The sequence below is a fragment of the Pseudomonas sp. FSL R10-0399 genome (assembly GCF_009600165.1).
Classification (GTDB): Bacteria; Pseudomonadota; Gammaproteobacteria; order Pseudomonadales; family Pseudomonadaceae; genus Aquipseudomonas; species Aquipseudomonas helleri.
This window is the reverse complement of sequence record NZ_WIWK01000021.1, coordinates 1-57,671: the sequence shown is the minus strand read 5'-3', so window position 1 is coordinate 57,671 and position 57,671 is coordinate 1. Positions and strand designations below refer to the sequence as shown.

At 58.7% G+C, this 57,671-nt stretch carries 45 protein-coding genes (1 of these 45 running past the window's edge); 19 read left to right on the top strand and 26 right to left on the bottom strand.

The window, feature by feature from the left end:
* Positions 1-1,356 carry the 5' portion of a 3-isopropylmalate dehydratase large subunit gene (leuC, locus tag GHO41_RS08875; RefSeq protein ID WP_123748704.1) on the bottom strand. The gene continues 63 nt to the left of window position 1, outside the view, so the window shows 1,356 of its 1,419 coding nt (coding positions 1-1,356); the start codon lies at positions 1,354-1,356; its stop codon lies beyond the left edge, outside the window.
* Positions 1,357-1,488: 132 nt separating this feature from the next.
* Between leuC and GHO41_RS08870 the strand changes: the two genes are divergently transcribed.
* Both GHO41_RS08870 and GHO41_RS08865 read left to right on the top strand, forming a co-directional pair.
* Positions 1,489-2,382 carry a LysR family transcriptional regulator gene (locus GHO41_RS08870; protein ID WP_048388443.1) on the top strand — a complete coding sequence of 298 codons (894 nt, stop codon included), beginning with the start codon at positions 1,489-1,491 and terminating at the stop codon, positions 2,380-2,382.
* Positions 2,383-2,439: 57 nt separating this feature from the next.
* The gene (locus GHO41_RS08865) at positions 2,440-5,727 is read left to right on the top strand and encodes an EAL domain-containing protein (protein ID WP_153433388.1); all 3,288 of its coding nucleotides are present in this window, start codon (positions 2,440-2,442) and stop codon (positions 5,725-5,727) included.
* A 109-nt stretch (positions 5,728-5,836) separates the two neighbouring features.
* Here GHO41_RS08865 and GHO41_RS08860 read toward each other — a convergent pair whose 3' ends face one another.
* Complete coding sequence (locus GHO41_RS08860) at positions 5,837-6,697, bottom strand: pirin family protein (protein ID WP_153433387.1); 861 nt, start codon at positions 6,695-6,697, stop codon at positions 5,837-5,839.
* A gap of 256 nt (positions 6,698-6,953) precedes the next feature.
* Between GHO41_RS08860 and pvdM the strand changes: the two genes are divergently transcribed.
* From pvdM to GHO41_RS08830, 6 genes are all read left to right on the top strand, one after another.
* On the top strand, positions 6,954-8,300 hold the full coding sequence (gene pvdM, locus GHO41_RS08855) for a pyoverdine-tailoring dipeptidase-like protein PvdM (protein WP_153433386.1): 1,347 nt from the start codon (positions 6,954-6,956) through the stop codon (positions 8,298-8,300).
* 11 nt (positions 8,301-8,311) lie between these two features.
* The gene (locus tag GHO41_RS08850; protein WP_153433385.1) at positions 8,312-9,172 is read left to right on the top strand and encodes a formylglycine-generating enzyme family protein; all 861 of its coding nucleotides are present in this window, start codon (positions 8,312-8,314) and stop codon (positions 9,170-9,172) included.
* 195 nt (positions 9,173-9,367) lie between these two features.
* Positions 9,368-11,032: a cyclic peptide export ABC transporter gene (locus GHO41_RS08845; protein WP_153334793.1), complete on the top strand. Its 1,665-nt coding sequence runs from the start codon at positions 9,368-9,370 to the stop codon at positions 11,030-11,032.
* Positions 11,033-11,165: 133 nt separating this feature from the next.
* Positions 11,166-13,640, top strand: coding sequence for a TonB-dependent siderophore receptor (locus GHO41_RS08840; RefSeq protein WP_153433384.1), 2,475 nt, complete (start codon positions 11,166-11,168; stop codon positions 13,638-13,640).
* A 143-nt stretch (positions 13,641-13,783) separates the two neighbouring features.
* Complete coding sequence (locus tag GHO41_RS08835) at positions 13,784-14,647, top strand: LysR family transcriptional regulator (protein ID WP_048388430.1); 864 nt, start codon at positions 13,784-13,786, stop codon at positions 14,645-14,647.
* A 108-nt stretch (positions 14,648-14,755) separates the two neighbouring features.
* A complete protein-coding gene (locus tag GHO41_RS08830) occupies positions 14,756-16,000 on the top strand; it encodes an AGE family epimerase/isomerase (protein WP_153433383.1) in 1,245 nt (414 codons plus the stop codon).
* A 190-nt stretch (positions 16,001-16,190) separates the two neighbouring features.
* Here the strand turns inward: GHO41_RS08830 and GHO41_RS08825 are convergent, their stop codons facing one another.
* From GHO41_RS08825 to GHO41_RS08810, 4 genes are all read right to left on the bottom strand, one after another.
* Positions 16,191-16,799 (bottom strand): DUF4880 domain-containing protein, encoded by a 609-nt coding sequence (locus tag GHO41_RS08825; protein ID WP_048368998.1) that lies wholly within the window; start codon positions 16,797-16,799, stop codon positions 16,191-16,193.
* 207 nt (positions 16,800-17,006) lie between these two features.
* Positions 17,007-17,753 carry an SDR family oxidoreductase gene (locus GHO41_RS08820; protein ID WP_048368997.1) on the bottom strand — a complete coding sequence of 249 codons (747 nt, stop codon included), beginning with the start codon at positions 17,751-17,753 and terminating at the stop codon, positions 17,007-17,009.
* 65 nt (positions 17,754-17,818) lie between these two features.
* Positions 17,819-19,915 carry a bifunctional diguanylate cyclase/phosphodiesterase gene (locus GHO41_RS08815; protein WP_153433382.1) on the bottom strand — a complete coding sequence of 699 codons (2,097 nt, stop codon included), beginning with the start codon at positions 19,913-19,915 and terminating at the stop codon, positions 17,819-17,821.
* Positions 19,916-20,004: 89 nt separating this feature from the next.
* Positions 20,005-20,877, bottom strand: a complete 873-nt coding sequence (locus GHO41_RS08810; RefSeq protein WP_048368995.1) for a LysR family transcriptional regulator — start codon at positions 20,875-20,877, stop codon at positions 20,005-20,007.
* 162 nt (positions 20,878-21,039) lie between these two features.
* On the opposite strand from GHO41_RS08810, the gene GHO41_RS08805 reads away from it, so the two are divergent.
* Positions 21,040-22,566 (top strand): MFS transporter, encoded by a 1,527-nt coding sequence (locus GHO41_RS08805; protein WP_153433381.1) that lies wholly within the window; start codon positions 21,040-21,042, stop codon positions 22,564-22,566.
* A gap of 16 nt (positions 22,567-22,582) precedes the next feature.
* Here GHO41_RS08805 and GHO41_RS08800 read toward each other — a convergent pair whose 3' ends face one another.
* On the bottom strand, positions 22,583-22,792 hold the full coding sequence (locus tag GHO41_RS08800) for a hypothetical protein (protein WP_323368808.1): 210 nt from the start codon (positions 22,790-22,792) through the stop codon (positions 22,583-22,585).
* Positions 22,789-23,259, bottom strand: coding sequence for a hypothetical protein (locus GHO41_RS08795; RefSeq protein ID WP_048368992.1), 471 nt, complete (start codon positions 23,257-23,259; stop codon positions 22,789-22,791). The genes GHO41_RS08800 and GHO41_RS08795 overlap by 4 nt, the downstream gene beginning before the upstream one ends.
* 466 nt (positions 23,260-23,725) lie before the next feature.
* Between GHO41_RS08795 and GHO41_RS08790 the strand changes: the two genes are divergently transcribed.
* Entirely contained in the window at positions 23,726-23,956 is a 231-nt protein-coding gene (locus tag GHO41_RS08790; RefSeq protein WP_123748688.1) for a hypothetical protein, read from the top strand.
* Positions 23,957-24,058: 102 nt separating this feature from the next.
* Complete coding sequence (locus tag GHO41_RS08785; RefSeq protein ID WP_048368990.1) at positions 24,059-24,298, top strand: DUF2789 family protein; 240 nt, start codon at positions 24,059-24,061, stop codon at positions 24,296-24,298.
* Here the strand turns inward: GHO41_RS08785 and GHO41_RS08780 are convergent.
* From GHO41_RS08780 to GHO41_RS08770, 3 genes are all read right to left on the bottom strand, one after another.
* Positions 24,286-24,504: a hypothetical protein gene (locus GHO41_RS08780; protein WP_153327403.1), complete on the bottom strand. Its 219-nt coding sequence runs from the start codon at positions 24,502-24,504 to the stop codon at positions 24,286-24,288. The genes GHO41_RS08785 and GHO41_RS08780 overlap by 13 nt on opposite strands.
* Before the next feature lie 125 nt (positions 24,505-24,629).
* Positions 24,630-25,973 carry a phospholipase effector Tle1 domain-containing protein gene (locus GHO41_RS08775; protein ID WP_153433380.1) on the bottom strand — a complete coding sequence of 448 codons (1,344 nt, stop codon included), beginning with the start codon at positions 25,971-25,973 and terminating at the stop codon, positions 24,630-24,632.
* Between the two features lie 189 nt (positions 25,974-26,162).
* Positions 26,163-26,567 carry a TraR/DksA family transcriptional regulator gene (locus GHO41_RS08770; protein ID WP_048368987.1) on the bottom strand — a complete coding sequence of 135 codons (405 nt, stop codon included), beginning with the start codon at positions 26,565-26,567 and terminating at the stop codon, positions 26,163-26,165.
* 659 nt (positions 26,568-27,226) lie between these two features.
* Here GHO41_RS08770 and GHO41_RS08765 point away from each other — a divergent pair.
* The 3 genes from GHO41_RS08765 to GHO41_RS08755 all read left to right on the top strand — a co-directional run bounded on the left by GHO41_RS08765 (position 27,227) and on the right by GHO41_RS08755 (position 29,627).
* Positions 27,227-27,496: a hypothetical protein gene (locus GHO41_RS08765; RefSeq protein WP_153327407.1), complete on the top strand. Its 270-nt coding sequence runs from the start codon at positions 27,227-27,229 to the stop codon at positions 27,494-27,496.
* Between the two features lie 190 nt (positions 27,497-27,686).
* Positions 27,687-28,403 carry an HPP family protein gene (locus GHO41_RS08760; RefSeq protein ID WP_153433379.1) on the top strand — a complete coding sequence of 239 codons (717 nt, stop codon included), beginning with the start codon at positions 27,687-27,689 and terminating at the stop codon, positions 28,401-28,403.
* A 144-nt stretch (positions 28,404-28,547) separates the two neighbouring features.
* Complete coding sequence (locus GHO41_RS08755) at positions 28,548-29,627, top strand: GGDEF domain-containing protein (protein ID WP_153433378.1); 1,080 nt, start codon at positions 28,548-28,550, stop codon at positions 29,625-29,627.
* Between the two features lie 441 nt (positions 29,628-30,068).
* Here GHO41_RS08755 and GHO41_RS08750 read toward each other — a convergent pair whose 3' ends face one another.
* The 6 genes from GHO41_RS08750 to GHO41_RS08725 all read right to left on the bottom strand — a co-directional run bounded on the left by GHO41_RS08750 (position 30,069) and on the right by GHO41_RS08725 (position 40,731).
* Positions 30,069-31,559 (bottom strand): efflux transporter outer membrane subunit, encoded by a 1,491-nt coding sequence (locus GHO41_RS08750; protein ID WP_153433377.1) that lies wholly within the window; start codon positions 31,557-31,559, stop codon positions 30,069-30,071.
* Positions 31,556-34,663: an efflux RND transporter permease subunit gene (locus GHO41_RS08745; protein ID WP_153433376.1), complete on the bottom strand. Its 3,108-nt coding sequence runs from the start codon at positions 34,661-34,663 to the stop codon at positions 31,556-31,558. The genes GHO41_RS08750 and GHO41_RS08745 overlap by 4 nt, the downstream gene beginning before the upstream one ends.
* Positions 34,660-37,761: an MdtB/MuxB family multidrug efflux RND transporter permease subunit gene (locus GHO41_RS08740; RefSeq protein ID WP_153433375.1), complete on the bottom strand. Its 3,102-nt coding sequence runs from the start codon at positions 37,759-37,761 to the stop codon at positions 34,660-34,662. Before GHO41_RS08740 ends, GHO41_RS08745 begins: the two co-directional genes overlap by 4 nt.
* The gene (locus GHO41_RS08735) at positions 37,758-39,059 is read right to left on the bottom strand and encodes an MdtA/MuxA family multidrug efflux RND transporter periplasmic adaptor subunit (protein WP_048368981.1); all 1,302 of its coding nucleotides are present in this window, start codon (positions 39,057-39,059) and stop codon (positions 37,758-37,760) included. The genes GHO41_RS08740 and GHO41_RS08735 overlap by 4 nt, the downstream gene beginning before the upstream one ends.
* A 349-nt stretch (positions 39,060-39,408) precedes the next feature.
* Entirely contained in the window at positions 39,409-39,909 is a 501-nt protein-coding gene (gene tpx, locus GHO41_RS08730; protein ID WP_153433374.1) for a thiol peroxidase, read from the bottom strand.
* 153 nt (positions 39,910-40,062) lie between these two features.
* Positions 40,063-40,731, bottom strand: a complete 669-nt coding sequence (locus GHO41_RS08725) for a DUF3313 domain-containing protein (protein ID WP_153433373.1) — start codon at positions 40,729-40,731, stop codon at positions 40,063-40,065.
* A 211-nt stretch (positions 40,732-40,942) separates the two neighbouring features.
* Here GHO41_RS08725 and tal point away from each other — a divergent pair, with 211 nt between their 5' ends.
* A complete protein-coding gene (gene tal, locus GHO41_RS08720; protein WP_153433372.1) occupies positions 40,943-41,866 on the top strand; it encodes a transaldolase in 924 nt (307 codons plus the stop codon).
* Between the two features lie 77 nt (positions 41,867-41,943).
* Here tal and GHO41_RS08715 read toward each other — a convergent pair whose 3' ends face one another.
* From GHO41_RS08715 to GHO41_RS08685, 7 genes are all read right to left on the bottom strand, one after another.
* Positions 41,944-42,597: a DUF2931 family protein gene (locus tag GHO41_RS08715; protein WP_048368976.1), complete on the bottom strand. Its 654-nt coding sequence runs from the start codon at positions 42,595-42,597 to the stop codon at positions 41,944-41,946.
* Entirely contained in the window at positions 42,590-44,434 is a 1,845-nt protein-coding gene (locus GHO41_RS08710) for a phospholipase effector Tle1 domain-containing protein (protein ID WP_048368975.1), read from the bottom strand. Before GHO41_RS08710 ends, GHO41_RS08715 begins: the two co-directional genes overlap by 8 nt.
* Positions 44,435-44,636: 202 nt before the next feature.
* Positions 44,637-45,413 carry a class I SAM-dependent methyltransferase gene (locus GHO41_RS08705; RefSeq protein ID WP_153433371.1) on the bottom strand — a complete coding sequence of 259 codons (777 nt, stop codon included), beginning with the start codon at positions 45,411-45,413 and terminating at the stop codon, positions 44,637-44,639.
* 69 nt (positions 45,414-45,482) lie between these two features.
* Positions 45,483-47,945 carry a TonB-dependent receptor gene (locus tag GHO41_RS08700; protein WP_048368973.1) on the bottom strand — a complete coding sequence of 821 codons (2,463 nt, stop codon included), beginning with the start codon at positions 47,943-47,945 and terminating at the stop codon, positions 45,483-45,485.
* A 129-nt stretch (positions 47,946-48,074) separates the two neighbouring features.
* Complete coding sequence (locus GHO41_RS08695; protein ID WP_153433370.1) at positions 48,075-49,049, bottom strand: FecR domain-containing protein; 975 nt, start codon at positions 49,047-49,049, stop codon at positions 48,075-48,077.
* Between the two features lie 17 nt (positions 49,050-49,066).
* Entirely contained in the window at positions 49,067-49,591 is a 525-nt protein-coding gene (locus tag GHO41_RS08690) for a sigma-70 family RNA polymerase sigma factor (RefSeq protein WP_278938429.1), read from the bottom strand.
* Between the two features lie 149 nt (positions 49,592-49,740).
* Entirely contained in the window at positions 49,741-51,021 is a 1,281-nt protein-coding gene (locus tag GHO41_RS08685; protein WP_153433369.1) for a serine/threonine transporter, read from the bottom strand.
* A gap of 227 nt (positions 51,022-51,248) precedes the next feature.
* Here GHO41_RS08685 and GHO41_RS08680 point away from each other — a divergent pair, with 227 nt between their 5' ends.
* On the top strand, positions 51,249-51,788 hold the full coding sequence (locus tag GHO41_RS08680) for a DUF4946 domain-containing protein (RefSeq protein WP_153433368.1): 540 nt from the start codon (positions 51,249-51,251) through the stop codon (positions 51,786-51,788).
* A gap of 468 nt (positions 51,789-52,256) precedes the next feature.
* Here GHO41_RS08680 and GHO41_RS08675 read toward each other — a convergent pair whose 3' ends face one another.
* Positions 52,257-53,216, bottom strand: coding sequence for a zinc-binding alcohol dehydrogenase family protein (locus GHO41_RS08675; protein WP_153327430.1), 960 nt, complete (start codon positions 53,214-53,216; stop codon positions 52,257-52,259).
* Positions 53,217-53,305: 89 nt separating this feature from the next.
* Positions 53,306-54,085, bottom strand: coding sequence for a helix-turn-helix transcriptional regulator (locus tag GHO41_RS08670; RefSeq protein WP_153331542.1), 780 nt, complete (start codon positions 54,083-54,085; stop codon positions 53,306-53,308).
* A gap of 148 nt (positions 54,086-54,233) precedes the next feature.
* Between GHO41_RS08670 and GHO41_RS08665 the strand changes: the two genes are divergently transcribed.
* The 3 genes from GHO41_RS08665 to GHO41_RS08655 all read left to right on the top strand — a co-directional run.
* Complete coding sequence (locus GHO41_RS08665; RefSeq protein WP_048368967.1) at positions 54,234-54,674, top strand: DUF411 domain-containing protein; 441 nt, start codon at positions 54,234-54,236, stop codon at positions 54,672-54,674.
* 357 nt (positions 54,675-55,031) lie between these two features.
* Positions 55,032-56,600 (top strand): glycogen synthase GlgA, encoded by a 1,569-nt coding sequence (glgA, locus tag GHO41_RS08660; RefSeq protein WP_153433367.1) that lies wholly within the window; start codon positions 55,032-55,034, stop codon positions 56,598-56,600.
* A gap of 65 nt (positions 56,601-56,665) precedes the next feature.
* Positions 56,666-57,671: 4-alpha-glucanotransferase (locus tag GHO41_RS08655; protein WP_178126487.1), on the top strand; the 1,006-nt coding region annotated here is incomplete at its 3' end.

The window sequence follows — 57,671 nt, the reverse complement described above, 5'->3', positions numbered from 1 at the left end:
GCTCACCAGGTGAGTACGACCACCGGCACCCTGACGGCCTTCGAAGTTACGGTTGGAGGTCGAAGCGCAGTGCTCGCCTGACTCCAGGCGGTCCGGGTTCATCGCCAGACACATCGAGCAGCCTGGCTCACGCCATTCAAAACCGGCTTCGAGGAAGATTTTGTCCAGGCCTTCAGCCTCGGCCTGCTCTTTAACCAGGCCCGAACCCGGCACCACAATCGCTTGCTTGATGGTCGAAGCCACTTTGCGACCTTTGGCAATCACTGCCGCAGCGCGCAAGTCTTCGATCCGCGAGTTAGTGCACGAACCAATGAACACGCGGTCCAGCTGGATATCGGTAATTGCCTGATTGGCGTTCAAGCCCATGTACTTCAAGGCACGCTCAATCGAGCCACGCTTGACCAAGTCAGCTTCCTGCGCCGGATCCGGCACGTTCTGATCCACGGCCAAGACCATTTCTGGCGAAGTACCCCAGCTCACCTGCGGCTTGATCTGGGCAGCATCGAGTTCAACCACGGTGTCGAACGTGGCGTCGGCATCCGACACCAGGTCTTTCCAGGCTTCTACGGCCAAGTCCCACTCAGCGCCTTTGGGTGCGAACGGACGACCCTTGACGTACGCCACGGTTTTTTCGTCGGCAGCCACCAGGCCCACACGGGCACCGGCTTCAATCGACATGTTGCAGATGGTCATGCGGCCTTCTACCGACAGGTCGCGAATCGCACTACCGGCAAATTCAATGGCGTGGCCATTACCGCCAGCGGTGCCGATTTTGCCAATCACGGCCAGCACGATGTCTTTGGCGGTCACGCCGAACGGCAATTGCCCTTCGACCAAGACCAGCATGTTCTTCATTTTTTTCGCGACCAGGCACTGCGTGGCGAGCACATGCTCAACCTCGGAGGTGCCGATACCGTGAGCCAATGCGCCAAACGCGCCGTGGGTCGAGGTGTGCGAGTCGCCGCAAACGACGGTCATGCCCGGCAAGGTGGCGCCCTGCTCCGGGCCAATCACGTGCACGATGCCCTGGCGGACGTCGTTCATTTTGAATTCGGTGATGCCGTACTCGTCGCAGTTGTCGTCGAGGGTTTGCACCTGCAAACGGGAAACCTGGTCAGCGATCGCTTCGATCCCGCCCTTGCGCTCAGGCGTGGTCGGTACGTTGTGGTCCGGGGTAGCGATGTTGGCATCGATGCGCCAAGGCTTGCGCCCGGCCAGACGCAGGCCTTCAAAGGCTTGCGGCGACGTCACTTCGTGAATGATATGACGGTCGATGTAGATCAGCGCCGAACCATCGTCGCGCTGTTTGACCAAATGCGAATCCCAGAGCTTGTCGTAGAGCGTTTTGCCGGCCATCAGACGGTTTCCTCATCAGCTACTTTCTATGCCAATAACCACTTGGCTTGTGAGGTCGATGCTATGGGGTTACAGTGAATAACTCAAATTCATATTTTTTATGCTTTGGATAACCAACAGGAATTCACCTAGATGGATCTCGCGAATCTCAACGCTTTCATCGCCATTGCAGAAACCGGAAGCTTCTCTGGCGCCGCCGAACGGTTGTTTTTAACCCAGCCTGCGATCAGCAAACGCATCGCCAGCATTGAGCAGCAACTCAAGCTGCGGCTGTTTGACAGGCTGGGTCGCGAGGTCAGTTTGACCGAGGCGGGCCGGGCCTTACTGCCACGCGCCTACCAGATTCTCAACGTACTGGATGACACCCGGCGAGCGCTAAATAACCTTAATGGTGAGGTCAGCGGCCGCCTGACCCTGGCCACCAGTCACCATATCGGCCTGCACCGTTTGCCGCCGTTGCTGCGTGAGTTCACCCGCACTTATCCCAAGGTTGCGCTGGATATTCAGTTCCTGGATTCAGAAGTTGCATACGAAGAAATTCTCCATGGCCGCGCCGAATTGGCCGTTATCACCCTGGCGCCAGAACCTCATTCGCTGATTCGCGCGGTGCCGGTGTGGGACGACCCGCTGGATTTCGTGGTGGCGCCCGAGCACAGCCTCACTCAGCAAACCAGCGTGAGCATGTCGGACATTGCCCACCACCCGGCGGTGTTCCCGGGCGGCAACACCTTTACTCACCATATCGTGCAGCGCCTGTTTGAAGGCCAGGGCCTCACGCCCAATATCGCCATGAGCACCAACTATCTGGAAACCATCAAGATGATGGTGTCCATCGGTCTGGCATGGAGCGTGTTGCCGCGCACCATGCTCGATGAACAAGTGGCCTCAATCGCCTTGCCGGGCATACAACTGACACGTCAACTAGGCTATATCGTGCACACCGAAAGAACTTTGTCGAACGCCGCACACGCTTTCATGACACTGCTGGATGCCCAAGTCGACACGCTGCACACTGAGCAACCCTGAAAACACCGGTTCAGGCATGGATCGTTTTCAAGATTTTCAGCCCAAGGACTGCAGTCAATGTCAAACCCCACGGATGCGCTGCACCCTGCCCCTGATGCGTCTGATATCGACCTGTCAGCCCTGGACAATCACGCGCTGAGTGCCACGCAACTGCTCACCGCCATGAACGCAGCCCAACTGGGCGCCTGGTGCTGGGAACTCAATAGTGGCGACTTGCATTGGTCGAATGGAGCCCACGTTTTTTTTGGCTTTGATTCAGCCCTTGCGCTGCCCGGTAACCTTCAGCAATTGGCCTCCCTGCCCTTTGACGACTGGCCCAAGGCCCAACAGGCCTTCGACGCGATTATCAACGGCAAGCAATTACTAAAACCCATTCATTACCGGGTGCGCTGGCCTGATGGCAGCCTGCACTGGCTGGAGATTCACGGCAGCCAGGTCCCCGGCGATGACCCGAACCCACGGATCATGGGGGTGATTCGCGACGTCACCCTGCAACGTCAGCGCCAGCAAGCGCTGAACAGTTCAGAGCAACGCTTTTCGACGCTGTTTCAGTTGTCACCGCACATGGTCTTGCTGGTGCGCATCGAGGACGGGCTGATCAGCGAGGCCAACCATAGCTTTGAAAGCCAACTGGGCTGGACCGCCGCCGAAGCCATTGGCCGTACCACGGTTGAGCTGGGCATCTGGCCCGACCCGGCGCAGCGCCTGCAATTCACCAAAGCCATCAGCCAACAGAACGCCCCGATCACCCTCGAAGTGCAATTGGCCGACCGTCATGGCCACTACCATGAAGGCATGCTGAGCGCGCAAAAAGTCGAACTGGAGGGCGAGGCGTACCTGATCAGCACCTTCGTCGACAACCGTCTACGCAAAGAAGCCGAGCAAGCGCTGATTGAAAGCCAGGAACGCCTGGACCTTGCACTCGACTCGGCGCAACTGGGCACTTGGGACTGGCACATCCCCACCGGCCGCCTGTATGGCTCGGCCCGCGCCGCTCAACTGCATGGCCTGCCCGCAGAGCCGTTCAACGAATCATTTGACGCGTTTTTTGAAGGCGTGCCCGAAGAAGAACGCTTCAACATGCGCAATGCCTACCGCTCGCTGCGCGAAGGCCCGGCCGGCAATTACCAACTGACCTACCGGGTGCCGCTGGCTCACGGCGCCTCGCGCTACCTGGAAAGCCGTGCCCGGCTGTACCGCGATGCAGCGGACAAACCGCTGCGCATGGCCGGCACTTTGCTCGACATCACCGACCAGGTAGAGCGCGAACAGCGCTTGAGCGCCTCAGAAGAAAAGTTTGCCAGTGTCTTCCAGACCAGCCCCGACCCCATTTGCGTGATGCTCGCAGACAGCGCGCACTTTATCGAAATCAACACCAGCTTCACCCAGACCTTTGGCTGGACCGTGGCCGACCTGCAAGAAGGTGCAGACACCAGCAGCGCCCTGACCGACGCCAGCGCCCAGCACCTGCGCCAGTTACAGCGCATTATCCGCGCCCCGGCACAGACCAACCCGGCGTTAACCTTGCACCACAAAAATGGCGAACCGCTGACCTGCGTATTGTCCAGCCGCCACATCGAGGTCAATGGCCAGCCGTGCATCGTCACCACCCTGCGCGACATTACCCAGCAACAGCGGGCCGAAGCCGCGCTCAAGGCCAGCGAGGAAAAATTCGCCAAGGCTTTTCACTCAAGCCCTGACGCCATCACCATCAGCGAACTGGTGAGCGGCCGATACCTTGAAGTCAATGACGGCTTCACCCGGCTGACCGGCTACAGCAGCGACGAAGTGATTGGCCGCAGCCCGTATGAGCTGGGGATTTGGGGCGACAGCTCGAAGCGTCAGGCGCTGCTTGATGAACTGCGTGAAAAGGGCCGCATCAGCAACCGCGAGGTGCTTGGCCGGGCCAAAAACGGCAGCCCGCTCACGGTCGAAATTTCAATAGAGCTGATTACCCTGAAAGAGGCGCCCTGCTTGCTGCTGACCGCCCGCGACATCAGCCAATTGAAAAGCGCCCAGGCGCAAGTCCGGCATCTTGCCTACCACGACCCTTTGACCAACCTGCCGAACCGCGCCCTGCTGATGGACCGCCTGAGCCAGCAGACCTCACTGCTCAAGCGCCATGATTTGCGCGGTGCGCTGTTGTTTCTGGACCTTGATCACTTCAAGCACATCAACGACTCATTGGGGCACCCGGTGGGCGATTCGGTGTTGCGCATCATCACCGCGCGCCTGGAAGCCAGCGTGCGCAGCGAAGACACCGTGGCCCGTTTGGGTGGTGATGAATTCGTGGTGCTGCTGACCGGGCTTAAAGGCTCGCAGCAAGAGGTCACTGACGCGGTGTGCCATATCGCCGACACCATTCGACAATTGCTCGCTGAACCGATGTTCCTCGACGGCCAGCGCCTGCAAGTGACCCCCAGCATTGGTATCGCACTGATTCCCGACCACGGCGCCAACCCGGCTGACCTGCTCAAGCGCGCCGATATTGCGCTGTACCGGGCAAAGGATGCCGGGCGCAACACCACGCAACTGTTTCACTTTGAGATGCAGACCGCCGCCAGCCAGCGCATGCGCATGGAAAGCGATTTGCGCCAAGCGCTGGCCCGCAGCGAATTCAGCCTGCACTTTCAACCGCAAGTCGACGCCCGCAGCAACCGCATCGTCGGCGCTGAAGCCTTGCTGCGCTGGACTCACCCTGAGTTGGGGCCGCAGTCACCCAGCGAGTTCATTAAAATCCTCGAAGACAGCGGTCTGATTCTGGAAGCGGGCACCTGGGTGCTCGATGAGGCGTGCCGTGCTTTCAGCGAACTGCTTAAAGAAGGCCTGCTCGACCCGGAGGGTTTCAGCCTGTGCGTCAACATCAGCCCACGGCAATTTTTGCAGAGCGACTTTGTTGAGCGGGTCCAACGCAGCCTGTTGAACCACCACCTGCCCTACTCGATGCTCAAACTGGAAGTCACCGAAGGCATCGTGATTCAAAACCTGGAAGACACCATCGAAAAAATGCACCAACTGATCGCCCTGGGCGCCAGCTTTGCCATGGACGACTTCGGCACCGGTTATTCCTCCCTGACCCATCTCAAGCGCTTGCCGGTCGACACCCTGAAAATTGACCAGTCGTTTGTGCGTGACGCGATCCAGGACCCCAACGATGCCGAGATCATCCGCGCCATCGCTGCCATGGCTCACAGCCTGGGCCTGACCGTGGTGGCAGAAGGTGTTGAGCAACTGGCGCAGTTGACGTATCTGCAAACACTGGACTGCCATTTATACCAGGGCTATCTGCACAGCAGGCCGGTGCCCTTGGCGCAATTTCGCGAGCTGTTACAAAAAACCCCGTAGTCGCTGACGAGGCACGAAGGCTGCGATGCGGGCCGCAGGACCGCCGATTGGGGTCGCTGCGCAACCCATCGCAGCCTTCGTACCTCGTCAGCGGCTACAAGATCCTGAGTTACATCCGGCCGAACTTGCCCGACTGGAAGTCCCTGAACGCTTGGTGAATCTCAGCCTCGCTGTTCATCACAAACGGCCCGTGACCAACGATGGGCTCGTCGATCGGCTCACCGCTGAGAATCAACAACACGGCATCGTGGCTGGCGTGCAGTTTTATCTGCGTGCCTTCACGTTCGAACAGCGCCAATTGGCCTTCGCCCACTGCTTGCGCGCCATTGACCTCGACCGTGCCGTGCAGCACAACCAGCGCCGAGTTGCGGCCCGCAGGCAGGTCAAAGGTTGCCGACTTGCCCGCGTTCAGGCGTATGTCCCACACATCGATGTCAGTGAACGTACGCGCGGGGCCACGTGTGCCGTCGAACTCACCGGCAATCAAACGCAAGGTACCGGCATTGTCCTTGAGCGCCAACTGCGGAATCTCGCGGTCCAGAATCCCTTGGTAACCCGGCTCGGCCATTTTGTCCTTGGCGGGCAGATTCACCCACAGCTGGACCATTTCCAGAGCGCCGCCACTGCGGGCAAACGCCTCGGAGTGGAACTCTTCGTGAAGGATGCCGGACGCTGCCGTCATCCACTGCACATCGCCAGGCCCGATGATCCCGCCGTTGCCGGTGGAGTCACGGTGTTCAACTTCGCCTTTATAGACGATGGTCACTGTCTCGAAGCCGCGATGCGGGTGTTGCCCGACGCCACGACGCTCAGTGGTCGGCGTGAACTCGGCTGGGCCCGCGTAATCCAGCAAAAGGAACGGGCTGATGTGCTTGCCCATCGTGTCGTAGGAAAACAACGTGCGCACCGGGAAGCCATCGCCGACCCAATGACCTCGCGGAGCGGTGTAGAGACCCATAATGTTTTTCATGTTGCACCTCCTGTCATGCATGGCAACACTATAGATTCGCATCACCCATATCACTAGATGGCAATTTTGAATTAGATCGTTCTATCTATGGAACGATAAATATCCTGTAGGAGCGAGCTTGCTCGCGATCTTTTGATCGTTTAAAGATCGCGAGCAAGCTCGCTCCTACACAAAGCACTCTTAAATTATCAAGCTCACCCCTCGTCCCCTCCAGATAGCAAAGGCCGTATAGCGGCGGATTTCTACTGAGATGGCGATGACTAAATCACGCAGCAAAAAAGCCCTGTTTATTGGTATTCCTCTGGCGCTGGCCGTGGCCATCGGCGGCGGTTTTTTGGTCTGGGACACGTTTTACAAAGGCAATGCCGGCTACTCGCTGAGCATCGTCAAACAGGCCGATGAACTGCAAAACCGCCTGCTGTCATTCGACAGCCATATCACCGTGCCGCTGGAGTTCGGCAGCGCAGGCAATGAAGCCGACAAAGACGGCCCCGGCCAGTTCGACCTGGTCAAGGCAGCCAAAGGCCGGTTGTCGGGCGCCGCGCTGACGATCTTCGGCTGGCCAGAAATCTGGAACGGCCCGAACGCACCGCACCGTCCAACCGCTGGCTTTGTCGATGCCGCGCGTAATGATCAAGAGGTGCGCTACACCATCATCAGCGCCATGGTGCGCGACTTTCCCGAGCAAGTGGCGATTGCCTACACCCCGGATGATTTCCGGCGCCTGCACAGCGAAGGCAAGTTTGCGATTTTTATCAGCATGCTCAACGCCTACCCATTGGGAAATGACCTGAACCAGTTGGACAAATGGGCTGCGCGCGGCATGCGCATGTTCGGCTTCAGCTATGTCGGCAACAACGACTGGGCCGACTCTTCACGCCCGCTGCCCTTTTTCAATGACACCCCCGACGCCCTCAACGGCCTGTCAGACACCGGCAAGCAGGCCGTCAAGCGCTTGAACGATCTGGGCGTGATCATCGACGTTTCGCAAATGTCGAGCAAAGCGCTGGAGCAAGTCAGCCAGCTCAGCCGTACCCCCCTGGTGGCGTCACACTCTGCCCCACGGGCGCTGGTCGACATCCCGCGCAACCTCAGCGACAAGGACATGCAACGGATCAAAGACACCGGCGGCGTGGTGCAAATTGTCGGTTTCGGCACTTACTTGCGCCCGCTGAGCCAGGCCAGCCAAGACAAGCTCAATACCCTGCGCAGCCAGTTTGATTTGCCGCCCTTGCACAACCTCGAAATGGCCCTGATGCCCGGTGACGCGATCATTACCGTGTGGCCAGAGCAACGCTTCGGCCAATACGCCAGCGGGCTCTACGACATCGTCGAGCATGAGCCCAAAGCCACCTTGAAAGACTACGGCGATGCCATTGACTACGCGGTGAAAAAAATCGGCATCGACCATGTCGGTATCAGCTCTGACTTCAACGATGGTGGCGGCCTGGAGGGCTGGAAAGACGTAAGCGAGACCCGCAACGTCACCGCCGAGTTGCTCCAGCGCGGCTATTCAGAAGCCGACATCGCCAAGCTTTGGGGCGGTAATTTCCTGCGGGTCTGGGACACCGTGCAAAAAGCCGCCAACCCTATCTCCCAGTGAAGTGTTTAACCATGCCCACGCTAAAACCGCTGTATTGCCTGTTGTTCGCCAGTGCCCTGCCCGCCCTGGCCCACGCCGCCCCGGCTGCCGAACCGGGCACGGTCTTTCAAGACTGCAAAAACTGCCCGCAAATGGTGGTGCTGCCGGCAGGCAGTTTCGTCATGGGCACCCCCGACGATGAAGTCGGCCGCGAGCCCGATGAAGGCCCGATGCACACCGTGACCTTCAGCAAGCCGGTGGCGATCAGTCGCTTTCAGGTCACGGCAGGCGAATTTGACGCCTATATCAAGGAAACCGGGGTCAAGATTGCCGACGGCGACGACCGCCCCGGGCGCAAATGCACGGCGAGCAAACCCAGCTATCCGCAGGGGCCGCGTCAGCCCGCGGTGTGCATGGACTTTGAAGACGTTAAGCATTACGTCAGCTGGTTGTCGAAAAAGACCGGCAAGCCGTACCGCATGGTCAGCGAGGCCACCCGCGAATACGCCGCCAGGGCCGGATCGACCGGGCCTTTCCCGTTCCCGATGGATGAAGGCAAGCCCTACAGCATCGCCAAGCACGCCAATACCTATGGCCCGGCGGATGGCTACAGCTACAGCTCGCCGGTCGGCAGCTACCCGGCCAACGCCTTTGGCGTGTATGACATGCACGGCAACGTGTACGAATGGCTCGCAGACTGCAAACACAACGACTACGTGGGCGCGCCCACCGATGGCAGCGCCTGGGTGACTGAGTGCGCAGGCGAACTGATGCAGATCCGCGGCAATGACTGGGGCGAAGCCCCAGTGTTCTCACGCTCGGGCAATCGTAACGACATCTACCCGCAAACCCGTGGTGACTGGATCGGCTTCAGGGTTGAGCGCGATCTTTAAGGCCCATAACCTTATTGTAGGAGCGGGCTTGCTCGCGATACGGGCGGCTCAGTTTGTCTGTCGTCCCCGGTGATGCTATCGCGAGCAAGCCCGCTCCCACAGGTTCATTCTCAACCTGTTACAGCGGCTAAATCCTCACCCCAATCACTCGTTCACAAGAGACTGCCCTTCCCTTGAGCCAAGGAACTCTTGTTTATGAGCCAGCCTGCCACGCCCCGGACATCACCCGGGGTTCTTCGAGAACTGTTTATTCTGCTCAAGCCTTTTCGTTTGATCGTCAGCCTGTCGATCGTGCTGGGCATGATCGGCGGGTTAAGCGTGACGGTGCTGCTGGCGACCATCAACAGTGCCCTGCACGCCGACAGCGGGCTTACCCAGCAGGTGGTCGCGCTGTTTGCCGGGCTCTGCGTGCTGGCGCTGATCAGCAGTATTTGTTCCGACATCGGCAGCAATTATGTCGGCCAGCACATCATCGCCACCCTGCGCCGAGAACTCGGCGAAAAGGTGCTTTCGGCGCCCATCTCGCACATTGAACGTTACCGCAGCCACCGGCTTATTCCGGTACTGACCCATGACGTCGACACCATCAGCGACTTCGCCTTCGCTTTTGCCCCTCTGGCGATTTCGCTGACCGTAACCTTGGGCTGCATGGGTTATCTGGCCATGCTGTCGTGGCCGATGTTTGTGATGATGCTGGTGGCCATCGCCATCGGCACGGTGATCCAGTACATCGCCCGCGGCTACGGCCTCAACGGGTTTGCCGAAGCCCGTGAAGCCGAAGACGAACTGCAAAAGCATTACAACGCGATTGCCGAAGGCGCCAAGGAACTGCGTATCCACCGCCCCCGTCGGCAACGGATGTTTGTCTCCGGCATTCAGCGCACGGCGCAAAAAATCTGCGACATTCAGGTGCGCTCGATCAACACCTTCGTCATCGCCAAAAGCCTCGGTTCGATGCTGTTTTTCGTAGTTATCGGCCTGGCCCTGGCCATGCAGTCGTTTTGGCCCAGCGGTAACCCCGAGGTCATCAGCGGTTTTGTCCTGGTGTTGCTGTACATGAAAGGCCCGCTGGAACACTTGATCAGCACCCTGCCGATCATCAGTCGTGCGCAAATCGCCTTCCGGCGCATTGCCGACTTGTCCGAACAATTCAACTCCCCCGAGCCGCACCTGCTGCTCAACGCGCAGGACGCCCCCGACAAGACCCTCAACAGCCTGCAGCTGGTGGACGTGAGCTACAGCTTCCCGCCCGTGGACGGCAGCGCCCCGTTCCGCCTTGGCCCGGTGAACCTGACGATCAAGCAAGGCGACATTGTGTTTATCGTCGGCGAAAACGGCTGCGGCAAAACCACCCTGATCAAGTTGCTGCTGGGCCTGTATGCACCGCAACAGGGTGAGATCCGCCTTAATGGCCAGCCCGTGTCAGCCGAAACCCGCGATGACTATCGGCAGTTGTTCACCACCATTTTTGCCGACTACTACCTGTTCGATGACGTGGTGCAAGGTGACATGCACATCCCCCAGGACGCCGAGCAGTACCTCAAACGCCTGGAAATTGCGCACAAGGTCAGCATCACCGACGGCCGGTTCAGCACCACCGACCTCTCGACCGGGCAACGCAAGCGCCTGGCCCTGGTCAACGCCTGGCTGGAAGAGCGCCCGGTGCTGGTGTTTGACGAATGGGCGGCCGACCAGGACCCGACCTTCAGGCGGATTTTCTACACCGAACTGCTGCCGGACCTTAAGCGCCTGGGCAAAACCATCATCGTGATCTCCCACGACGACCGTTATTTCGACGTTGCCGATCAATTGGTGCGCATGGACAGCGGCAAGGTCAGCACGGCGCTGGACGTGGCGTAATTCGCCGTTCCAATAGTTTTGGGGAGTCGACTTATTTTTTTTCAGGAACTTTTATCCGGTTTTTCAATCGTGCTGCGTCTAATAATTATTCCCATTAACAAGAAAGAATTTTTCTACGGAGCCTAGGCACGACATGCAACGACCAACCTTGAGCCGGACACCTCTCTCGATCGCTACCCAGCGTCAGACTGTGCGCCGCACCCTGTTGTCCAGCGCCTTTGTGGCATCAGTTTTACTGGGTTCTTCACTGGTTCAGGCCGCTCCGGTCGCAGTGAACATTCCGGCACAATCGCTGGCCAGCGCACTGAACGAGTTTGGCAAGCAGGCCAATCTGCAAGTGCTGTACAGCCCGGATCAGGTGCAAGGGATCAAATCGCATTCGGTGTCGGGTTCGCTTGAGCCCATCCAGGCACTGGAAACCCTGCTGCAAGGCAGCGGGATTTCCTATCAGCTCAATGGCAATACAGTGATTATCAATTCCCATCAGGGCAAAGGCCTGGAGTTGGGCGCCACGACCATTACCGGCAAGGGCCTGGGCAACACGCTGATCACTGAAGACTCCGGTTCTTACACCACGGGCGCCACGGCCAGTTCGACCAAGTTGCCGTTGTCGATCCGCGAAACCCCGCAGACCGTGACCGTAATCACTCGCCAGTTGATGAACGACCAGGCCGCACAAAGCATCGGTGATGTGCTGCGCAATGCGCCGGGGATCTCGACCCAGGCCTACGACAGTGACCGCATGGAGTACTCGGCGCGTGGCTACGCCATCACCAACTTCCAGTACGACGGCGTCAACAGCCAGTACGACGGCGTGTTCGATGAAGGCGCGACCAAGGTCGACATGGCCCTGTACGACCGCGTCGATATCATCAAGGGGGCAACGGGCCTGCTGTCCGGCTCGGGCGAGCCTTCGGCCACGGTCAACCTGATCCGCAAGAAACCGACCCGCGAATTCAAGGCATCGGTCAGCGGCAGCGTCGGCTCATGGGATGACTACCGCACCGAAGGCGATATTTCCGGGCCTTTGAATGAAGACGGTAGCGTGCGCGGCCGCGTGGTAGCGGTGTATCAGGACGCAGACTCGTATCGCGACCATTACTCCAAAAAGAATGACGTGTTCTACGGCATCATCGAAGCCGATCTAACCCCCGACACGCTGTTCACCTTCGGCATGGACTATCAAAAAATCAAGCCGCGCGGCTCGTCCTGGACCGGTAACCCTTACTACTTCTCGGACTACAGCAAGACCGACTTCAGTCGCTCGTTCAACCCGGCCACGGACTGGAGCCGTCGTGATGTCGTCGCGCAAACTACCTTCGCCTCCCTTGAGCACACCTTTGCCAACGACTGGAAGGTCAAAGGCACGCTGAACCAGCAAACCAACGACCACGACACCCAACTGGGCTCGGCCAGTGGCGGCAATCCGGACCCGGTGACTGGCGAGGGCATGTTCTTTTACTGGGGCAAGTGGGAAGGCCATCGCGTACAAACCACCGCCGACATCAATGCGACTGGCCCTTTCACCCTGTTCGGCCGCGAACATGAACTGGTTGTCGGCGCCACATCACAATCGTCACGCCAAACCGGCGCGACCTTCGATGGCAGCGCGTTCGGTGAGGTTCCGGGCAGTATCTTTGACTGGAAGGGCCATTACCCGAAACCGGACTTCCCGAAAAACGGCAAGTACGAGAAAAACATCAACCAGAACAGCGCCTATATCGCTGCCCGCTTCAAGCCTGCAGACGACTTGTCGGTCATTTTGGGTAGCCGCCTGAGCGACTTCCAATACAACGACACCTACAAGTATTACGTGCAGTCGTCTGCCTTCAGCGACAACAAAACCACCTCCAAGCAGCACGGCAAAGTCACGCCTTACGCGGGCGTGGTGTATGACCTGAACGACACCTACTCAACCTATGCCAGCTACACCTCGATCTACAAACCGGTGACCGAGCGCAGCCAGTCCAACACCAACCTGCCGCCTACCGAAGGCAACAGCTACGAAATCGGCTTGAAGGGTGAATACTTTGGCGGCCGCCTGAACGCGACCGTGGCGGTGTTCCGCACCGAGCAGAAAAAACTGCCGATCTACGCCGGCACAGACGCGGATACCGGTCGCGACTTCTACGAGTCGGTTGATGGAGCAAAAACCAAAGGCATCGAGTTTGAACTGGCCGGTGAGTTGATGCCGGACTGGAACATCATGGCGGGCTACACCTACGCCCAGACCAAAACCGATGACGGCAAGCGCCTGTATGGCTTCCCGCTGGAAACCACCAAGCCTGAAAACGTGGCACGGGTGTTCACCACCTATCGCCTGCCAGGCGCGTTGAACAAAGTCACCGTGGGCGGTGGCGTGAACTGGCAGAGCCCGTTCTACGGGCGGATCTGGAACGACCCGAAAGGCGACTACGACATCATCGAGCAGAACAGCTACGCGCTGGTTAACCTGATGACCCGCTACGATTACAACGAGCACCTGTCGTTCAACCTCAACGCCAACAACGTGTTCGACAAAAAGTACCTGTCGGGCCTGGGTAACTTCAGCACCGTTTACTACGGCGAGCCACGCAGCCTGTCGCTGACGACTAAATACACCTTCTAACCCCGCAAAAATCTGTAGGAGCGAGCTGGCTCGCGATCTTTTGATCTTTATAAAAGATCGCGAGGCAAGCTCACTCCTACAGTGTCCATGTGTTTTTCGTACATTGCCCTTACACTGAGCACCCCTTGCTCACAGGCACGATCATGGACCTCGACCTGGCCCGTACCTTCCTCGAAATCGTCCGCTGCGGCAGCCTCGCGGCAGCAGCCGAAAAACTTCACATCACCCAGACCGCTGTGACCGCCCGCGTGCAAAAGCTTGAAAGCCTGCTCGGCACCGGGTTATTTGTGCGTAACCGCGCCGGAGCCAAGCTGACCCCGGACGGCGAAGCCTTTGTGGTCTATGCCAATCAACTGATGCAAACCTGGGAGGCCGCCCGCCGTGATGTGCCGCGCCCCGAAGGCTTGCACAAAATGCTGCACATCGGCGGTGAAGTCAGCCTGTGCAACCCGCTGATTCTGAGCTGGGCGAAAACCTTGCGAGAACACCTCACCCAGCACGCCTTGCGGATTCAGATTCGCGACGGTGAGTTTCTGTTGCGCCAGATCGAAATGGGCCTGCTGGATGCCGCGCTGGTGTATCAGCCTGAGTATTGGCCGGGGATGCAAGTTGAGCAGTTGCTTGAAGAGAAACTGATTCAGATTCGCCGCCCTGCCCTGCCCGAGCCTTATGTATACGTGGACTGGGGTGAAGACTTCCGCCGTCAGCATGACGCCGCCCTGCCTGACAAAGCCCGGGCGCCGATCAGTTTTAATCTGGGCCCGGTGGCCTTGCATTTCATTCTGGAAAACGGCGGCAGCGGCTACTTTCGCACCCGGGTGGTCAAAAGTTACCTGGACAGCGGCGCTCTGGAGCGCGTGCCCAAAGCCCCTGAGTTCAGCTACCCGACCTATTTGGTGTACTCACGCGAACGCGACAGCCCGGCGTTGCAACACGCCATCGAACTGCTGCGCGAGCTGGTCAAGGAGGACGGCGACTGGTCGCAGCGCTGGGGCCCGGAGATTTAACCAACAGCTGTGCGACAACCGGGCGTCTTGTGAAGATGAAAGCTTTCAGCTTTTTAGCCAATCTCTTAATCTGCGAGCGCTGAATAACAAGAACCCCACAGGTGGCACATGACCAATCTCACGCGTACCAACGAAAGCTGGCTGACTTCTGCCTCCCATCAACAGTGGCTGCACAACCAGGGGCAAGCGCTGGTGGATTTCGCCAAGGCTGCGCGCGTGCCGCTGGGGTTTGCCAGCCTCGACCGCTTCGGCCAGCGCCCGAACGATGCCCAGGTGGATACCGTAACCACCGCGCGGATGGTCCACAGCTTTTCCCTGGCGCATATTCAGGGCCTGCCGGGCTGCGGGCCGTTGATTGATCATGGCCTTTCGGCCCTGGCCGGCGCGCTGCAAGACGCCAATCACGGCGGCTGGTTTGCGACCCCCAATGGCGAGGATGGCAACCGCCGCAAGTACGCCTACCTGCATGCATTTGTCGCCCTGGCCGCCAGCTCTGCGGTGGTGGCCGGACGCCTGGGCGCTGCTGAATTGCTCGCAGAAGCCGTGGGTGTTCTTGAGCGTCATTTCTGGTGTGAAAAGCAAGGCGCCTTGCAGGAAAGCTTTGCCGAAGACTGGAGTGACTGCGAGCTGTACCGTGGGGCCAACAGCAACATGCATGGCACCGAAACCTTTCTGGCACTGGCCGATGTCCTCGACGAAGACCTCTGGCTCGACCGCGCCTTGAGCATCGCCGATCGGGTGATTCATCAACACGCCGCGCAGTCCGGCTACTTGCCCATTGAGCATTTCGATGCGCAGTGGCAAGCGCTGCCCGACTACAACATCGATAACCCGGCCGACCCTTTCCGCCCTTTTGGCAAGACACCGGGCCATGCGTTTGAATGGGCGCGCCTGTTGCTGCACCTTGAAGCCGCACGCAAGCAGCGTGGCCTGGAAAACCCTGAATGGTTGCTGGACGATGCCCGCCATTTGTTCGCCAGCGCTTGCCGCTATGGCTGGCAGGTGGACGGTGGACCGGGGATTGTTTACACGCTGGACTGGAACCATCAACCGCAGGTGCGTGAGCGCCTGCACTGGACCCTCGCCGAAGCCGCAGCGGCGGCCACGGCCCTGATCCAACGCACCGGCGAGCCTGAGTATGACGTGTGGTATCAGCGTTTCTGGGACTACATCGACCTGCACCTGATCGACCGTGAGAACGGCAGTTGGCACCACGAACTGGGCCCGGACAACCTGCCATCGGCCACCATCTGGCCCGGCAAGGGCGATTTGTACCACGCTTACCAGGCCACGTTGTTGCCACGCTTGCCACTGGCGATCAGCCTGGCCAGCGCCCTCAAGCTACGCCGATAAAAAAACCCGTCCGTAGCAGTTGTCGAGCCTGCGAGGCTACGTCCGATTGCGCAGCGATCGTAAACGCTAAGTGCAAGGTCGAACTGGCAGACTGGGGCGCTTGCTGTGACGACTGCTTCGCAGCCGGACGTAGCCTCGCAAGGCTCGGCAACTGCTACGAGCAGGACGTTCTCCTAAAGCCATTTAAAAATTAACGAACCACGTCAATCACCGTCAACCACGGCCCATAGCGCGTGACTTTGAGCGGCAGGGTTTGCGCCAGTGCACTCAAGGTATGCGCGGTGTTGTCCAGCGCGAATACCCCAAAGACCCGCAACCGCGCGGCTTCTGGGCTGATGCGCAACACGCCGGCCTGGTAGGGACGCAAGGCATCGATCAAGTCCGACAGCGGCTCATCGTACAGCTCGATGGTTTTGCGTTCACCAGTGCCGGTGTATTGATCGGCCGTCAAGCCTGCCAACGGCACTACGCGGTCTACCAACACGGCGGCGCCCAGACCGAGCAATAACAGCAGCACAGCGCCTTGCAGGGCTTTTTTACGCACTGGCGAAGGCTTATCCAGCAAGGCCTTGAGTGCCGCCTGCATTTGACCCGGGCTACGCCGATCAACTGATTGCAAGTCAGCCATGGAATTTTTCACCAGCCCGGCGACCCGTTGCCAGGCGGCCTTGTGCTCGGGGTTTTCAGCCAGCCAGGCTTTGAACACTTGGCGCTCGGAAGAACAGGCGCGGCCAGACTCAAGGTGCAGAACCCAGTCAATGGCATCACGGGTAATGGGGTCGAGCTTGTTTTTGCTCATGGGCATTGCGCCGTATGTGACAAGCAATGAACAAAGGCACGGCCTGGAAGAGGTGCAGACACGACAGATCACCAGACTCAAATAGCAATAAGTCGCATTATCAGCAGATTGAGCGTAATTGCAATGCGCTTGTTCAGAACATGCCGTGCGCCCCGCGGTCTTTTTATCGTTTAAAAGATCGCGGGGCAGGCTCGCTGCTACAGTCGTTTAACGCCCGCCGCCCAGGTCCAGGAAGGTGCCGGTGGTGTAGGAGGCTTTGTCCGAGAGCAGCCAGATGATGGCTTCGGCGACTTCTTCCGGGCGCCCGCCTCGGCCCATGGGGATGAGGGGTTCGAGTTTGCTCACCCGCCCCGGGTCGCCACTGAGCGCGTGGAAGTCGGTGAAGATGTAACCCGGCCGCACGGCGTTGACCCGGATCCCCTCGCCGGCCAGTTCTTTGGACAAGCCCAAGGTGAAGGTATCGAGGGCGCCCTTGGAGGCGGCGTAGTCGACGTATTCGCTGGGCGAGCCCAGTCGCGCGGCCACCGATGACACGTTGACGATATTGCCGCCCTGGCCGCCGTAACGCGGTGACATGCGCAGCACCGCGTGTTTGGCGCACAAAATCGGGCCCAGCACGTTGGTTTTAAGGGTATGCATGATGCGCACTTGCGACATTTCGTCGACCCGGGACTTTTGCCCCACGGTCCCGGCATTGTTGACCAGCGCCGTGACCGGGCCCAACTCCAGGTCAACCCGCGAGAACAGGCTGATAACTTCGTCTTCGTCGCTGACGTCAGCCCGAACCGCAATGGCTTGTGCCCCCAGCGCACGCACCTCGTCCAGCACTTGATGCGCCGCCGTGTCGTCAGACTGGTAGTTGATGCAAATCCGGTAACCCTGTTTCGCCGCCAGCACAGCAGTGGCTGCGCCAATGCCGCGACTACCACCGGTGATCACGATGACTCTATCCATAAATACGCGCTCCCCATTCAACCAGTGGACATGAGCACAAGAGTAACCGCGATGCACCGGTTTTGTCAGGCCGAAGCCGGGTTGCCAGCGACGGGCTGTTCAGCGCGGTGAATATCCACCATAAATTGCTCGGCTGGCAGGGGCTGACCCAGCAAAAAACCTTGCAGGGAATCACAGCCCAAGGTGGTCAGGAAGCTTTGCTGGGTGTCGGTCTCAACACCTTCAGCAACGATCCGCAAGCCCAGCGCCTGACCCAACGCCACAATGGCCGAGACAATCGCCGCATCATCGCTGTCATGTTCCAGGTCGCGCACGAAACCACGGTCGATTTTCAGCTCGTTGGCAGGCAAGCGCTTGAGATACATCAAGCTGGAATAGCCCGTACCAAAATCATCAATGGACAGGTCGACGCCCATGTGCGAGAGCTTTTGCAGCACCGTCATGCTCGCATCAGCGTCACTCATGGCGGTGGTTTCGGTGATTTCCAAAGTCAGGCTGTTGGCTGGCAATTGGTTGCGATCCAGCGCCGAGACCACGCTGTCGACCAGCCCGGAGTAGCAAAACTGCAAGGCCGACAAATTGACCGCGATGCGCCAGTGGCTGTAGCCCTGGTCAAACCAGATGCGCATTTGCCGGCATGCCTCGTTGAGCACCCACTCGCCAATCGGGATGATCAAGCCGGTTTTTTCGGCCAGCTCGATAAAGTCGTCCGGTTGCAGCAAACCCTGTTGCGGATGCTCCCAGCGCAGCAAAGCTTCAGCCCCGACCGGCTTGCCGTTGCTGGCATCAAACTTGGGCTGGTAGTGCAGACGGAACTGGTTATGTTCCAGCGCCTGGCGCAGGTCCTGCAACAGTTGCAGTTGTTTGCGCGCGTTGGTGTTCATCGACACGTCAAAGAAGCTGTAGCCGTTTTTACCGCCACCTTTGGCGTGGTACATCGCGGCGTCAGCGTTCATCAGCAGTTCTTCGGCGCTCTGGCCATTGCCGGGGTACAGCGCAATACCGATGCTCGCTGAGATCTGCAAGTCATGCTCATCCACCCGAAAGCTCTTGGCCAACAGGCTGACTTGGCGAGTGGCCACTTGCGGTGCGTCGTCGGGCCCGGTCAAACGCACCAGCAACACAAATTCATCGCCGCCAATGCGCGCCAGGGTGTCCTGGCTGCGCAACTGCTCGCGCAAGCGCAAGGCCACTTCACGTAGCAAGCGGTCGCCCACGTGATGGCCAAAAGCATCGTTGACCGGCTTGAAGCCGTCCAGGTCGATAAACATCAGTGAGAAGCAGCCGCCCTGCTCCGCGACCTTGGCCATGGCCTGGCTGATCCGGTCAGCCAGCAGGATGCGGTTCGGCAGCCCGGTCAGGGTGTCATGCAGGGCCAGTTGGGTGAGTTCTTCGTTGGCCAGGGTCAGTGAGTCCGCCAGCGCCGCCGTGCGCGCGTCCAGGCGGGCATCGAAGATCGAGGTCAGCAGCGCTATCACCAGCACCGCGAGGCTGGACACCAGCACCAGGTTGTCCAGACCTTTGCCGCTCAGCCCATCCACCAGCGCGCCGCAAAAACTGCCCACCGGGAAATTCGCCGCGGCCATGCCGGTGTAGTGCATGCCGACAATCGCCAGGCCCATGATCACCGACGCACCGCCGCGAATCAGGCGCACATAAGGGGTTTGCTTGCGCAAGCGAAACGCGATGGACAGCGCAGCCGCCGAGGCGCCGACCGCAATCACCAGCGACAGGCCAAACAGCGTCGGGTCGTAGTCAATGCCCGGCTGCATCTTCAAAGCCGCCATGCCGCTGTAGTGCATGGCGCTGATCCCGGCGCCCATGATCAAGGCACCCATCAGTAATTGCAGTGCTGGCAGGCTGGGCTGGCTGACCAGCCACAAGGCAAACCCGCAAGACAAAATCGCCACCAACAATGACCACAGGGTGAGGCCAAGGTCGTAGCCCAGCTCCAGCGGCAACTCCAGGGCGAGCATGCCAATAAAGTGCATCGACCAGACCCCGAAACCCATGGCCAGCGCCCCGCCCCCCATCCACAAATAGGCCGTTCGCCCACGCGCGGTAGCGATTCGCCCTGTCAGGTCAAGTGCGGTATACGAGGCCAGAATGGCCACGCATAGGGAAATAAACACCAGGGCGGGAGAGTACGTTGCAGCAACCATGAGCTTTCTCTTGAACGATCCGGACCAGCATCCATGTCCAGTGAAAAATGCGCGATTGTACTGTTTCCTGAAACGAACGCACGCAAATGCTAACCCGCTTCATGCTTGACCTTGTCTATATAACGCACGACTGCCGCGGACTTTTCAAATCGGCGATAGATCAACGACAACCAGGAGGTTGCGTCACACCCTTCGATAGTCCGGTACAGCACATTCGGCAGGCTGATATGCCCCACCACCGAGGCCGGCACCACCGCCACGCCCCGGTTCAAAGACACCAAAGCGATGACAGCCACCAGCCCGCCGGGCTGCGCACCCAGTTTAGGGGCATAGCCTCCTTGGGCCGCCACGTGCAATGTGCCGCTGATCTGCTCGGGCAAGATGAAGGTCTCGTGCTGCAAATGCTCGGCGCTGATGTGCTTGAGGCGAGTGAGCCACGCGTCGGCGGCTATCGCCAAGACAAACCCTTCGCTGTTCAGACGAATGGCTTCCAGTTCCGGGGGCAGCGCCATCGGTGAGCGCACATAGCCCAGGTCAAAACGCCCTTCGGCCACCATCGTCGGCAAACTGGCCATCGGCGCTTCGCGCACGCTCAAGCTGACTTCTGAGGACTCATCGGCGTAAGCCTTGACCTGGCGCTGCAAGATGCCTGAATACACCGCCGAGGCCACATAGCCCAGTTCGATATGCCCGGTCTCGCCGCGTCCGGCCCGTTGCGCATGCCGCTGTGCAAGCTCGAACTGGCGCACAGTGGCATCGGCTTCAGGCAACAGCGCCTGCCCCGCCTCGGTCAGGCTGACCTGACGCTGCTCGCGCACAAACAAGCGCACCCCCAGGGCGTTTTCAAGGTCCTGGATTTGTCGGCTCAGGGTCGGCGGTGCAATGCCCAGCACTTCAGCGGCGCGGGTGAAATTGCAGTGCTGTGCAACGGCCAGAAAGTAGCGAAAGTGGCGTATTTCCATAGCAGCATTAGCTCAAAGGTAATGAAGTTCGAGCAGCCAGCTAACGCAACTCAGCCAGCGCAGCGATACCCTGTTGACACCGCCATACGAGAGAGACTCGCATATGTCCGTCAACTTGATTACTCACAAAGTAACGCCCTTGGTTGGCACAGGGCAACGTCCATGAAAACAGTGAGCCCACGCCTGACCCTGCTGACTGCCAGCGGGGTATGTTCATTGATCGTGCTCGACACCAATATCGTCGCGGTCACCCTGCCCACCATCGCCCGTGATCTGGGCGCCAACTTTGTCGACATCGAATGGGTGGTCAGCGCGTATATGCTGGCGTTTGCCGCCTTGCTGCTGCCGGCCGGGAGCATTGCCGACCGCATTGGCCGCAAAACCACCCTGATCTGGGGCCTGTGTATTTTCATCCTCGCGTCACTGGCTTGCGGGGCAGCACCCAATAGCCTGCTGCTGGAAATCGCCCGCGCGGTCAAAGGCGTTGGCGCGGCGTTGCTGCTGACCTCGGCGCTGGCCTCCATCGGGCATGCCTTCCATGATGAAGTTGAACGGGCCAAGGCCTGGGCGTTTTGGGGCGCGTGCATGGGGGTGGCCATGACCGCAGCGCCAACCTTGGGCGGGCTGATCACCGAGTACCTGGGCTGGCGCTGGATTTTCTACCTCAACTTGCCGGTCGGCCTGGTGCTGATGGCGCTGGTGCGCCACGCTATCAGTGAATCACGTGACCCGCAGTCCGCACGCCTCGACCCTTGGGGCAGCCTGGCCTTCAGCGCCAGCTTGCTGTGCCTGATCTGGGGCCTGATCGAAGCCAACCGGATTGGCTGGGATAACCCGCTGACCTATGCCCGCCTGTGCGGCGGCGCCTTGCTGCTGGCGCTGTTTGTGTGGATCGAGTCGGTGCAGCAACGGCCGATGATCGACCTGCAACTGTTCCGTCACCCGCGGTTTATCGGCGCATTGCTGGGCATGTTTGCCTATGCCGGGTGTGCTCAGGTGATGATGACCTTGCTGCCGTTCTACCTGCAAAACGGTCTGGGCCTCACGGCCATTCTCTCGGGGTTGGGCATGCTGCCGTTTGCCCTGACCATGTTGATCTGCCCACGAATTGGCGCGCGCATGGCGTCACGCTACACCCCGGCGAGCATGATGGCCCTGGGGCTGACCTTGGTGGGCTGTGGCAACTTGCTCAGCGCCTGGGCCGTGGGTTATGGCGGCTACCTGAGTTTCGCCCTGGCCACCGCCGTGACTGGCGCGGGTGCCGGGCTGCTGAACGGCGACACGCAAAAAAATATCATGGCTTGCGTCCCGCGAGACCGGGTGGGCATGGCGTCCGGCATGAGCACCACCATGCGCTTTAGCGCCATCGTCTTGGCGATCGGCGTGTACGGCGCCTTGCTGGGCGGGCACACCGAGCAAAACTTGCAAGCCAGCCTCGCACAGGTGGCCAGCCCCTGGCTGGAGCAAAGCCACTTTATTGCTTCACGGGTGGTCGCGGGCGACATGTCAGGGGCGCTCAGCCAGTTGCCGCTGGCGGCACAAGCGCAGATTCAACCACTGGCGACCCAGGCGTTTGTAGCGGGCTTCAGTACCCTGCTGTGGGTGGCCGGGTTGCTCGCGCTGTTAGGCGCACTGCTGGTGGGCACGCTGATGCGTAAACCGATACCACGGTTTGTCGTTGCCACCTGAAAAGGCTTCGCCCCGCTCACGGTGATGCTGGCGTACCTTCCTGCAAGCGCTGCAGTTCGCGGCGAACCATGCTGGCGTATTCGGCGGGGCTCAAACTGTACAGTTGCCCCGCCACCCAGCCAAGCCAGGCGCCTTTGAGGTCCGTGCGCCGGGCAAATAACTCGGCAGCCTTGGCTTGGGCCTGCTCAAGGTGCTGCTGATGAAACTGGCTGCGCGTCAGCGTCACTCTTTGCTGGCCTTGAAGGTCAGCTCACCCTTACGCCATTTGGCCGCCTTGGTGGTAACCGCCTTCAAGGTTTTGCTCAGGCCAGCTTCGAGTTGCTCGGTGGCCGCAAACACCAGCATTACGGTTTGGCCCTCCTTGAAAACAATACCTTCACCTAAGGGCGACTTGACGTAGGCATAGTCACCAATGCCATACACCGTCATTTTGATTTCACGAAACTTGATGTCCAGCTTGCCGCCTTCACGGCTCGGCATGACGGCGGCACTGAAATGATCGCCAACCTTGAGTTTCAGGCCGGGTTTGTCGTCTACCACCAACGCTGTTTCGGTATCGATTTCAGCGATGTAAATACCTTCTGCCGTTTGTTCGGTGACGTATACAAAGCGCGACTGGAACAATTTGACCAACCGGGCCCGCAAGTCACCCAACACAAATAAAGCGTGCATCTCCAAATTGCTGACTGCCAACGAAAAGCCCTCAATAACAAAAAATGAATCTGCCTGCTAAAAGGCAGGCAGCAAAAAGGCCTCACCCGCCCACTTAAAAACCGAGTACGGGAAATTCAACTGACGGCTGGGGTCAGGGATGGCCTGTGACGTAAAAGTAATGGATTCCCGCCTGGGTTGCCCTGACAAAAAGGCGCCAGAACTTGAAGGAAATTAACCAGGGCATGTGCTCGCGCACAGCGGTTTGTACTCAGTTGGGCGGCTATTCTACCGACTCAGGTACAGGAATGGGTATACACATCCTGTTCCCAATTTTTCCAACGGCTTATTTTCTGCCTGATTGGCCCCATATTCAACAGGGCTTTCGTCGCACCGATGCGTTAACTGCGCCACAACCCGCCAACTGCTGCCATACTGGCGCGAAAAATTGGCCTGGCCCATGCCGCCAGGTTGTCTGTACTCCATTACTTGCAAGGAATCATGACACGTGACGGAATTTGATATTGGCGAGTATTTCATCCGTGGTGACGTCAAAGATGTCGACGGAGAGTTTCAGGCAGTGATCGTGATGCGCCCAAAACCACCTTTGACCAAAGTCAGTTACTACCAGGTTGAAAAGGACCGTTGGTTCAAGACCGCCGAGCTGGCAAAAATAGCCGGCATGGAATCTGCCCGGCAACTGAAAGAAGCCGTCGACGCGGGCGCTCTCAACGTTTAAACGCACTTTAAACAACACGTTTCATGTTTCTATTCTAGGCTTGGCCTCGAACTCTTTGCTCTCGCAGGCCTCAAAGCTGAGCACCCACTCAAGGAAATGAACATGGACGATACCCCTGTCACCCTGCAAGCGTTGTTTGAACAACTGGGTCTGGATGCTGATCAAGCGTCGATCGACGCGTTTTTTCTCAAGACCCCGACACTGGCTGAAGACGTCAAACTGGCCGATGCGCCTTTCTGGACCGCGGCTCAATCGCAGTTTCTAAAAGAAAAAATCGCCGCTGACGATCACTGGGCCATTGTTATCGACGAACTCAACGAACGCCTGCATCAAGCACGCTGAGCGTGCTCTAGCCGTGTGCCAAGGTTGGCGCCCAGTTGCGCCAACCACGCCGTGCGACATTCTTCTGCTTCGACCCGGCTTGAGAACGCCGTCCCCCGCTGCTCACCATTCACCAGTACTACCCAGCAAGCCTTCTGGCCCAAAGCGCGCAAGCTTTTGGGAACACCGCTACCAATCATCACGGCTACATCGACCTGGTTGGTCATGAGGGTCACTCCGCTAATTAGTTAGTCTCCTAACGATGCCGGCTATGTTAGTGCTTCCGTGACAGCGGAAAAAGCTATGTACCGAATAGATGCATTGCATGACCTGTAACAATCCCGCTGTAGGCTTACCCGAATACAGGGGCCTTTTGCTCATAGATCAAGCGCCCGCCTTCCTGCGGTCGATTGAAAAAAGCCTGATCGATAATCCCTTCACCCGAACCCACCGAGGCATTCCAATTAGCCGATTGGTGGACGTAGCGCTGACGTAAAACCCGCTCCTGCTCATCGCTCAAATCAACAGCCCCAAGACGCACTTGCGCCTGAAGACTTGCTTCAATGGGCAGCAGCTCATCAGGCAGTGCGCAAGCAGCCTGCGTCAGTACCCTGAACGGCACGCCTTGCTCGCACGCCAGGCTGTGCATGATGCGCAGGTACACCCGCGCTAAATCACCGAATACCCGGCGTTGCATAAACACCGCAGCCAGTACTTGTTGCATAGGGTCTTCGCGGCTGCCCTGGCGGCGTGAATCACTGCGCACTTGCAGCAGGCGTTGCGGGTCAGTGGGGTCCAACAAGTCACGGGCCTGCCACTGTGTCAGCTCTGCACTCGCGCGCTGCCAAGCGTGGGTCAGGTTGATCGGTGTGGACGGGCTAACCAGATTGGTTTGCCAGCGCGTCAGGAATACCTGCTCGGACATCAACGCCGGATACCCGCCCCCCACATCGGCATGCGCGCCGGGGACGGCGATTTCCATGGGCCACTGCCCAGCGATGCTGTTCAGCGCAAAATTGCGCCGCTGCTCATCACGCGCAGCCAATTGCACAACATACTTCGCGCAGCCAGGGCTCAGGTACAGGTTAAGACCGGGGTTGATGTCGTCACTGATATCGCCGCCGTCTGCCAGCCCACCCATGGCGGCGACAGTATCGAACAAGCCGATAAAGGCAATCTCGCACTCAAAATCTGCGGCCAGGCTGAACTGCGACTTAAAGGATCCGCTGATGACGAGGTTGGCAAAGTGCCGGGCGGCGGCCGCGCCACGACTGAATCCAAAAATATCCAGCTGTAACCGGCTCAAAGAAGCCGCTGGCGCGGTCTGGATAAAATGCGTCATGCACTCGAGCAGTTGCGCGTAAGCCAGCTCTGCCTTGCCCACTACGCCGCTGCTGCCACGGCCATAGGTCTGGGCCGGAAAACGCGTATCCGCCGAGCCTGTGGTAGTCCCTATACCGCCAATATAGAGAGACGTCACGGCGTTGCCGTCGGTATCGAAAGTCTGTTGCGCCGGGTAATGCTGGTACAGCGCGGCAATATTGGTCGTTGCGTTGGCGTAGCTGCTGTCGCTCTCGACCCTCAGCCCTTGCGCCATTCGGGCCTGACCCGATGCACTGTTGAATTGGTTATTGGCGGTGCCATCAAAAAACACACCCACCCGCAACACGCGTTTTGTGTTGCTTGAATCACCCATGAATTTCACCCTCGCTCAAATCGGCCACGCGTAAAAATGCCGCGCAACTATAAGGTGCTTCACCGGAGGGACCCACTCAACGCGCGGAGATTGTTGTACAAGGTTTTACAAGGCGGGACGGGCAGCAAAGCGAATGCTCGCAGAACCCAAAAGCTACCGGGGCCGTGCGGCCCCGGCAAGGTCAGGCACTCAGGCTTGACGCTGGTGCTTGTCGATTTGCTCGTGACGCTCTTGAGCTTCGATGCAGTACTTGGTGGTCGGGCTGATCAGCAGGCGCTTCAGGCCAATGGCCTCGCCGCTGTCGTCGCACCAGCCGAAGCTGTCTTCTTTGATGCGCTCCAGCGCTTGTTCCAGCTGAGGCAGCATGCGCTGGTCACGATCGATTGCGTTCACCAGCCACGTACGTTCTTCTTCAACCGAGGCGGCATCCGCAGGATCGGCCGGGGTGTCCAGGCTCTCGATCGCAATGCGGTTTTGCTCGATGCGCTCGTGGGTTTCAACCTTCATGCCTTGCAACAACTCAGTGAAAAAAGAGTGCTGCTCGGCATTCATGTAGTCATCCGCCGGCATGGCCAGCAACTGTTCCTTTGTCATTGATTTCTCTATAAAAAATACGTGCATTAAGGCGAAATGGGGAGCGATCGGATCGTTCTTTATCCAAACCCGTTAGGTGCCATCTATCTCAAGCGCCACCCGGCACTCAATTTACGAGGGGCGGCAGTCTAAGGCCGACTTATCGAGTCAGCAACTGAAATGACAGCTATTTGTCCAGCTAAACGTGGAAAGAGACGAAAAAACCGTTCAGAGGGGCTAATGGAGTGCGTTTATAGCAAGAAATTCAATCGTGCTGCTGAAAATCATCACCCTTTGAAAAAAGGCCTCGCTCAAGCAGCCAAGCCCTGACCTTTTACCCTCAGCCGAAAATACTTCGGATTATTACATCAGAGTAAAAATCAGTAAGACCCAGGCTCAACACGCGAACGTTTGCAGTCACCTCTACGTGCGACTTTAACGCGCTAGGTCTCCCGCTTCATGGGTTGAAAAATCCCACAAACTTCTCCGTAAATCTTATTGGTAGTTACGCACTGCCTGACAATACTGCGCGGGAATCGCGCTTTACAATCACTCGACCAAATCCCATATCCCACGCCAAGTAAATGATCGATATGTCACTGCTTGTATCGCCAGCGCATAACGCTTTAACCGAACCGACTGCCAGATAATAAATAGCCTTTGTTCAGGGGTACGACGTGATGAGTTATTCCTTGTTTGCCGACGATCAACCCGCACGGGCGCCAAGTGTGCCAATTATCCCTCTGCCAGAGCACGCGGTGAGCCTGCCCGAACTGGAGCGATTGAGCACACTGCGCGATGCCCTGCTATTGCTAAAAGTACCGCTGGCCAACAGTTGCGGATTACGTGGCCTGATTGAGAGGCAGTTGCTGAGCAATGACGTGTATGACCGCGTGCTGGGCAAATCATCAACCTCGGACTCACCCGCCTGCGCACCGACACTGCCGTAGCCTGCACAGGCGCGCCTTAACTCAATAAAAATGCAGTTAAGCATCATTATTATGAATTTGCGGATTGCAAACGACGCAAGCACACTGCGCACGTTCCTCCCCCAATAAAGGAACACTTTTAAGGGCTTGCCGGGAAACCCGCACGGCCCTTTTTTTATCCCTTCGTTGCCAGATTCCGGATTTCCCCACCATGCAAAACAGCTGGATCAGCCGCCTGTTGCCTGCGGCCACGAATACCCGCCCCACCGAGTGGAGCCGCGCTGCGATAGGCGTCTCGCTGGGCACACTGCTGTGTGTCTGGGTCTGTAGCCTGTTCTTTGGCCTGCCCGTGGCCATGCACCTGATTGGCCCTTTGGGGGCCTCGGCCATTTTGCTGTTTGCCGTGTCCTCCGGGGCCTTGGCGCAACCCTGGTCGATTGTCGGCGGCTACCTGTGTGCAACGGTGGTGTCATTGAGCGTGGTGCATTTTTTCGGCCGCAATCTGGACAGCGCCTGCCTGGCGGTAGGCCTGGCGATGCTCATCATGTGCCTGCTGCGCTGCCTGCATCCGCCGGCTGGGGCGCTGGCCTTGCTGGTAGTCCTCGCAGACCCGAACAGCGCCCGCCTGGGCTGGGGGATGCTCGCCCCCGTGATGCTCAGCGCTGTGTGCATGCTGCTGGCTGCGTTGGTCTACAACAACCTGACACGCGTGCGTTACCCGAAAAAAAATGCTGAACCGGCACCGGCCATTGTGGCTCCGCACATCCCCGGAGAGGCCGGCATTACGGCTGAGGACTTGCAAAAAGCCATGGAGCAAATGGACGCGTTTATTGACGTGACACCCGAAGACCTCGAAGCCCTGGTACGCGCCAGCGAGCACAATGCGCGCCGACGCAGTGTGCGCGAGGTGTTTGCCGAAAGCGCCTAGCGCATAAGCGAGCCTCATGCCTGATACGGCGCCTGTCGAAAACCTGCAGACTCCTGCTAGGGTTACTGAAGCGTCGTCCGGGCGGGCTGTATTCACACACAGTTGATCACTCGGACCCCACACTCCACGTGATCAAGGCTCGCAATGCTCAGAACCATCGAGAACGAAGTATCCCGGCAGGCTGCGCCACCCGCCCTGCAAGCTGAATTTGCCCAGCATGACTTTGAGAAACTGCGCACGTTTTGCAGCCTGACCTATATCGCCAGCACGATTATCTGGCTGATGTTTGACCTGATTGTCAGCACCAAGGGCGGTCAGGGGTTTACCGGGCTTTCCATGCTGTTCATCGCCACCATGGTCGGCCTCACCCTTCTTATCGGCTTTCTGCGCACGGCTCAACAATTCAACCTGCTGAACGTGGTCTTTGTGCTGGTGATCAGCATCGGCATACGCTTGCTGGTTGAGGGCTTGCCAGAGACCGAACAAGCCGTGTGGCTGACCCTGGCGACCTCCAGCATGCTGTATTGCGCCTCGATCCTGCCCTTGAGCCGTTGGGCATTCATCAGCACCCTGGCCATAACCGTCGTAGTGCTTAACCCGTTTGTGCTGACTGAAATATCGTTAATGGACCTGCGGGGCAGCATGCTCCTCTGCTATTACTCTTTTCTGGCCTGCCTGACGACTTACAGTTTTTTCAAGTTGCGCCGCGTGAAACTGCTCAACTACACCCTGTCCAAACTGCTGATTGAGCAGGCCTACATCGACACCCTCACCGAGATCCCCAACCGCCGCTCCTTTATGGCGCGGGCTGGCAGCGAATTGGGCATCCGGCCCCGTGAGCACGATCACTACCTGGCGATGATCGACATCGACAACTTCAAGAAAGTGAACGACCGGTACGGCCATGACATTGGCGACGAAGTGCTCAAACGCACGGCGGCGAATATCAAAGCCGTGGTGCAGGGCTATGAATATGCGCGCCTGGGCGGGGAAGAGTTTGCCGTGTACGTTTCAGGCGTGCGCCGGGATGACGTTGAAGTGCTGATGGATGCATTGTGCCGTCAGGTGCGCGAAGACCCGCATCAATACCCGGTGACCATCAGTATCGGCCTGACCAGGGTTGACGACCACGACACCCTCAACCAGGCCCTGGCCAAGGCGGACAAAGCGCTGTACGCGGCCAAAAATAGTGGCAAGGACCGGTTCACGTTTCATGCTGATTGAGGCTACAGAACGCACTAAGTCTCGCGACCCAATAATTTTTCGCAGCCTTCGTGCCTCGTCAGCGACTACGGTCGGACGTAGCCTCGCAAAGCTCGTCAACTGCTACGGGATTTGTGTGCACCGCGATCTTTTGATCTTTCGCAGCCTTCGTGCCTCGTCAGCGTCTACGGTCGGACGTAGCCTCGCAAGGCTCGTCAACTGCTACGGGGTCTTTGTAAATCACCCTCTGTAGGAGCGAGCTTGCCTCGCGATCTTTTGATCTTTCGCAGCCTTCGCACCTCGTCAGCGTCTACGGTCGGACGTAGCCTCGCAAAGCTCGTCAACTGCTACGGGGTCTTTGTAAATCACCAACTGTAGGAGCGAGCTTGCCTCCCGATCTTTTGATCTTTCGCAGCCTTCGTGCCTCGTCAGCGACTACGCCGGACGTAGCCTGAGCAGGCCCTAGCGCTCGCTCACTTCCATTTTCCCGTCCCAGCCACCGCCCAGTGCGGCGATCAATTGCACGCTGGCGATCAGGCGGCTTTGCAGCAGGTTCAAGACGCTGCGCTCGGTGCTCAAGGCGGTGGTTTGAACGTTGACGACATCCAGATACGCAATCAAACCCGCTTTGTACTGGTTGGTGGTCAGGCGCAGTGATTCACGGGCCGATTCCAGCGCCTGCTCTTGCACCACGGTTTCATCGCCCAGCACTTTCAACTGGATCCTGTAGTTTTCCACTTCACGGAAACCATCGAGTACGGTCTGGCGGTATTTGGCCACGGTCTGGTCATACACGGCTTCATTACGGTCCACTTCGGCCGAACGCTGGCCACCATCAAACAATGGCAATGAAATTTTTGGCCCCACCGACCAGAACCGGTTTGGCACGCTGATCCAGTCCTGATACTGGCTGCTGCTGTAGCCGCCGGACAGGCTCAGGCTGAAGTCCGGGTAGTACGCAGCCTTGGCCACGCCTATGTTGGCGTTGGCGGCAATGATTGAGCGCTCAGCCGAGGCAATGTCCGGGCGCCGCTCCAACAGTTGCGAAGGCACGCTGACCGGGATCGCCGGCAGCTTGGGGATGTCGTTGATTTCTGCCAGCTTGAAGCTCGTCGGCGGTTGACCGGTGAGCACCGCAATGGCGTTTTCAAACTGGGCACGTTGCCAGATCAGGTCGATCAGGCTGGCCTGGGTATTGCGCAATTGGGTCTGCGCTTGCGCCACCGCATCTTTGCCGGAGATCCCGGCGCGGTACTGGTTTTCGCTCATTTTCAGCGACCGCTCATACGCCTCGACGGTCGCTTCTAACAATCGCTTCTGCTGATCAATAACCCGCAGTTGCAGGTAGTTCTGCACCAGCTCCGACTGCTGGCTCAAGCGCATGGCCGCCAGGTCGGCATAGCTGGCTTCGGCGCTGGCTTCATTGGCCTCAAGGCCGCGACGCAATTTGCCCCAGACATCGGCCTCCCAACTAACGCCGACCTGTGCGTTCAAGGTGTCGCGAATACCGCTGCTGGAACTGGTCAGGCTGGAGTTGGAACTGCCAGTGCCCTGGCTGGAGCGGGTTTTACCCACACTTAAATCAGCACTCGGCAAGAAGGCTCCACGGGCATTGCGCACCAGCGCCTGGGCCTGGCGAAATTGCGCCTCGGCCTGGGCAACACTCTGGTTGTTGCTGTTGAGCTTGGCCACCAGCGCATTGAGCTGCGGGTCAGCGTACAACTCCCACCAGGCGCCCCGCTCCAGGGCATCGCTCGGATTGGCCTGAGTCCAGCCATCAACCGCGTTGAACTGCTGCGGCACGGCCAGTTCAGGGCGCTGGTAATCCGGCCCCACCGCACAGGCGCTGAGCAGCACGCCGGTCAGCACCAGGCCCAGCAGACGCGAGCCACGGGCGAGCGCCCAACGTTGTGGCGACAAAGCCGGAGCAAGGTTAAGCAAACGAGAGGTCATAGCGGAGTTTCCAGAGCAGCATCAGTACGCACACCACGCCATTGGTTGAAACGATGGCGCGCACGGTCGAGATAGAGGTAAACCACCGGGGTGGTGTAAAGGGTCAGGATCTGGCTGAAGACCAGCCCGCCGATGATGGTGAGGCCCAAGGGCTGGCGCATCTCGGCGCCTTCGGCATGGCTGAGCATCAACGGCAAGGCGCCAAGGATGGCCGCCAAGGTGGTCATCAGGATCGGCCGCAAACGTTGCAGGCAGGCGCTGCGGATGGACTCTTGCGGGCCCATCCCCGAATGCCGTTCCAGTTGCAGGGCCAGGTCGATCATCAGGATGGCGTTTTTCTTCACCACGCCGATCAGCAGGAAGATCCCGAGCAACGAAATCAGGCTGAATTCACCGCCCGTGAGGTAAATGCTCAACAGCGCCCCGACCCCCGCTGACGGTAAGGTCGAGAGGATGGTCAGCGGGTGAATGTAGCTCTCGTACAGAATGCCCAGTACCAGATACACCGCCACCAGCGCGCCCAAAATCATGAAAGGCTGGCTCTTTTGCGTGGCAGCAAAGGCATCGCCGGTACCGGCCATTTTCACGATCACTTCTTCGGGCAAGCCCAATTTTGCGATCTCGCGTTCAATCGCTGCGGTGCCCTGCTCCAGTGAAACGCCGGGGGCCATGTCAAAGGAGATGGTTTCAGAGGCAAACTGGCCTTCATGTTCAACCCGGTCGTCTTGCAAACTGTTCTCGTAGTGAGCAATGGCCGACAACGGAATCCGTGCACCATCGGCCGTAATGACCTGCACCTGGTCCAGGGTTTGCGGATCCTGGGCGTATTTGGGGTTGACCTCCATCACCACTTGATACTGGTTCAGGCTGTCGTAGATGGTCGAAATCTGCCGCTGGCTGTAGGCGTTGTTCAGCACCGCAGTGACCATGTCCATATCGATCCCGAGGCGTTTGGCCTGATCGCGATCTACCACCAAGGTGACTTGCTGCGCACCCCGCCCTTCACGGGCGTCAATGGCAGTGAGTTCGGGCAGAGACTTGAGTGCAGCCACCACTTTTGGGTACCAAGTGCGTAACTCACCCAAGTCGCCGCTTTGCAGGATGTAGGAATACTGTGAGCTGGTTTGCTCGCGGCCACCGCCAAATTGCAGGTCCTGGTCGGCCATCAGCATCAGGCGTCCGCCCGGCACTTTGGGCATGTTGTCGCGTAAACGCTCGATAACTTTTTGCGCCGAAATTTTGCGCTCAGTGATCGGCTTGAGACGCACGATCATCACCGCGTTATTGGTGCCGCTGTTGCCGCCAATAAAGCCCGCCACACTGTCTACTGCCGGATCTGCCAGCACTGCCTGGCGAAAGATATCCATCTTGGGCTGCATTACGCTGAACGACAGGCCGTCATCGCCGCGCACAAAGCCAATCAGTTGCCCGGTGTCTTGCTGTGGCATAAAGGTTTTGGGCACCACCACGTACAGCGCCACGTTTACGCCGATGGTCAGCAACAGGCTGAGCAGGGTCAGGCGCTTGTGCCGCAAGACCCAATCCAGGCTGCGGGCATAGCCCAGCACCATGCGGTCGTTAAGCCGGATGCTCCAGCGCTGCATGGCGTTTTCAGTGCCCGGCACATGGGGTTTGAGCCAGCGCGCGCAGAGCATCGGGGTCAAGGTCAGCGATACCACCAGCGACACCACAATCGCCGCCGCCAGGGTGATCGAAAACTCCCTGAACAGACTTTCAATGATCCCGCCCATAAACAGGATCGACAAAAACACCGCCACCAGCGAAACGTTCATGGAGAGCAAGGTAAAGCCGACTTCCTTGGCCCCCAGGTACGCCGCCTTCATGGGCGAGATCCCGGCATCAATATGCCGTGAGATGTTCTCAAGCACGACGATGGCGTCGTCCACCACCAGCCCGGTGGCCAGGATCAGGGCCATCAGCGACAGGTTGTTCAGCGAAAAGCCGAACAGGTACATGATGGCAAAAGTACCCACCAGCGACACCGGCACCGCCAGGGTCGGGATCAGCGAAGCACGGAAATTACCCAGAAACAGGAACACCACCAGAATCACCAGCGCCACGGCAATCAGCAAGGTCATCTCGGCTTCATGCAGCGTGGCCTTGATGACCGGGGAGCGGTCCATGGCCAGGTTCAGTTTGACGCTGGCCGGCAGGACCGCTTGCAAGGCAGGTAACTGGGCCTTGATCGCGTTGACGGTTTCAATGATGTTGGCCCCGGCCTGACGGTTGATCACCAGCAACACCGCAGCATCATTGTTGAAAAAACCACTGTTGTAGCGGTCTTCAACGCCGTCCTGGACCTTGGCAACATGGCTCAGACGCAAAGCCGCACCGTCCTGGTAACGGATGATCAGCGGCTCATAATCCTTGGCCTTTTCCAGTTGGTCATTGGCCTGTATTTGCCAGTTATGCTCATCATTCGACACGGCGCCCTTGGGCCGGCGAACGTTGGCGTTGGCAATGGTGTTGCGCACGTCATCCAGCGCCACGCCGTACTGGTTCAGCAGTTGCGGCTCCAACTCGATACGCACGGCAGGCAAGGAACTGCCGCCGATTTGCACCTCGCCCACCCCAGGCACTTGCGACAGGCTTTGCGAGAGGATGGTCGAGGCCAGATCGTAAAGCTCGCCCTTGGCCAACACATCGGACGTCAGCGACAGCACCATGATCGGTGCTTGCGACGGGTTAACTTTTTTGTAGGTCGGCATGCTGCGCATACCGCTGGGCAACAGGTTACGCGAGGCGTTGATCGCCGCCTGCACCTCTCGGGCCGCGCCATTGATGTCGCGGTCCTGATCAAACTGCAAAATCACCCGCGTCGAGCCCTGGCTCGAGCGGCTGCTCATGGTGTTGACCCCGGCAATCGCGCCAAAGGATCGCTCCAGCGGCGTGGCCACGGTAGATGCCATCACCTCGGGGCTGGCGCCCGGCAAACTGGCAGACACCACGATCACCGGAAAATCCATTTGCGGCAGCGGCGACACCGGCAGCAAACCAAAGCTCACACCGCCCAGCAACATGATTGCCAGACTCAGCAGCATGGTCGCTACCGGGCGCTTGATGAACGGGCCGGACAGGTTCATAACGACGCCTGCTCAGCGGTTACCGTGTTACCGCGCCAGCGGCGGCCCAGTCGATCAAAGTACAGATAGATCACCGGGGTGGTAAACAACGTCAACACCTGGCTCACCAGCAGACCGCCGACCATCACCAGACCCAGCGGTTGACGCAACTCAGCGCCGGAGCCGGTCGCCAGCATCAGCGGCACGGCACCAAACAAGGCGGCCAAAGTGGTCATCAAGATCGGCCTGAAGCGCAGCAACGCCGCCTGGTAAATCGCGTCATGGGGGGCCATGCCCTGGTTGCGCTCAGCGTCGAGGGCGAAGTCGATCATCATGATCGCGTTCTTTTTCACGATGCCGATCAGCAAGATGATGCCGATGATCGCGATCATGCCCAGGTCATTGCCGCTGAGAATCAGCGCCAACAAGGCGCCGACGGCCGCCGACGGCAAGGTCGAGAGGATGGTGATCGGGTGGATGTAGCTCTCATAGAGCACGCCCAGCACGATGTACATGGTCACCACCGCCGCCAGGATCAGCAGCAAGGTGCTCGACAACGACGCCTGGAACGCTTGTGCAGCGCCCTGGAACTCGGTTTGCACGCCGACCGGCATGCCGATGTCTTTTTGCACCTGATCAATCAGCTCGACCGCCTGCCCCAGCGCCACGCCGGGCGCCAGGTTGAACGAGACCATCACCGACGGGAACTGACCGATGTGGGAAATAGACAGTTGCGACTGACGCTCTTCAACCCTGGCCAGACTGGAAAGCCGGACCTGACCGCCATCCGTGGTTTTGACGTGGATCTGCTCCAGCGACTGCGGGCCGATTTTCTCGCCATCTTTGGCCTGCAATACCACGCGGTACTGACTGGCCTGGGTGTAAATGGTCGAAATCTGCCGCTGGCCGAAAGCGTCGTACAGTGCGTCCGTGATGTTCGCTACCGACACCCCGAGGCGCGACGCGGCATCGCGGTCGATGACCAAAAACACCTGCAAGCCTTTGTCTTGCAAATCGCTGGCGACATCGGTCAGTTCTGGCTGGTTGCTCAAGGCCGTCACCAATTTTTGGCTCCAGGTACTGAGCAACTCCGCATCCGGCGATGACAAGCTGAATTGGTACTGAGTACGGCTGACGCGGTCTTCGATGGTCAAGTCCTGCACCGGCTGCATATACAGGCGAATCCCGATCAGCTTGTCCACCTGCGGTTGCAGACGCGCAATCACTGCCGAAGCACTGTCGCTGCGCTCGCTGTGGGGCTTGAGATTGATCAGCATGCGCCCGCTGTTGAGGGTGGCGTTATCGCCGTCCACACCGATGTAAGACGACAGGCTCTCAACATCCGGGTCTTGCAGGATGATCTTGCCCAGCTCTTGCTGACGCTGGCTCATGGCGCTGAACGAAATCGACTGCGGCGCCTCGGAAATCCCTTGAATCACGCCCGTGTCTTGCACCGGGAAGAACCCCTTGGGCACCACCATGTACAGAAACACCGTGAGCGCGAGGGTGCCGATGGCCACCAGCAATGTCAGTGGCTGATGCTTGAGCACCCACTGCAACATGCGCCCGTACTCGGCGATCATCCAGTCAATAAAGGCACCGCTGGCCCGGTAGAAACGGCCCTGCTCTTCTGGCTTGGGCTCGGCTTTGAGCAAGCGTGCGCACATCATCGGGGTCAGGGTGAGCGACACCACCAGCGAGATCAGAATCGCCACCGCCAGAGTGATGGCAAATTCACGGAACAACCGACCGACCACATCCGCCATGAACAACAGCGGGATCAGCACGGCAATCAGCGACAGGGTCAGCGAGATCAGGGTAAAGCCTATTTGCTTCGCGCCCTTGAGGGCGGCCTGCATCGGGGTTTCGCCCTCCTCGATATAGCGTGAAATATTTTCCAGCATGACGATGGCGTCATCGACCACAAACCCGGTGGCAATGGTCAGGGCCATCAGTGTCAGGTTATTGACCGAAAACCCGGCCAGGTACATCAAGCCAAAGGTCCCGATCAGCGACAACGGCACCGCAATCGACGGAATGATCGTGGCGCTGGCGCGACGCAGGAACATGAAGGTCACCATCACCACCAGCGCAATGGCAATCAGCAATTCATGCTGCACATCGCTTACCGAGGCGCGGATGGTTTGCGTGCGATCGGTCAGCACGGTGACATCGATACCGGCTGGCAGGTTGTTGGTGATGCTCGGCAACAGCGCCTTGATCCGGTCCACCACTTCAATCACGTTGGCACCGGGTTGACGCTGGATATTGAGCAATACCGCCTGATTTTCATTGGCCCAGGCGGCCAGGCGTTCGTTCTCGGCCCCGTCGACGATTTCTGCCACGTCTTTGAGTCGCAACGGCGCGCCATTGTTGTAGGCCAAAATCAGTTCAGCGTATTCCTGCGGGGTTTTCAACTGGTCGTTGGCGTCCAGCATCGACACCCGCGTCGGGCCGTCAAAGTTACCCTTGGGCTGGTTAACGTTGGAGGCGCCGATCAGAGTGCGCACATCTGCCAGGTTCAAACCATTGGCGGCCAGCGCCTCGGGGTTGACCTTGATCCGCACGGCCTGGCGCTGACCGCCGGCAATGCTGACCATGCCCACACCATTGATCTGGGCAATTTTTTGCGCCATGCGGGTATCGACCAAGTTGTTGAGCTTGGGCAACAGCATGGTTTTAGAGGTAATCGCCAAGGTAAGCACCGGGGTGTCGGCCGGGTTGACCTTGTTGTACACCGGCGGTGCCGGCAAGTCCTTGGGCAGCAGGTTGGTCGCGGCGTTGATCGCGGCCTGCACCTGCTGCTCGGCGACATCCATGTTCATGTCCAGGTTAAAGCGCAGGGTCAATACCGAAGCGCCACCGGAACTGGTCGAGGCCATCTGCGTGAGGCCGGGCATTTGCCCGAACTGGCGCTCAAGGGGCGCCGTCACCGCACTGGTCATGACATCCGGGCTGGCGCCGGGGTAAAGCGTCATCACGCGGATGGTCGGATAGTCGACCTGAGGCAAGGCCGACACCGGCAGCAGGCGATACGCGATGATCCCGGACAAGACGATGGCAATCATGCACAGCGTGGTTGCCACCGGGCGCAGGATAAACAGCCGCGACAGATTCATTCGCCAGCCTTGCCCTTGCCCGTACCCTGGGCTTTGGCAGCGCTTGGGTCGGCATCTGCATCCGGACCACCTTGCAGTTGCCCTGCGGCCGATGTCGGTACTTCGCTGCTGTTGCTGACCACTTCGACCAGGCTACCTTCGCGCAAGCGATCGGTACCTTCGAGCACCACACGATCACCCGGCTCCAGGCCCTCTTTGACAACGGTCAGGTCGCCATCGGTCGCACCCAGTTTGAGGGTGCGGATCTTGACCTTTTTATCGCCGTCCATTGCATAGACAAACGAGCCATTGGTGCCGTACTGAAGCGCTGCGGTCGGGGCCAGAATCACACCTTTGAGGGTGTCAGCCAGCAGGCGCACATTGACGAACTGGTTGGGGAACAGCGCCTGATCGCGGTTCTCGAACAGCGCCTTGAACTTCAAGGTGCCGGTGGTGACATCAATCTGGTTATCGATACTGCTCAACACGCCACTGGCCAACTCTTTCTGGTCACCGCGATCCCAGGCTTGTACCGGCAGCTTTGCACCGCTGCGATAGCGTTCCAGCACCAGGGCCAAGTTGTTTTCCGGCAAGGTGAAGCTGACCACAATCGGCTCGGTCTGAGTAATTACCACCAACGCGGTGGTGTCGTTGGCCGCGACCAGGTTACCGACGTCCAGCTGGCGCAAGCCCACGCGGCCACTGATCGGTGCCCGAATCTTGGTGAACTCAAGGTTGAGCTTGGCATCATTGACGGCCGCCTGATTGGTCTTGACCGTGCCCTGATATTGGCTGACCAACGCTTCGGCCGTGTCCAGCGTTTGCTTGGCGATGCTGTCCTCGGCGTAGAGACCGCGATAACGCTGCACATCTACCTGGGCGTTTTTAAGCTGGGCCTGGTTCTGCAACAGCGTACCTTCGGCTTGCAGCAGCGCATTTTGATAGCTGCGCGGGTCGATTTCTGCCAGCAATTCACCAGCTTTAACCATCTGCCCTTCTTTGAAGTAGACCTTGACCAACTCGCCTGCCACGCGGCTGCGCACATTGATCGTGTTCAGCGCAGTGACCGTGCCCAGCGCCTTGTAGTAGATCGGGAAATCCCCCCGAGTCACCTCTGCGACCAGAACCGGCACCGGTAACGTTGAACCACCAAAGCCCGGGCGCATCGCCCCTGTGCGGCTGGTGTGCCCGGCGGGTTGCGCGTTCTGGCCTTTTTTCGCCGATGCGGGCCAAAGCCACCAGCTCACGCCAGCAACGATCAGCAAAATCAGCAGGCCAACCAGCCAGCGACGAGAAGTGCGAGAAACAGAGGATTGCATTGAGTGATCAACCAGTTGGGCGCGAGCGCTTAATTTCAGGAGCCTGAAAGATAAGCAGTGCAGACAGTTATGAAAAGGCTCTTTACCGGCTATTTACGTTATAGCGCGTCAAAGACCTGCTTTACATTCACGACAAGGGCCTGCCCGGACTTTGATCTGTTTAGTTTCCAACACCAACACTCAACCTCAAATAATCCAGACTTGAGGCAGCCCTTGCCTCAATTGTGCCGCGCAGAGTGTCTAGAACCTGTGTGACATTATGTAGGCCGGTTTGATTATTTGATCTTTACGGGCAATAAAAAACGGCCTGGCATTCAATGCCAGGCCGTTTTCGGTGTTGCTGTACGACTTACTTCAAAACAGCCAGAGCTGCTTCGTAGTTAGGCTCTTCAGCGATTTCTTTAACCAGTTCGCTGTGCAGCACAGTGTCGTTTTCGTCCAGTACAACCACTGCGCGAGCAGTCAGGCCTTTGAGCGGGCCATCAGCGATTGCCACACCGTAGTTCTTGATGAACTCGGCACCGCGCAGCGTCGACAGGTTTTGTACGTTTTCCAGACCTTCAGCACCGCAGAAACGCGCTTGAGCGAATGGCAGGTCAGCCGAAATGCACAGCACCACGGTGTTGGCCAGTTCGTTGGCTTGTGCGTTGAACTTGCGTACCGACGTTGCGCAGGTCGGGGTGTCAACGCTTGGGAAGATGTTCAGCACTTTACGCTTACCGGCAAAATCGGCCAGCGTTAAATCGGACAAATTACCGGCAACCAGCGAAAACGCTGGCGCTTTGGAACCTACTGCAGGCAGCACGCCGTCGACTTGAACAGGGTTGCCTTTAAGCGTCACTTGAGCCATGAACGATGTCCTTTTTAACTGTTTTTGAAGAGCCGGAAGTTAAACACGAAACGCGCACGCGACCTATGCCCGGAGCACAAATTGTCATGCCGGGTGTGACAAAAAGAGGGGCCCGGCACTGCCAAAGGGATGTCGCCGCGTGCCAGGGCTCTTCTAATCCTTGACCTTCTGAAATGACTGGCGCATGTCCGACGCCCAGCCATCGATCACTGCTTTCACGTCATCTGCCTTCATCACCTGGCTGGCATTGCTCAGCGGTTTGCCCGTGCCTTTGCGCACCACTTGAGCAACAACATGCTGATCGTTCCCGTCGATAAAAACGGCCTCGGTAGACAACTGGGTTTCCTGATCACGGATCCCCGAGGCCGTCGTCACCGCTGCCGCCACCAGAGCGACCGGGATGTACTCATAAGGTGCCAGGCTTTCAGTTTGACTGCTGACGGCTGTAATCGCCGGGCGTACCACAATCACCCCCGGGCCTGGCGCACTGGCCAACGGCAGCACTTTACTGATCTCACGTTTGAGCGCCTGATCGTAGTAGGCCGTAATCGCGTTCAACGTGCTTTGCGGAATTTTCTCGGTAGGTTTTGGCGCCGGATAGAGCTGGCTCGGTTCTATGTACACGCTGGTGTATTGGTCGACCTTGATCGTGGGATCAACCCAGCGCATGACCTCAGCCCCCGAAGGCGACCGGGCTTCTTTAAGTCGGCTGTAATCTTTTAAAAAGCCGGAGTATCCATCCGGTTGCTGAACCTTGCTGGCGCATCCGGCCAGTACCAGCGTAGCCAGGCATAACGTACCGATCATCAACCCAGGTTTCATGGTGAAACTCCTGTATGAGACGCAACCGTTTGAACATGGAGTTGTAGGTATAGCCAATCCTCCACAGATTGCTTTTCTCGCGATTAAATCTCCTGATCGGTTGCACAACGACCTTGTTCGGCGGCATTCTGCCACTTACTGTTTAAAGAACTTTTGCTCGACGACGTACTCCATCTGTACAGCCATTAATACCTTTGAGACAGAGACGCTCATGACTTCCAAGCTGGAACAACTCAAGCAGTTCACCACCGTGGTCGCAGACACCGGCGACCTCGACGCGATTACCCGCCTCAAACCCGTTGATGCCACCACCAACCCTTCCCTGCTGCTCAAGGCCGCAGCCCTGCCGGGTTATGCCGACCTGCTGAAAAACGCTATTACCCATGCCAAAGGTGATGTTGGCCTGGCCTGCGATCTCTTCGCGGTGTCGGTGGGTAGCGGTATCTTGAAGGTCATTCCGGGCCGGATTTCCACCGAAGTCGATGCGCGCCTGTCGTTTGACGAGCCAGCCCTGCTGCAAAAAGCCAATCAATTAATCGAGCTGTATGACAAGGCCGGCGTAAGCCGCGACCGCGTACTGATCAAGCTGGCGTCGACCTGGGAAGGCATCCGCGCTGCCGAGAAGCTGGAAAAAGCCGGTATCCAGACCAACCTGACCCTGCTGTTCTCGTTTGCCCAAGCCGCAGCCTGTGCCGATGCCGGGGTGTTTTTGATCTCGCCGTTCGTGGGCCGCATCTACGACTGGTACAAGAAGTCCACCGGGATTGATTACACCGGCTCAGATGATCCGGGCGTGCAGTCGGTAACCCGCATCTACAACTACTACAAGGCCAATGACTACAAAACCGTGGTCATGGGCGCGAGCTTTCGCAACACCAACCAGATCGAGCAACTGGCAGGCTGCGATCGCCTGACCATCAGCCCGGACCTGCTGGAAAAACTGGCGCAGGACGACGGCACACTGGCGCGCAAACTCAGCCCCGGCGCGAGCGGCGAGCCGCGTTTGACCCTCAACGAAGCGCAATTTCGCTGGGCCTCGAACGAAGATGCCATGGCCACTGAAAAACTGGCCGAAGGCATCCGCCAATTCGCCCGCGACCAGGAAAAACTTGAAGCCCTGCTGTCAGGTAAATAACGGCTGACACCCCACATTCTGTTGGCGCGTCTCGCGATCTTTTGGCCATAACACAGATCGCGAGGCGCGGCGGCCCTTTACCAAGAGCCATAAGGCACCCCGTATTTTTCGATGTAGGCTTTTGACGTTTCGCCAAGCGGGAAATGATGGCCTTCGGACTTCCCGCCATAAGGTCCTTCTTTCACTACTTCTCCCTGAACCCTGGTCACTTCGATTGGGCTGACGCAAGGGCCCGAGATCCACACCTTGGCAATACCGCCGGGGGCCAGCCCTACCGTCACGCCTTTACGGTAACCGGTGATCCATTTGGCATCGAACTCGCAAAAGGCTTTCTCAGGCTTGACCATGGCCTGCTGAATGGCTGTGGGGATCACGATATAAGCCTCGTAGGTTTGTGGCTCTACCAATGATTGCCAGCGCACATAAATCAGGCGTGGTACAGCAGCCCCGTAAACATATTTACCTTTACCCCAACCGGGATAACTTGGCCAACCGCGAGGATTACCTTTGAGGTTTTTAGGAGTCTGGATAGCGGCTACTCCACTCATGGCTCGTTTGAATACACGGTCTCGCACATCCACCGCATCTGCGGTTTCGATCCACACTTCCATGTAGTTGGGGGCGAACAGTCCAAGCCGCCAGCCATCATAGGGCAACCCATTGCTGCCCTTGGTACAGCCCACCATCAGCCCAAACACAGCGCACACCCATAGCAGCTTGAATTTACTCATTGGGATGCACCGCCCGTTTACCGCCTGCAGCCGGCCGATTAATAAAGAGCACCTCAATGTCGCTGTTGTTCTTGCCGCTGGCAGCATTCCAATTGCCTGACAAGTGGATGTATTTGCGCTGTAGTAAAGCCACCTCTTCATGGGTCAGTCCGGGAAAGCTGTCGCCGACGGCATACGCTTGCAGTTTGATGGCAATGTCGTGCAGGTCAGCAGGAATCGCCAATGCAGGGTTACGATCATCAATGGATACGAAAGGAACCCCATTTCGTACTCCCAACTCGCGCATGGCTCGCAAGTAAATCAGTGACAACTGACCATGCACTTGCCGTTCACTGCGTAGGGCGGCATACACGCGTTTCTCGGCAAACATGTCACGGCGTCTGTTATAAGGCAGAACCACCGCCCATGTGTCGACACTCCAGCGCTGCAGATAGGGCTCCAGATCCGGCAGCATAACCCCCATGAGCTGACGGGCTCGGTCATAAGCGACCGTGGAAGTTTCTGGCATGTCGACAGGCACCTGACTGCTCTGGGGTTTACTCAGCAGCACTTTTTCGGTGGCCAGAGGCAAATAACCGCCGCCAATATCGGAATGGACACCGGGCAGCTCGATGTCATTGTCGGTACGAACCAGTGAGAAGTTATGACGATATTCGCTGCGCGCCACAAATTGCACCACATAGCGCGCAATGCCAGGGGCAAGGTGCAGGTTGAGACCAGGGTTACTGGCGTTATGCGGGCTAAAGTCGCCGCTTAAGGGTGCAACCATCCCAGGCACCGTATCAAACAGGCCGATAAAGTTGAGGTTGAAATCAGTTCGGTGGCGCCATCTAAAGCCATCTGACATGCCCTTCGTTCCCGGAGGGATCGATTGGGCGATAAGGCTTTTCGGCCCCTTCAACAAGTCATTGGCACAATGCCGTGCAGCAGCGGCACCACGACTGAAGCCAAACAGATCGATAACGATTCGCCAAATAGTCAGGCCGGGATTGTTGTCTTGCAGTGTTCGAACCTGCTCCAAAATCAGCGCAGGCGCTTGCTCAACTCGCGCCACAATACCAGTGCTGCCTTGACCGCTAGCCTGGCCATAGACCGAGTCAGCTTGCCCCGTGACTGTACCGATACCTTCTAGGTAGACACTGAGAAACGCCTCTTCAGTTCCTTGCGGCAATTGCGTATCCGCATGATCCGGATACAAGTCATAAAGCCGCGCCACATTGGTGACATCGTTGCTATAGCTGTTATCCGGCGAGTTTCCTTTACCGTCAAAGCCAAAGCTCGCGCAATGCTGACGTATATCCGCGCCTTCCTGTTCACCTATACCCAAGCTAATGGCCAGGCAACCTCGCGCCGCCTCGCTGTTGCCCTGGTTATTCCCGGTGCCATCGAAGAACAAGCCCACATGCAGGGTGATGCCGGTGTCCTGTTCCTCTTCTTCGTCCTCTTCTTCCAGCTCGGGCTCGGGATTAACGGGCGCTGTTTTTTTAGGTGCCGGCGATTCGGGCCACTGAGCCAAATACTCCATGTAACTCTGCTGAGGCCCTCTGGTATCTCCCAGCACTTGGCCTCTGATGTATTGATCAGGGATCAGTCGCGGCGCAGGGCGGCACAGGCACTGGCACAAGTCGCCTTCCAGCGCGGCTTGCCGCCCTCCCAGTGATTCATCATGGCGCGGACCGCACAGCACGATAACGCCCGTGCTGCCGCACACCGGGCACTCGATACTGTCACCTTCACGGGCCAGTATCTGGTCGTTGATTGTCATCAGTTCCCAGCCCGTCACCACCACGCCGCCCACCGTGGTCCTGGACCCGACGGTGATGTTCATGCGCTTCATACGCAGGCACCGGGCAAGGCCTGAGCGCTGTTGTGTAATAGGGGCATGTCGGCATCCTGGTGGAGGAAGGTTGAGTGCCCGCTAACTGTCAAATTGCCAGTTAGCGGCGCCCAGCCAGTATGCCGAGAGGGTGGGGAGCGACCCTGTCAGAAGGATCCGTTTGGTTTGTAGTACGCGTAGCTTTCCGAGAATTGAGGGGGGATCACGCCGGTTTCTGCGTCACAAACGCGTAAGTGATGTATGGCACGCTGACTTCTTCGCCGTGATTCAACACGCTGTGTGACGCGACAAACGCACGCAACTGCTGCTCCACCTTTTCCCGCTCATCAGGCGCCAGTGCCGAGATAAAGCTGGTGGAGCGCACGCGATTGAAAATCACGTCTTCGACCGGCCCGTTATGAGGCTGGATGAACCGTTGCTCTTGCAGCGGCCCAAGGCCGTCATACGGAAACGCCTGACGCCAGGCGCCGGTGTAGAAGCGGGGCGCGTCGGCTTCCCATTGATTGACCAACGCATCGAGCTCCGCCACCCACGGTACGCTGGCATCACGCAGATTCCAGATCAGCCCTAGGCGCCCGCCCGGTTTAAGCACGCGATGGATCTCGGCCAAGGCTTCATGGTTGGCAAACCAGTGAAAGGCTTGTGCGCACACCACCACGTCGACACTGGCATCGGCCAACGGAATGGCTTGTACGGTGCCTTGATGGGCTTCGACCTCAGGATGGGCCTTTGACAGCTTGGCGAGCATGGCCTGGACCGGCTCAAGCACGATCACCCGTGCACCGGTCTGCAACAGGCGCGGGGTGAATTTGCCAGTTCCGGCACCCACTTCGAGTACCGTCTGGCCAGGCTCCAGGCCCAGGGTGTGAGTCAGCCAGGCGCTGACCTGGGGCGGGTAATCAGGGCGCCCGCGCACATAAGTATCAGCGCCCTGGGCATAGCCCTCAGCCGCAGCATGATGAAGGGTTGAGTCGCTCATCGTCTGGCTCCGCTTGGAATGGTTGCTCAACCATAGCCCAATCGTCCCCGCTGCGACATGAAACCCTTGTCAGAAGCTGTACTTCATCCCCAGCATCAGGTTGCGCGGATCGCCATAGTAGTAGGTTGAGTACAGGCCATAACCACTGAGGTATTCGCGGTCAAAGACGTTGTTGAGGTTGACCGTGGCGCTGAGGTTTTGGCTGATGTCATAACGCGCCATCAACCCCACCACCGCGAAACTGCCTTCTTTGGCGTCGGCTTTGATCGATGAGTCCAGCTCACTGTAAGTCGAACCTTGCCAGGACACATTACCGCCCACGGTCAGGTCCTTGAGGTCACCGTCCAGTTGGTAACTGGTGGCCAGTTTGAACAACTGCTCGGGATGATTGCTGTTGATGCGTTTGCCGTCCTTGTCCCGGGGTTGAGCGTAGGTGTAGCCCGCCAGCAATTGCCAGCCGCGTGCCACTTCACCGGAAATCTCGGCCTCAAAGCCCTTGGTTTTAGTGCCGTCGATGGCCTTGTAGGCATCTTCGCCGTTATCGCGCACACCATCGTATTCGGCGTAGTTGTTCTGTTTGATCAGGAACACGGCAAAACTGGTATTCAGTGCACCGTCGAAATACTCCGACTTCAAGCCCGCCTCGTAGCTTTTACCGGTCATCGGTGCGAGCACTTTATCGTTGCGATCGAAATAGCTTTGCGGGGTAAAAATCTCGGTGTAGCTGGCATAAACCGAGTGATTGGCGCTCAGGTCGTAGACGATCCCCGCATAGGGGATCGGCTTGCCGGTCTTTTTCGAATCATCCAGCGTAGGGACCGTTTGCGCAGCGTTGTAGGTCATTGTCCCCTTGCGGTCGTAGTCGACCACGCGAGCACCGAGAATGACCGATAAATCATCCGTCGGCTTGAGGCGCAAGGCGCCATAGAGCGCCGATTCCTTCGTCTTATAGCGCTGTTTCAAGCCTTGGCTCAATTGAGCAGGGCCCGGACGCGGCGCATCGTTGTTCCAGTTTTGGTAATTGATGGTCAGGTCGTCAGCATTCTCGGCCAGGTAGTCGTTGCGACGATTGCTGACATTGGCCCCCAACACCAATTCATGGCTGCGCCCCAAGAACTCAAAGGGCCCGGTGGCATAGGCGTCCAGCGTATCGGTGTTGATCTCGAAGGTTTTGGTGCCGCTCATGAACTGCGCTTCACCCGTGGTTTTGTCCGGGAACGGTCCCCAGCCCACGATATTGCCCTGCAACTGATCGGTGTTGCCCTTCCAGTGGCTGGCTTCGACTTTCAACAGCCAATCGTTATCGAAACGCTGCTCTACCCCGGCGAAGTACTTGGTGCTTTTACTGTCGGCATACGCCCACTTGGCGGCCGGGTTCATGGAGCGCTTAAAGTGGGTTCGGCTGCCATCGCTGTAATACAGCGGCAACTGGCCAAAGCTTGAACCATTGGAGTCGATTTTTTGATAGTCGATACCGGCATACAGCGTCGTATCGTCGGTCAGATCAGCCTCAGCGATGCCATAGAACACATCTTTGATGGACGAGTAACGGTCGATAAAGGAGCGTCCATCTTCATGGGCGGCCACCACGCGCCCGCGCACCGCGCCGTTTTCAGTCAAGGGGCCCGACAGGTCCAGTTCACTGCGATAGCGGTCCCACGAGCCACCGCTGCCCGACACATAGCCCTGGAAGTCTTTGGTCGGGCGTTTGCGCACCAGATTCACCGCCCCCGACGGGCTGCCCACGCCGCTCATCAAACCGGTGGAACCGCGCACCACTTCTACCCGGTCGTAAATGGCCATGTCGCGCATGCCTAGACCGTTGGTATTGGTAGTGAAGTCCGAGGTCGGTACGCCGTCGTACTGGAAGTTATCCAGGGTGAAACCGCGGGAATAGAAGTTGTAACGCTCGCTGTCATCGTGCATCACGGTTATGCCCGGCGTTTGCTCCATCACTTGAGCAATGCTGCCCAGCCCTTGATCGGTCATTTGCTGACGGGTAATGACCGTGACTGACTGCGGTGTTTCACGCAAAGAAAGGGGCAATTTGGTTGCCGTACTGGTTTCGCCCGTGGTGTAGGAATTGCTGCCTTCGGTGGTCCCGCCCAATGCCACGCCGGTCACACTGGTGGCCTGTAGTTGTAACTTGCCGTCTGCGCTGCCAGAGGTCAGCGGGTACAGCGTCCACACCCCGTTGGCCCCTTCGGTGGCGGTCAGGCCGCTGCCTTTGAGCAATTGCTGCAACGCTTGTGGTACATCAAATCGGCCCTTGAGGGCTGGCGCCTGTTTGTTCTGTACCAGTGCCGGGTCGTAAGGCAGCGAGATATTGGCCTGCTGGGCAAAGCGGTTAAGTGCGTCCTCCAGCGTACTGGCCGGCACATCGAAACTGCGTTGCGCACTGACCGATGCGGCCACCGTCATCGAAAACGGTTGCACGGCTGCCAGCACAGCACCGCCCAGCAAGACCGCCTGCAGGGCAATGGCCAAGCGGCTACGCGCGGGCAAGAAAAGAGGTTGAACGGCAGCGGACATGGGTTTTGCTCCTGCAATTAAAAGGTCTTATGCCTAGTTGTCGAAGGACGCGAAAAAACCCGCAAAGAAATTTGATAATTATTCGTATTGACACAGGCACGAGCTGGCCGCGCGATCTTTTGATCTTGGCTAAACCGCCACAATCCGCGTCCAGAACCGCGTTCTGCGCTCGATGCGCACCGCCAGCGTCTGGCTCAAGCCCTGCAATGCCTGGTCGATATGCTCGAGTTGAAACACCCCCGACACGCGCAAATCACTGACAGCGGGTTCGCACAACAACCAGCCCTGGCGATAACGCGACAGTTCGGCCGCCAAGTCTTCCAGGCGCATGTTTTTCGCCACCAGCGCCCCGCTCGTCCAACTGCTGACGTGCAAGGCCGAGGAGGTTTGCAAACGGGCCGATTGCCCATCGATCACATATTCCTTGCCCGCCTGCACCAACACCGGCTGCGTCGCCGGCAGATGGATAGCCACCACGCCCTCTTCAACCATTAGCCGGGTACGGCCAGACTCTTGGCGCACGTCAAACGCGGTGCCGATAGCCTGTAACCGCGCCTCACGTGTGTGCACCCAAAACGGTCGGCGCCCGGCGGAGGCGTCAGCGTCTTTACCGGTACGGATAAAAATTTCGCCGTCACGCAACACAATCAAGCGCTGTTGCTCGTTGAAGACAACGTCCGCAGCGCTGTCGGTGTTGAGTTGCAGGCGTGTGCCATCGGCCAGATTAAACACGCGGCGCTCGCCCACGGCCGTGGCATAGTCAGCGCCAAAGGTGCGCCACGGTTGTTGTTGCCACGCCAGCGCACCCGCCCCGGCGCCCAGCACACCTAGCCCTAGGACCTTGAGCGCCTGGCGCCGTGAGCGCAGCCGACTGCTGCCACTCAAGGTGTCCAGCGCCACCCGCCCCGACAAGGCTGACGCCTGGCGAAAAGTCGACTCGGTCACTTGCAGCGCTTGCCAGGCCGCCTCATGGCTGACATGCGCGGCGCGCCATTGCTGGCAGGCTGCGTGTATCTGCGGATCAGCAGCCCCGGACTGGGTTTTCACCAGCCAGTTAATCGCCGCATCCAGCACCTCGGATGAAAACTCGACAGAACCCGACATGGCGCCGTTGCCCCCGCTCACAAGGCCGCACGCGCCAGGAAGCAATGACGAATCGCCGTCGCCATGTACTTCTCGACCGAACTCACGCTCACCTCCAACCGCTCGGCAATCGCCTGATAGCCCAAGCCTTCGAGCCGCGACAGCAAAAAGGCAGTGCGTACGTTGGGTTTCAGGCCATCGAGCAAGGCATCGATACGGGTCAGGGTTTCCAGCAGGATCAAGCGTTCTTCCGGTGACGGCATGTCCTGTTCAGGCACGTGTGCAAGCGCCTGCAAATACGCCTGCTCCACCTGCTGACGACGATAACGGTCAATTATCAAGCCTTTGGCAATGCTGCTCAGCCAGGCGCGCGGTTCACGCAACTGCGCTACCTGCTCCGGTTTGCCGAGTACATAAAGGAAAGTGTCCTGCGCCATGTCGTCCGCATTCTCGGCATTGCGCAGCCGCCGTCGCAGCCAATTCACCAGCCAGTGGTGATGGTCGCTATACAGATTGCGAACGTCGGTGTGCAGCAGCGATGAGTTGGACGGTGATGACGACACAAGAGCCCTCGATGCACACTGAAAATAAAATGCGAATAGGAATTTGTCGCAATAGTATTCAGAGTGCAGCCCAGACTCAAGCGTTGCACGACAAGAGACGATCAATCAGTGGCCTGTCGCCACGCAGAACGGCAGCGACAGGCCCTGGATCAAGGGATCAGCGAGTAGACCAGCGACGAAATCGCCACCAGGCCGACCACGGTGACAAACACGTTGGAGATTTTGTCCGCGTGCTGACGCATGCTCGGCACACGACGAATCGCGTACATCGGCATCAGGAATAGAATGGCCGCAATCACCGGGCCGCCGAAGCTTTCAATCATGCGCAAAATGCTGGGGTTGAGGGTCGCAACCGCCCAGCACACCAACAGCATGAAGGCCGCCGTCAGGCGTTCCAGGGTTTTACCGGCCGGACGCTTGCCGGTCTTCAGGATCAGCCCTTTGAGGCCTTCATTAGCACCGATGTAGTGCCCCAGGAAGGACTTGGCAATCGCCACAAACGCAATCAGCGGCGCGGCAAAGGCGATGGTCGGGTTGCTGAAGTGGTTGGCCAGGTAAGACAGGATCGACAGGTTCTGCGCCTTGGCTTCGGCCAGTTGTTCAGGGGACAGCGTAAGCACGCAACTGAACACGAAGAACAGCACCATCACCACCATCAGCAGGTGCGCGCGCGACAGAATCTGCGAGCTGCGCTCATCGGCACTGGCGCCATAGCGGCGCTTTTGATCAACGGCAAATGCCGAGATGATCGGCGAGTGGTTAAACGAGAACACCATCACCGGGATCGCCAGCCACAGGGTGTGCAGCAAGGCCGATGGCTCCGGCAGGGTGCTGGCCGTGGCCAGAATGCCGCCGTTCCAGTGCGGGATCAAAAACACTGCCAGAAACAGCAGCGCGGCAATGAACGGGTAAACCATCATGCTCATGGCCTTGACGATCACTTGTTCGCCGCAGCGCACCACCGTCAGCAAGCCGAGGATCAGCACCAACGACAAAATGACCCGGGGCGGCGGCGTGATGTGCAACTGATTGAGCATGAAGCTGCCGACCGTGTTGGTCAGCGCCACGCTGTAGATCAGCAGAATCGGGAAAATCGCCAGAAAGTACAGCAGCGTGATCAACGCCCCGGCTGTCAGGCCGAAGTGTTCTTCCACCACGTCAGTGATGTCTGAGCCTTCACGACCGGACAGTACAAAACGGGTCAGGCCGCGGTGCGCATAAAACGTCATGGGGAATGCCAGCAGCGCCAGGATCAACAGCGGCCAGAAGCCACCAATGCCTGCGTTGATGGGCAAAAACAAAGTACCTGCGCCAATGGCCGTGCCAAACAGGCCCAGCATCCAGGTAGTATCGTGGCGGTTCCAGCGACTGAGGGTCGCAGGTGTCGCGTCGTCAAAGCGTTCATCGACGCTGTTAGCCTGGTCATTCATCCGGTCAAATCTCCGCTAGCCGGTCGTTACCACGCAGCCGGGGCGGACAAAACACACCTTACTGACCACGCCCCAGCCATAAGAGGGCCGCGATTGTCCGGGATTAGACATAAGAAGCAAAGGTTTAGCTGAGGAATGGTGAAAATGATTGATCACACTAAAGCAAGACTTTGACACCTATTGATACACTATAGCCTTTCGAAACCTGCGCTCAAGGCCTGTTGCCCATGACTGTTTGTCACCGTTACACCGCATTTGCCGGACTGCTGCTGGCCCTGTCGCTACCTGCAGCCAACGCCGACAGTTTGATGATCACCTGGCCAGGTGGCTGGGACGTCCAGGCCGTGCCGGCCGAGGCCGACACTACCGTTCAACGCCAGCGAGCGGTGAAAAACGACGCCAATGGTGACCCGCAGATGGTCATGGAGCTGACCCAGTCGACCCTCGCGCCTGAGCACCAGGTGAACATGGACGCGGTGTTGCTGGAAATGCGCAAGACCTTGCAGAAGAACTTCGCGCAAGGGGGTTATCAGAGTGCCTGTAACAAAATCCACCCCAGCACCTTGGGCGGCCTGAAAGCGCTAGAGACCACCTGCAAAATCACCCAAAACGGCAACCACGTGATCACCCAGACCCTTGTCGCAGCGACTCAGGGCCAAAGCGCTTACGCCCTCTCCTACGCGGGCCCGGCTGACGGATACAAAGCCAACGAGCCTGAAGTCCAGGGGATCCGCGCCAGCTTGCGATTGGGCCAGAATCAGCCCTAAACCTTGTAGGAGCGAGCTTGCTCGCGATCTTTTGATCTAGATCTTGCTTTTGATCTTGATCTAAAAGGCCCCATTAAACCACGCTGGCCGAACGCAGGTTTTGCGCAGTGGGTAACCCGGCAGGACGCCGGGTTAGCCGCGACACGGCCATGGATGGCCGATCGCGGCGGGCCTACGGAGCAAGGCCTGTGGTGAGGGCATGCCGAGCCAAAGCGAGGCACCGAGGGGTAGGGACAAAAGCGTTTTGGTTACTTTGCCGCTTTTGCAAAGTGACGCGGCGTAAGGCCGGAACCCTAAGTGGCCGTTGCCGCATCAACGGATATGTACTCAAGTCAAGAGCCCCCTCACCCTAGCCCTCTCCTGAAGGAGAGGGAACCGATTGGGGGATGCTGAAGATACTCGGCGGCCTGTTTGCTGCGCGACAGCGCGGCGTCGAAGACGGGGCGGCCCCTCCTACAGATTGATTAGTTATGGAATCAGCACCACTTTGGTGCTCGCCCCGGCGTTGACTTCAGCGTAGCTGACCAGCCCTTGCACCAGCGGAGCTTGTTCAAGGTCGCGGGGTGCGGGCAGTAAGCCCTCATCGAAGTACTGGCCAAATTGATTGAGCATGCGTGCGCACTCGGTGCTGCTATATAGCAGGCTGTTGACGCCAATCAGTGAGCCGCCTTTGCGGTACAGCGCCAGCGCCGGGAGTTGCACGTGCCCGTCCAGTGGCGCGGCGATAATGGCCAGCCGACCAAACACCGCCAGCGCTGGCACCGCAGCCGGCAGCCAGTGACCGGTGGTGTCAAAAATCACGTCGGCGCCCCCGGCAAACACCGCATTGACTTCGCCCGCCAATGCTTCGGGTTGTTCAAGCACGATCACTTCATAACCCTGCTCGCGCAGTACACGCGCCTGCTCCGGGCGACGCACGGCAGCCAACACCTGCGCTCCCAGCACTGTTGCCAGGCCCAAGGTGGCCGAGCCCACCGCGCCTTTGGCGCCGATCACCAGTAAACGCGTACCGGCCACTACGCCACTGCGCTGTAAGGCATCCCAGGCCGTGGTGTAGGGCACGCCCATGCTGGCGGCCTGTACAAAGCTCAATGCCTCAGGTTGTTGCGCGACGCCACTGGCGGGCAGGGTCAAATACTCAGCGTGGGAACCGTCACGGTTAAACCCCAGGTCCTTGCCCGTGCCCCAGACCTTCTGCCCTATTAAGGCTTTGGGGCCCTCAACGACGACACCGGCAAAATCGCGCCCCGGAATCCGCGGCAAGGTGGTGTAAGGGAAACGCCCCAGCACGTTCTTTACATCGCTGGGGTTCAAGCCCGCGGCCTTGACCTGCACCAGCACCTGGTCGGCAGTTGGCGTCGGGGTGGGCACGTCGACTACCTGCAAAGCGGCCAGATCACCGGTTTTGGAAAATTGCAGCGCCTTCATGTTCTAGCCTCCGGGTCAGTGAGATAGCCATGAGTCTATGACCGGCAAACGCCGCGCATCGGTCAAACCCTTCTGCCTGTCGGCCAGATTCAAGCGTCTGGCAGGTGGCCCTGCCCATATAAAGACGGCGTAACACCCAGCTCGCGGCGAAACATGTCGCTGAAGCTGCTCGGTGAATACCCCAGCGAACGGGCGATCTGGCTCACCGACACCCCCTGGATCAGCTCCGCCGCCGCCGTGGCCAACTGCACCTGGCGTCGCCATTGCGCAAAGCCCATGCCCAGCTCCGTCTGAAACAACCGCGCCAAAGTACGCACGCTGGCCCCGGCATGGTCGGCATGCTGTTCAAAGGCGATGTCCAGCGTCGGGTTGGCCATTACCGATTGGCACAGATTGAGCAGCCGCCGATCCGCAGCGTCAGGCATCGGCACCTTGAGCAGCGTGCGCCGGGCGCGCTGCAACTCGAGCAAGGTCAGATTGAGCAACGCGTCGGTGTAGGCCGGCGGCGCATCAGGCTGATCCACCAGATTGATGATCAACTCTCGCAGCAGCCGCCCGACTTCCAGCACTTGCACATGACTGTCGAGCGTGCGCGCCGTGACTTGGGGCAAATACAGATTGCGCATCTGTAAATCCGACACCACGCGAATCCCGTGGGGCACGCCCGGGGGCAACCAGACCGCACGTTGCGGCGGCACGGCCAAGGCTTCATCCGGGGTATCAACCCACATCACGCCGCTCATGGCATACAACAACTGGCCCCATTCATGCTGATGCGGCTCAATGTACAAACCGCGCGGGTAGGTGCGCGCCAGCGGCTGTACCGGCACGGCGGGGTCAGACAAATCAGGCGGGGCAGCAAGAGCCATAAGCAGTTCACGTCAGAAAAGTAAGTGGACATGTTACATCAGCGTGTTTGTGCCTAAAGTGTCGGCACCTGACAAAACTGTCATCTGAACATCAGTTGCCTGACAGCCCGCGCAGTCCAGGCTGAGTTATTTCATCAAGAGGTCATCAATGAAGAACCCGTTACGTATTTTTGCGCTCTCTACGCTCTTTATTACGTCATTCGCCAACGCTGCTGAACAACTGACCATGGACGTACACCGCGATGCCAACTGCGGTTGCTGCAAGGCCTGGATCTCGCACCTGCAAGCCAATGGCATCAAGGTCAATGACCACGTTGAAGACGACATGAGCCGCGTCAAACAAGAGCTCGGTGTACAACCACGGCTGGCTTCGTGCCACACCGGGGTGATCAACGGTAAATTCGTTGAAGGCCACGTGCCGGCCGAACAGGTGATTGCCCTGAGCAAGCGTCATGATTTGAAAGGCATTGCGGTTCCGGGCATGCCAATGGGCTCGCCGGGCATGGAAATGGGCGATCGCAAAGACGCTTTCCAGGTGATTGGCTTGCGCAACGACGGCCGCGACGAAGTGGTTGCTGAATACCCGTAACCCCCGCATAAGCCAGCAGGAGCGAGCGCGGTCTTTTGAGCTCTAAAGTTCGCTCCTGCTGTTTGTCTGAAAAGTCTTCATCACCCAATATTCTTGCAATCTCGCCTAGCCCCTTGCGGCATCTCTCCTACACTCATCGCTGTCGTGTATACAACTCGCGACGTCGTTTTAAACAAAGCGAACCTTCTACCCCTCTGACAGGTCAACCTGATACAGGGCTGCCTGCTTGGTGCATTCCTTGCAGCACTTTTTTCACCTTCTACGCCTGTGGCCAAGGTGACCTTTATCAATCTGAAAGCGGAGGCTGACTGGCCTTAAGGCCGATAGCAGCTCAAATAAGTACAACGGGAGAGAGTCATGATCAGTGCTGCTGCTCCACATCAAGACGAACAGCTAAATCCGCCAGCGGCGTCTTCGATCACGCTCTCCGGGTTGGCACCTGCGGGTAAGGCTGTACCGCCAGTGGTGAATACCAACCCCAATAAAAAGAAAGTCCTGTTCGTGACCTCCGAACTGGCAGACCTGGTCAAAACCGGTGGCCTGGGCGATGTATCAGCCGCTCTGCCCCGGGCCATGCGCCATTTGCACGATGTGCGGGTGTTGATCCCCGGCTATCGGCAAGTGCTGCACAGCGATAACCCGATCCACATCATTGGTGAACTCGGCGGCCATGCCGCGCTGCCACCGTGCAAAATCGGGCGCATGGACCTCGCAGACGGCTTGGTCATTTATGTGCTGATTTGCCCGGAACTGTACGAGCGCGAGGGCACGCCTTACGGCGCCAATAATGGCCGTGACTGGCCCGACAACCACATCCGGTTTGCCCGCCTGGGCCTGGCCGCCGCTGATATCGCCGCCAACCTGGCGCAGATCCACTGGCAGCCCGATTTGGTGCACGCCCACGATTGGCCAGCCGGCCTGGCCCCGGCTTATATGCACTGGCGCGGCCAACGCACGCCCACGCTGTTTACCATTCATAACCTTGCCTACCAGGGTGTATTCAGCCGCGCGTGCTGCCCGGAATTGGGCATTCCACCCCATGCCCTGCAACAGGACGGCATGGAGTTTTACGGCAAGCTGTCGTATCTCAAGGCGGGCATGGCGTATGCCAGCCACATCACCACTGTCAGCGCGACCTATGCCCAGGAAATCACCACCCCGGCCTTTGGCTGCGGGCTGGATGGCTTTTTGGCCAGCAAAACCCAGCAAGGTTTGCTCAGCGGCATCCCTAACGGCATCGATGACACGTGGGAAGCCTCGACCGATCCGCACCTGGTCGCGCCGTTCAGCATCGGTGACTGGGAAGGCCGGGCGGTCAATACCGCTTACGTGCGCGACTTGTTTGGCCTGCAACCGTCTGCCGGGCCTTTGTTCGCCGTGGTGTCGCGGCTGGTCTATCAAAAGGGCCTGGATCTGACGGAAGCCGTGGCCGATTTCATCGTCGCTTCGGGCGGGCAGATCTGCATCATTGGTCGCGGCGAGCCCGAAGAAGAACAGGCCATGCGTGAACTGGGGCTGCGCTTTACAGGGCAAATCGGCGTGCGCATTGGCTTCAACGAGGCCGACGCCCGACGCATGTTCGCCGGCAGTGACTTTTTATTGATGCCCTCGCGCTATGAGCCTTGCGGCCTGAGCCAGATGTACGCGCAACGCTTTGGTTCGCTGCCGGTGGCGCGCAACACCGGCGGTTTGGCCGACACCATTGAAAATGGCGTCACCGGCTTTTTATTCGATGAGTCCACCGTCGAAAGCTACACCGAGGCCCTGACCCGCGCCTTCAAGGTCTTTGCCTTCCCCGAGCTGATGAACGCCATGCGTTGCCGTGCAATGGCGGCGCCGTTCAATTGGTGCAACGCCGTGGAGCCCTACGCCGAGCTTTATGAACGCCTGGTGGCGCAGTCCATGGTGCGTACCAGCAAGTTTTAGCACCGCAACACCCTGATTTGCACGACGTTCGATAGCCACTCGCCAGCCTTCAAGGGAGCCCGCCAATGAGCGAAGCGCAATTGGAAATACTCGCCGGCCGAGCCGGACTGGCCGTTGACTGGATTGATGCCAACGGCCAACCGCAAAGGGTTACGCAACCGGTGCTGGAAGCCATTCTGGCCGGTTTGGGGCTGCCAGCCGACAGCCCTGAGGCCATTGAAACCAGCTTGCTCAACTTGCAGCTGGAGCAACAAAACAAACGCTTGCCGCCTTTGCTCACCGCTGACGTGGGCAAGGCGCTGGACCTGTCACGGTATTTCCACGCCCACAGCCATTGCACGGTGTACCTGGAAAACGGCGGCTCGTTGCCCATTCAACTGGACGCCGATGCCATGCTGCCGGGCATGATTCCTGTCGGTTATCACCGGGTGCAGGTCGAGGAACAGCTCTTTACCCTGGCCGTGGCACCGGCCAAATGCTTTAGCATTGCCGATGCCCTGCAACAGTCAACGCCCAGAACCTGGGGCTTGAGCGTGCAACTGTATTCATTGCGCCGCGCCGGTGATGGCGGTTTCGGCGATACCCGGGCGCTTGAAGTGCTGCTCCAGGCCGCTGGGGAACGGGGTGCCGACGCATTGGCCATCAGCCCGCTGCATGCCATGTTCAGCAGCGCGCCGAAACACTACAGCCCGTACTCGCCCTCCAGCCGTTTGTTTCTCAACTGCCTGTACGCGACACCCGCAAGTATTCTGGGCGGCGATGCCGTCGACCGGGCGATTGAAACCACAGGGCTGAAAGACGAATTTGAGCGCCTTGAACAGTTGCCGCTGATCGACTGGCCTGCGGCGACCCGCGCCAAGCAAACGTTGTTGCGCCAGCTCTACGAAGACTTCATCACTGAAGACTCGCCATTGCTCAGTGATTTCCAGCGCTTTCGCGACATCGGCGGCGAAGCACTCGAGAACCACTGCCGCTTCGAGGCCTTGCAAGCCGTCAGCGCCGCCGAACAGCGCAGCCTCGACTGGCGCGACTGGCCCGAGCAGCTACGCAACCCGGACAGCCCGGCCCTGC

Coding starts and splice junctions, on each gene's coding strand:
- GHO41_RS08765 (WP_153327407.1), top strand. CDS start 27,227: ATGAGTTATTCCTTGTTTGCCGACGATCAACCCGCACGGGCGCCAAGT.
- GHO41_RS08785 (WP_048368990.1), top strand. CDS start 24,059: ATGGACGATACCCCTGTCACCCTGCAAGCGTTGTTTGAACAACTGGGT.
- GHO41_RS08770 (WP_048368987.1), bottom strand. CDS start 26,567: ATGACAAAGGAACAGTTGCTGGCCATGCCGGCGGATGACTACATGAAT.
- GHO41_RS08725 (WP_153433373.1), bottom strand. CDS start 40,731: ATGAAACCTGGGTTGATGATCGGTACGTTATGCCTGGCTACGCTGGTA.
- GHO41_RS08845 (WP_153334793.1), top strand. CDS start 9,368: ATGAGCCAGCCTGCCACGCCCCGGACATCACCCGGGGTTCTTCGAGAA.
- GHO41_RS08735 (WP_048368981.1), bottom strand. CDS start 39,059: ATGCAATCCTCTGTTTCTCGCACTTCTCGTCGCTGGCTGGTTGGCCTG.
- GHO41_RS08835 (WP_048388430.1), top strand. CDS start 13,784: ATGGACCTCGACCTGGCCCGTACCTTCCTCGAAATCGTCCGCTGCGGC.
- GHO41_RS08850 (WP_153433385.1), top strand. CDS start 8,312: ATGCCCACGCTAAAACCGCTGTATTGCCTGTTGTTCGCCAGTGCCCTG.
- GHO41_RS08710 (WP_048368975.1), bottom strand. CDS start 44,434: ATGAAGCGCATGAACATCACCGTCGGGTCCAGGACCACGGTGGGCGGC.
- GHO41_RS08705 (WP_153433371.1), bottom strand. CDS start 45,413: ATGAGCGACTCAACCCTTCATCATGCTGCGGCTGAGGGCTATGCCCAG.
- GHO41_RS08675 (WP_153327430.1), bottom strand. CDS start 53,216: ATGAAGGCGCTGCAATTTTCCAAAACCGGTGATCTGGCCGCTTTGCAG.
- GHO41_RS08860 (WP_153433387.1), bottom strand. CDS start 6,697: ATGAAAAACATTATGGGTCTCTACACCGCTCCGCGAGGTCATTGGGTC.
- GHO41_RS08815 (WP_153433382.1), bottom strand. CDS start 19,915: ATGGTTGCTGCAACGTACTCTCCCGCCCTGGTGTTTATTTCCCTATGC.
- GHO41_RS08685 (WP_153433369.1), bottom strand. CDS start 51,021: ATGAATGACCAGGCTAACAGCGTCGATGAACGCTTTGACGACGCGACA.
- GHO41_RS08715 (WP_048368976.1), bottom strand. CDS start 42,597: ATGAGTAAATTCAAGCTGCTATGGGTGTGCGCTGTGTTTGGGCTGATG.
- GHO41_RS08840 (WP_153433384.1), top strand. CDS start 11,166: ATGCAACGACCAACCTTGAGCCGGACACCTCTCTCGATCGCTACCCAG.
- GHO41_RS08775 (WP_153433380.1), bottom strand. CDS start 25,973: ATGGGTGATTCAAGCAACACAAAACGCGTGTTGCGGGTGGGTGTGTTT.
- GHO41_RS08830 (WP_153433383.1), top strand. CDS start 14,756: ATGACCAATCTCACGCGTACCAACGAAAGCTGGCTGACTTCTGCCTCC.
- GHO41_RS08680 (WP_153433368.1), top strand. CDS start 51,249: ATGACTGTTTGTCACCGTTACACCGCATTTGCCGGACTGCTGCTGGCC.
- tpx (WP_153433374.1), bottom strand. CDS start 39,909: ATGGCTCAAGTGACGCTTAAAGGCAACCCTGTTCAAGTCGACGGCGTG.
- GHO41_RS08755 (WP_153433378.1), top strand. CDS start 28,548: ATGCTCAGAACCATCGAGAACGAAGTATCCCGGCAGGCTGCGCCACCC.
- GHO41_RS08700 (WP_048368973.1), bottom strand. CDS start 47,945: ATGTCCGCTGCCGTTCAACCTCTTTTCTTGCCCGCGCGTAGCCGCTTG.
- GHO41_RS08865 (WP_153433388.1), top strand. CDS start 2,440: ATGTCAAACCCCACGGATGCGCTGCACCCTGCCCCTGATGCGTCTGAT.
- glgA (WP_153433367.1), top strand. CDS start 55,032: ATGATCAGTGCTGCTGCTCCACATCAAGACGAACAGCTAAATCCGCCA.
- GHO41_RS08760 (WP_153433379.1), top strand. CDS start 27,687: ATGCAAAACAGCTGGATCAGCCGCCTGTTGCCTGCGGCCACGAATACC.
- GHO41_RS08750 (WP_153433377.1), bottom strand. CDS start 31,559: ATGACCTCTCGTTTGCTTAACCTTGCTCCGGCTTTGTCGCCACAACGT.
- GHO41_RS08820 (WP_048368997.1), bottom strand. CDS start 17,753: ATGGATAGAGTCATCGTGATCACCGGTGGTAGTCGCGGCATTGGCGCA.
- GHO41_RS08805 (WP_153433381.1), top strand. CDS start 21,040: ATGAAAACAGTGAGCCCACGCCTGACCCTGCTGACTGCCAGCGGGGTA.
- GHO41_RS08695 (WP_153433370.1), bottom strand. CDS start 49,049: ATGTCGGGTTCTGTCGAGTTTTCATCCGAGGTGCTGGATGCGGCGATT.
- GHO41_RS08665 (WP_048368967.1), top strand. CDS start 54,234: ATGAAGAACCCGTTACGTATTTTTGCGCTCTCTACGCTCTTTATTACG.
- GHO41_RS08870 (WP_048388443.1), top strand. CDS start 1,489: ATGGATCTCGCGAATCTCAACGCTTTCATCGCCATTGCAGAAACCGGA.
- GHO41_RS08670 (WP_153331542.1), bottom strand. CDS start 54,085: ATGGCTCTTGCTGCCCCGCCTGATTTGTCTGACCCCGCCGTGCCGGTA.
- GHO41_RS08825 (WP_048368998.1), bottom strand. CDS start 16,799: ATGAGCAAAAACAAGCTCGACCCCATTACCCGTGATGCCATTGACTGG.
- tal (WP_153433372.1), top strand. CDS start 40,943: ATGACTTCCAAGCTGGAACAACTCAAGCAGTTCACCACCGTGGTCGCA.
- GHO41_RS08780 (WP_153327403.1), bottom strand. CDS start 24,504: ATGACCAACCAGGTCGATGTAGCCGTGATGATTGGTAGCGGTGTTCCC.
- GHO41_RS08810 (WP_048368995.1), bottom strand. CDS start 20,877: ATGGAAATACGCCACTTTCGCTACTTTCTGGCCGTTGCACAGCACTGC.
- GHO41_RS08745 (WP_153433376.1), bottom strand. CDS start 34,663: ATGAACCTGTCCGGCCCGTTCATCAAGCGCCCGGTAGCGACCATGCTG.
- GHO41_RS08740 (WP_153433375.1), bottom strand. CDS start 37,761: ATGAATCTGTCGCGGCTGTTTATCCTGCGCCCGGTGGCAACCACGCTG.
- pvdM (WP_153433386.1), top strand. CDS start 6,954: ATGACTAAATCACGCAGCAAAAAAGCCCTGTTTATTGGTATTCCTCTG.